Raw genomic sequence first — 56,225 nt, 5'->3', positions numbered from 1 at the left:
TTCTCGCCACCGCCGAGTGCGGTATTGCGCCGCAGACAGGATCCGCAGGTCTGTAGATCGAATGCAACTGGAATACTGATAAGCCGGCTTATCAGAGATGTCATTGAATGATGACCGAGAAGGGTCTACATTCGATCCGATGCCGAGAGGAGCGCCGCGCCCGTGAACACGCTGACGTTGCAGGACGTCGCCGACCTTGCAAAGGTACGCCGGCCTGTGGTCAGCATGTGGCGAAAGAGGCCAATCGTTCGCGGCGTGTCGATTCCGTTCCCGGAACCAGTGGAGGTCATCGACGGTGTCGCGAGGTTCGCACGCGATGAGGTCGTCGACTGGCTGACGCGCACGAGCCGCGGCAACAACTCCGAACACAGCTATGACGCACCCGCGGTTGCTGCGCCCCACGGCGCGGAGCTGGAAGACGTGGTGACGCTGCTGTGCTGGCATGTCGTCACCGGAGAAGAACTCGGGGGCACGTCGTTGGCTCACCGGGTGCGACGGGCGGAGCGTTTCGACCCCGATGATGTTTCGCTGCTGCGTGAGATCCGCGGGTTACGGGCATCGGACGCGGTGCTCAGCTACATCGACGATCTGGTGGAGGCGTCGTTCGGCCCGCCCGACGCGTTGGCGCGCTTGGAGCAAGGACGTCTGAAGCGGGTGCTAGGTGCGCGTGAGCTCACACCGGCCGCCGTGGAGTCGCTCGGCTGGATCGTTGGGGCGGCGGCCACGCACCTCGACCACGAGCCGGTCATTATGCGGGCGGACGACTCACCGGTTTCGCTTGATATAGCCGCGGCATGCGACCTTGAGATCGTGTCGAACAACCGCGCCCTTCGGCGCAGGGCGATGATCCGCGGGATCGCCGTCAACGAGGCAACCGCGCGGTCTAGCATCTCGGTGTCATCCGTTATCGGCTTGGAGATTGCAGACGCGCTCGACCGTGCTGACGAAGGAGTCGTCGCGTTGAGCGAAGGCGACGTGACGGGGTTATTCGGTCCCGCCGCCGCGCTGACCGATGAGCTTGCGGGAACTCTGCAGCAACGTCGCGCACGGACATTGCGGGTTGGCAATTTGGTTGCCGCACTCCGACTTCCGCGTGGATTGTGGCGAGAGGCGCACCGGCAGAGCCTCGCGGCGTGGATATGCCTGGGAGGTGCCAATGCTCAGCGGCCCTGGGTTGCCGACCTGGGCGCCGTCGAGAATCTTGAGCGCAGCGATATTGCGGCTGACATCGCAGGGGCATTGGCGCAGACTGACGATCGCGCCTTCCGGTACGCTCGCCGCGTCGAGCTGGGCAACGTGCTGGCCGCGGGTTCGGTAGTACCGCGCGGGGTGCGCGCGCCAAGACTGCGCGAAGCGGACCCGACCGCACACCTGGATCGCGTGCACGCCGCAACGCTGACGACGACATCACCGTTGGAGCCGCTGGACGTGTTGGTGGAACCTTCGCCAGGGCGATTCCGGCTGTTGCACCAGTCCCTCGGCGAGCTTCACGAACGCAAGCACGTCGCCGTCAAGCGTGGCAGCAGAATCAATTTCGCTGACGCCTCGCCCGACGGGACGGTTCCGGTGTTACCCGCCGAAATTGCCGGAGCGATCGCCCTCGACGCGTTCGACGCGGCGCGCAAGTATCCGCGCGCGGCCCGCACCGACCCCGGCGACGTGATCTTCATCGAGAAGCCGCGCCCGCGGGCGTGGGTTGACCCGGTTGGCGGCGCCATGGTCGCGTCGCCCGCACGAATCATCCGCTTGCGCGAATCGGCCGAGATCGGACCGGTGGTGCTCGCCACGGTGATCAACGAAATGGCCTCAGCGGGAAGCGAATGGAAAACGTGGAGCATTCCGGCGATGCGCCGTGACGAGGCGGCACGGCTCGAAGAGGCGCTTAAGCGGGTTGACGAGTTCGAACGCGAAGCGCGCCGGCGGGCCGACGCCGCGCGAAATCTCAAGACCGCCCTGATCGAGGGGGTCGCCGCCGGCGCCCTCACCCTTGATGCCCAACCCACCACACCCGGCGTTGCCGCGGCCCAGAGATAGGAAGGAACTGTCGAATGCCTCCCAGGAACAAGGAGCCGCAAGCGCCGTCGACCATGAAACAGCTCAAGGACACGCTCTGGAAGGCCGCCGACAAGCTGCGCGGGTCTCTCTCGGCCAGCCAATACAAGGACGTGATCTTGGGGCTGGTGTTCCTCAAATACGTGTCGGACGCGTATGACGAACGGCGAGAAGCTATTCGAACCGAACTGGCCGCCGATGGGATGGACGAGTCTCAGATCGAGGACCTGATCGACGAGCCTGAAGAGTACCAGGGCTACGGGGTGTTCGTGGTACCCCCGAACGCGCGCTGGAAGTTCCTGGCGGAGAACGCGAAAGGCAAACCGGCGGTTGGCGACGAGCTTGCGAAGAACGTCGGGCAGTTGATCGACGAGGCAATGGACGCGGTGATGAAGGCCAACCCCACGCTGGGCGGAACGCTGCCACGCTTGTACAACAAGGACAACATCGATCAGCGCCGGCTCGGTGAACTGATCGACCTCTTCAACAGTGCACGATTTAGCCGCCAAGGTGAGCATCGCGCCCGTGACCTGATGGGAGAGGTGTACGAATACTTTCTCGGGAATTTCGCTCGCGCGGAAGGTAAGCGCGGTGGAGAGTTCTTCACGCCGCCCAGCGTGGTCAAGGTGATCGTGGAGATGCTCGAGCCGTCGCGGGGACGGGTGTACGACCCGTGCTGTGGCTCCGGCGGCATGTTCGTGCAGACCGAGAAGTTCATCTACGAACACGACGGCGACCCGAAGGACATCTCGATCTACGGCCAGGAGAGCATCGAGGAGACCTGGCGGATGGCGAAGATGAACCTCGCCATTCATGGGATCGACAACAAGGGCCTGGGCGCGCGGTGGGGTGACACCTTCGCTCGCGACCAGCATGCGGACGTGCAGATGGATTATGTGATGGCCAATCCGCCGTTCAACATCAAGCACTGGTCGCGAAATGAGGAAGACCCGCGCTGGCGCTTCGGCGTCCCGCCCGCCAACAACGCGAACTACGCGTGGATCCAACACATCCTGTCCAAGCTGGGTCCGGGCGGCAAGGCGGGCGTGGTGATGGCCAACGGTTCAATGTCGTCGAACTCCAACGGCGAGGGCGACATTCGGGCGCAGATTGTCGAAGCGGATTTGGTGTCATGCATGGTCGCGCTGCCGACGCAGCTATTCCGTAGCACCGGAATCCCGGTGTGTCTATGGTTTTTCGCCAAAGACAAGACGCCCGGTAAACAGGGTTCGACCGACCGGGCCGGCCAGGTGCTGTTCATCGACGCACGGGAGCTGGGCTACATGGTGGACCGCGCGGAGCGCGCGCTGACGAACGAGGAAATCGTCCGGATCGGCGACACCTATCACGCTTGGCGGGGATCGGCGTCTGCGGCGGCGAAAGGCCTTACCTACGAGGATATTCCGGGCTTCTGCAATTCGAGCACTTTAGCGGAGATCAAAGCTGCTGACTATGCGCTGACGCCGGGTCGGTATGTGGGTGCACCAGAGGCTGAGGACGACGGCGAGCCTGTCGACGAGAAGATTGCGCGGCTGACGAAAGAGCTGTTAACAGCGTTCGACGAGTCGGCACGGTTGGAGAAGGTGGTCCGAGAGCAACTGGAGCGGTTGTCATGAAAACCGATTCGTTAATTCTCGGCGAATCGCTCGAGCTATTGATCGACAATCGTGGAAAGAACCCGCCATTCAGCCCGGCGGGCGTCCCGGTCGTCTCCGGTATGTCGGTTCGGGCGGGTCGTCTCGATCTAACCGCTGCTAATACCGCCTCGATCGACACCTGGAAGGAGTGGATGCCCAGGCCGACCGAACCGAACGACGTAGTCCTGACGAGTGAGGCGCCGCTGGGTCGTGTTGCGTTGGTTCGGACCGACGAACCAATCGTCATTGGGCAGCGCGTCTTCTGCATGCGCGGTCTTGCAGGAAAGCTTGACAGTCGGTACCTCTACTACGCCTTCCAGACAGACCATGTCCAGGCTGACCTGGCATCACGGGCTACCGGGACAACTGTGCTCGGAATCCGTCAACCGGAACTGCGCAAAGTGCGGATTCCTGCGCCCTCGTTTGAGGAACAACGGGCGATCGCAGAAGTGTTGGGCGTCATCGATGACAAGATCGTCGCGAACGAACGTGTTGTCGAGGCAGCAGTGGCACTAATGTTCGCGACTGTCAACTCGGTTACCGCGTTCGCACCGCTGTCCATTCTGGCGAGTCAATCGACCACGTCGCGTTATCCTGAGCAGTTCGGGGATTCCGTTGCGCATTTTAGTCTTCCGGCGTTCGATGCCGGCGCTGTGCCTGAGATCGTTCATGGCAAAACCATCAAGAGCAATAAATTTGCTCTGTCAGAACCGTGTGTATTGTTCTCCAAGTTGAATCCGCGAATACCTCGTATTTGGAACGTTTGCGAACTCCCCATGGAGATGCCGCTAGCAAGTACGGAGTTCGTCGTCCTCACGTCCGTCGCCGTGGACGCATCATTGCTGTGGGCTGCGTTGTCTCAGCCCGAAATCTCAGAAGAGTTGCGGCAGAAGGTCGCTGGTACATCTGGCAGCCATCAACGGATAAGGCCCCATGACTTGCTTGGCATCCAAGTGCGGGACGTACGCGAACTGAGCCCTGACCTGACTGGGTTGGTCGCCGGTCTCGGGCAGGTGTGCCATGAGCGGCGGAAAGAGTCGCGAGTGCTCGCGCGCACTCGCGATGAACTCCTCCCGCTCTTGATGTCCGGTAGGGTCCGGGTCAAGGACGCCGAGGCCGCGGTGAGCGAGGTGCTGTGAGCACTGCGGAGAGCGCGATGACCGAGCGCGACGAGCGGCCGACGTGGGCCGGCGCAGACGCCCGATTCCCGGTGCCGCCCACCCGGGCCACCATCCCGGACTGGTACCCCGAACTGCTCGACGCTGTTGCCGCGTGCGTCCGAACCGGACGCCAACGCGCGGTATCGGCGGCCAACCAGGAACTCGTCAGCACAACCTGGGCCGTGGCTGCGGAGATCCTCGCCCGTCAACACACCGAAGGCTGGGGAGCCCGGGTCATCGATCGGCTGGCCGCCGACCCGCGTGAACGGTTCCTGGGCACCTCGGGGTTCTCACCGCGCAACCTCGAGTACATGAGAGCCTTCGCCGCTGCGCGGGCGGACAAAGTGCAAGCGCCGCTTGCACAATTGCCCTGGCGCCATCACATCGCGCTGCTGGAGAAGCTAAACAGTGCCGACCTACGACTTTGGTATGCCCAGGCCGCCGTCGAGCAGGGATGGAGCCATAACGTCCTCGTCCACCACATCGAGGGACGGTTCCACGAACGGGCCGGCCGCGCGATCACAAACTTCACCCGCACCATCCCCCCGCCGGACTCCCATCTGGTCCAGCAATCCGCCCGCGATCCCTACCTGTTCGACTTCGTCGGCACCGCCGACTTCCGACGCGAGCGCGACCTCGAACGCGCGCTGATCGACCGCGTCGAACGATTCCTGCTCGAACTCGGGCGAGGGTTCGCCTTCGTGGGAAAGCAGGTTCACCTCGAAATCGGAGACGCCGACTTCTACACCGAGCTCCTCTTCTACCACCTGAATCTGCGCTGCTTCGTCGTAATCGAATTGAAGGTCGGCGATTTCGATCCCAGCTATCTGGGACAACTCGGTACTTACATGGCCGCGGTGGACGACCTGCTGCTCGGCATGCCGACGACAAGCCAACCATCGGGCTGCTGTTGTGCAAAACGAAGAACAATGTGGTGGCCGAGTACGCCCTTCGCGGCTATACCGCGCCGATCGGTGTCGCCGAGTGGAAGACCGCCATCACCGAGAGCCTGCCTGCCGAACTCGAATCCAGCCTGCCGACGGTCGAAGAACTCGAAGCCGAGCTGACTGACGAGCCCGAAACCCTCATGCACCAAGGGGAAGACCAATGACCGGATTCCGCGAAGCTGACTGGGAACAACTCGCGCTGGACACACTCGGCGAACGCGAATGGCAAAAACTCACGGGAAAACAGATTGCGCCGGGCGCTGAGGGTGGCCGCCAGTCGTGGGACGACACAGTCTTGCCCGAACGCATGCTTGCCAAGATGCGCGAACTGAATCCCGATGTGCCGGCCGAATACCTCGACCAGGCCCGCGCCGCGATCATCCAACCGCTGTCACAGGACGCGATCGCCGAGAACTACCGGCTACACAAGATCCTCGTAGATGGATATCGCGGCATCAGCTACATCGACGCCGACGGCATCGAGCAGAACCCAACCATCAGGCTGGCCAGCCACCGGCCCGAGGACAACGAATTCCTTGCAGTGCAACAAGTTACAATTCGCACCGCGGATCATCAGCGGCGCTTCGACGTCGTGCTGTACCTCAACGGCATGCCCGTCGGCATCTTCGAACTCAAGCAGGCCGGCTCAGCGCACGCGGACATCGCAGCCGCGCACGCGCAATTGCAGACCTATCTGCGAGAGTTCCCGATGGCGTTTCGTTTCGCCGTCCTGACGGTCATCAGCGACGGTATTACCGCTCGATACGGGACGCCGTTCACTCCGCTGGAGCACTTCGCGCCTTGGAACGTCGACGACGACGGCCGTGTGGTGAACATTGGTGAGCCGGTTGCCGACGAGAACGTTCCGATTGCTCTCGAGACTCTCATCGACGGGCTGTTTAACACCGAGCGGTTCCTGCAACTGCTACGTAACTTCACGGCGTTCGACGAAGACGGCGATGGGCTGGTCAAGCGAATCGCCAAGCCTCATCAATACTTTGCGGTCACCAAAGCCGTATGGAAGACGGTGGAAGCCGCCGAGAGCAACGGCAAGGCCGGCGTCGTGTGGCACACGCAAGGCTCCGGCAAGTCGATGGAGATGGAGCTTTACGCGCACCTGGTCGCCAAACAGCCCAAGCTGAAAAACCCGACCATCGTCGTCATCACCGACCGCAAGGAGCTCGACTCCCAGCTGTTTGAGACCTTCAACCGCTCACGGCTGCTCGACGAATCACCGCAGAAGATGACCAAGCGCTCGCAGCTGCGTGACGAACTGTCCAACCGAACTACCGGTGGCATCTACTTCACCACCCTGCAGAAGTTCCGTCTTACCAAGGAGGAGCGCGAATCCGGAGCGGACCACCCGTTGCTCACCGAGCGGCGCAACATCATTGTGATCGTCGACGAGGCACACCGCAGTCATTACGACGATCTTGACGGCTACGCCCGCCACATCCGCGACGCCCTGCCGAACGCCGTGTTCATCGCGTTTACCGGCACGCCAATCTCGTTCTCCGACCGTAACACTCGTGACGTGTTCGGCCCCGACATCGACGTCTACGATCTCACCCGCGCCGTCGCTGACAACGCCACCGTACCAGTGTATTTCGAACCTCGACTGGCCAAAGTCGGCTGGTCCGAGGACTTCAGCGAAGGAGACCTCGACCATGCGGTCGACGAGGCAACCCTCGGGCTCGACGACGTGGAGCGCGCCCAGATCGAAAAATCGGTCGCAGTCATCAACGCCATCTACGGCGCACCCGAGCGGCTGGCGGCGCTGGCCGAGGACATAGTCAACCATTGGGCAGCGCGATCCGAGGGGATGCGCAAGTTCATCTCCTCTCCGGGAAAGGCGTTCATCGTCGGTGCCACCCGTCAGATCTGCGCGCAGCTGTATGAGGAGATCCGCAAGCTGCGACCAGACTGGCACGGCGACACCATCGACAAAGGCGTGATCAAGGTCGTCTACTCCGGTTCCCCACAGGACCCTGGGAACATCGCCAAACATGTGCGCCGCGAAAGCGAGAACAAGGTGATACAGAAGCGGCTGCGTGACGCTGAGGACGAGCTGCAGATCGTGATCGTCAAGGACATGATGCTCACGGGCTTTGACGCGCCGCCGCTGCACACGCTCTACCTCGACCGCCCCCTCAAGGGCGCGCTGCTGATGCAGACACTGGCGCGGGTCAACCGGACGTTCCGAGGCAAGCCGTCTGGGCTGCTGGTCGCGTACGCGCCGTTGGCGGAGAACCTGGCCGCGGCACTCGCCGAATACACTGAGACCGACCGCAACACTAAGCCCGTCGGCAAGGACATCGACACGGCGGTCAAGCTGACGACAGATCTTGTCGGCCAGCTCGACGAGCTGTGCGCGGGATATGACTGGAGATCGAAAGCCAATGAGCCGCAACATGGATGGATGAGGGCGGCAATCGGCCTCACCGCGCACTTGCGGTCACCATCCAACCCAGGAAACCAGGTTCCCGACGGGGAGCCAACCGTCGGGGACCGGTTCCGCAAGCTGGCCAATCACCTGGCCCGCGCGTGGTCGCTGTGTGACGGAAACGAAGCCCTGGAGTCCCGGCGGCCGACAATCAAGTTCTACGAACAGGTCCGGGTGTGGATGGGCAAGTTCGACGCCGAGCAGCGGCGGGCCGAGGGCAAACCGATCCCGGACGAGATCAAACGGCTGTTGTCTAGTCTCGTCGCGGAATCGACCGCGTCGGGCGAAATCCTCGACATCTACCAGGCAGCGGGCTTGCCGAAACCGTCGCTGTCCGACCTTGGCCCCGACTTTGAAGCCAAGGCCAAGGCTGCCGCGCACCCGCATCTGGCGATCGAGGCGCTGCGCGCGGTGCTGACCCAGGAACTCGGAGGGGCCACGAAGAACAACGTGGTGCGGCAGCGAGCATTCTCCGACCGGATCACCGACCTGATGCGCCGCTATACGAATCAGCAGCTCACCTCCGCCGAGGTGATCGCTGAGCTTATCGCAATGGCTAAAGATGTCGCGGCTGAAGGTAATCGGGGTAAGCGCTTCACTCCGGCCCTGTCGCGTGACGAGCTGGCGTTCTACGACGCTGTGGCACAAAATGAGTCTGCCGTCGAGCTTCAGGGTGAGGACGTGCTCGCCCAGATCGCACGCGAACTGGTCGGTGTGATGCAGCGCGACACCAAGACCGACTGGACGGTGCGCGACGACGTACGTGCGAAGCTTCGGTCTTCGATCAAGCGCCTACTGGTGAAGTACAGATACCCTCCGGACAAACAGCCTGAAGCGATCAAGTTGGTTATCGAGCAGATGGAGGCATTGGCACCGCAGTACGCCGAGCGAGCACGCCGCATCGGGAAGGGGGAAGACGATGATTGATCGGCTATTTCGCGCATTCGAGACCGTACAGGAGAAGTACCTACGCGATCCCCAGTTTGCCGATGCCGAGGCCCGTTACCGGCATGTCAGTTGGCTGCGGATGGAGCGGGAGCGGACCGCCGGCGACATCTGGGACGAGGCAGACGACCTGGCCCCCAACGGTATCCACGGCGCCGAAGCAGTAAATGCCGCAATGGATGCGCATGCCCGCGCCGAAGATATCGTGATCGAACGCGAGATCGTTGGCCGCTTACCCCGCAGGCTCGTGCATGAGCTGCGTAACGGCTGGGCCTATCGCGAATCGGAGTTCACCGAGCCGCACGACCCCGCGCGCATCGACACCGGAGAGATGAGCACAATCCACTGGTATGACCGCGCCGATGCTGCCCATGTAGCCGTCGCACCCGTCCGCGATCCCGTCGAGTACGCCGGTTCTCATCCGATCGAGGACGTCGCGTTGGCACCGAATGTGCCTTGGACGAACGCCGACAAGAAGGCGGCGATGGAAAAGGCGATCGACATCTTCGGCTTGGAACCAGGGCAGTGGATCGAACTCGACTGGCCTCCATCCGGGCGCCTCTGGGACCCTGGCTACGTTTACACGACCGAATTCGAGCGATGTGAGGCGCACGCCGAGGTCGACGATGACAGCGCCTGCGATGACTGTGCGGAATGCCAAGTCTCGGTGCGCGATGTTGTTGAGCGGATGGCGCAATGGAAGTGGACCACTGCGTTGCGGATCAATGAAATCGCATTCGACGGGGAGGGTAAGGAGAGCGATGCAGAGATCTACAGCGACAACGCATTTGAAGTTGGTATTATCCAACAAGATCCGCGCAAGGTAGTGATCGGACCGCCGGGCGAAGGCCTGAATTGGTGAATGTCCTTCGAGCTGTGAAAGCCCAGCGCAGCCATACCGTGACGCAATACTCCAGATCGGGCATCTCTCTCATCAACAAATGCCGTCGACCGGCGGTTCTCGCAGCGCGGTTGGCAATCCAATTCGATGGGGACGTAGCTGTGTTCGCGTTCGTCCGCGCCCATCGAGCGCAAAAGCGGTGCCGCAACGTTAATTAGGTTAGCCGGTCAATGGATTCCGCACGGCCAGAACCGAACTGAATCGCCCGAAGTCGCGATCGGCCGACCACAGCTCGCGAACCCCATGCGCAACGCACAGCGCGGCGACCCTCGCATCGTGCACCATCGAACCGGTTACTCGTCCACTGGCAAGCACGTGTTTGAGCTGATCCCAGTAACCGGCGGGCTCGCCGAGCATCGTCAGGCTGGGTGAGGCCAGCCAGGCGCCCATCTGCGCGACGGCCTGGTTCCGTGTGCTCGGCGGGTCATAGATCCTGGGGTGCGTGCTGATCGCGAAAAACTCGTGCAGGCAGGGCCATGGAATCGCCCACGCAGATCTACCTTCGGCCAATTCCTTGATGCGCTCGGCGGCCTCGTCGTGGAATTCCGCGTCGCGCCGGTGCGCATACACCAGGATGTTCGTGTCGACGGCGATCATTCGGGTTGCTCATAGATGGCGTCCCGCACTTGTCCCCACGATGCGTTACGGAAGGCCGGCTGGAGACCGTGACCGGCGACGCTGGCGTCTTGGAGGGCGAACGACGAACCGCCCGAGCGCTGTTTGATCACGGCCCGCAGGCCTGTTTCGATCAACTCCCGCAGAGTGGTCCGCTCCCGGCGAGCCAATTCCTGCGCTTCTCGTACCAACTCATCGGGAAGGTTGATCGTCGTCTTCATACGGCTAACCGTATCAAGGAAACCATACGGCCGTATTAGCGTTATAGCGCTAAAGTGGCGCTATGGCGACAATCCAGATCCGGGAGATCCCCGAAGACGCGTACGAGGTGATTCGCAAGCGCGCTCGAGCGGCGGGACGCTCCATCCAGTCCTACATGCGCGACTGGGTGATCGACTTCGCGAGCCGTCCCACCGCGGCCGAGGCGTTGGCAGCCATGGAGGTCGTACGTAGGGAAAGCGAAACGCCGGGGGCGACGCGGGAATCTATCCTTGCCGATCTGGCCGCGGACCGGCGGTGAACGACTACGTTATCGACGCGTCCGCGCTCGTACTGGCCTTGATCGCCAAGACCGACGCCGCCGATGCGCTGCGGGCGCGACTGCCCGAGATGCGGCGGCACGCACCGCATTTGATCGACGCCGAGGTCGGCAACGTGCTGCGCCGCCACGAGCAGGCGGGGCACATCAGCGCCAGGGAGGCCGATACGGCGCTACGCGTCGCCGCCCCGCTGATCGACGATCGCTATCCACACGTCGGGGTACTAGCCCGATGCGCGTGGAGCTTGCGGCACAACTTGAGTTTTTACGACGCGCTCTACGTGGCTCTGGCCACCAACCTCGACATTCCTCTGCTCACCGCGGACACCCGCCTGAGCCGCGCGCCACAACTGACCTGCCGGACCGAACTCGTCTGATGGCACGCCGCGTACCGTCGCCGCGTTAAGGTGATCAGCCGTGGCAAAGACCGCGCCGCTGCGCGTGCAACTCATCGCCAAGACCGAGTTCTTGGCACCCTCGGATGTGCCCTGGACAACCGACGCGGAAGGGGGTTCCGCGCTCGTCGAATTCGCCGGCCGGGCTTGCTACCAGAGCTGGTCCAAGCCCAATCCGAAGACCGCCACCAACGCCGGCTACATCAAGCACATCATCGACGTCGGACACTTCTCGGTGCTTGAGCACGCCGGTGTGTCGTTCTACATCACCGGCATCTCGCGATCGTGTACTCATGAGCTAATCCGGCACCGGCACTTCTCCTATTCGCAACTCTCGCAGCGCTACGTGCCCGAGAAAGACTCGCAGGTCGTGATGCCGCCCGGCATGGAGGACGACCCCGAACTGCGCCAGATCCTGACCGCAGCCGCCGACGCCAGCCGAGCCACCTACACCGACCTGCTGGCCAAGCTGGAAGCCAAGTTCGCTGATCAGCCAAACGCAGTGCTGCGCCGCAAGCAGGCACGCCAGGCCGCTCGCGCCGTGCTGCCCAATGCCACCGAAACTCGCATCGTCGTGACCGGCAACTACCGGGCGTGGCGGCACTTCATCGCCGTGCGCGCCAGCGAACACGCCGACGTCGAAATCCGGCGGCTAGCCATCGAGTGCTTGCGCCAGCTCGTCGACGTCGCGCCCGCGGTGTTCGCCGACTTCGAGGTTTCGACCTTGGCCGACGGCACCGAGGTCGCGACTAGTCCGCTGGCGACCGAAGCCTGACCCGCCGCGACGGTGCGAAAATGTACTGCCCGCGCGGCGTGTCGCTGAACAAACACGCACGCTCGCGGCGGCGATAAAGCGCCAGGTAACCTAGGAAACCGTGAGTACCGTCGGATTCGACGCCCCGGCACGCCTGGGAACCCTGCTGACCGCGATGGTTACACCGTTCGGCGCCGACGGGTCCGTCGATACCGCCGCCTCGGCACGACTAGCGAATCACCTGGTGGACCAGGGGTGTGACGGCCTGGTCGTCTCGGGCACCACGGGCGAGTCACCGACTACTACCGATGACGAGAAACTAGAGCTGTTACGCGCCGTCCTGGCAGCGGTAGGTGACCGGGCTCGGGTAATAGCCGGCGCCGGCACCTACGACACCGCACACAGCATCCGGCTGGCCAAGGCCTGCGCGGCCGAAGGCGCGCACGGGCTCCTGGTCGTCACCCCGTACTACTCGAGGCCGCCGCAGTCCGGGCTGTTGGCGCACTTCACCGCCGTCGCCGATGCGACCGAGCTGCCGGTGCTGCTCTACGACATCCCGGTGCGCTCTGGTGTACCGATCGAGCCCGACACGTTGCGCAAGCTGGCGTCGCATCCCAACATCGTCGGCGTCAAGGACGCCAAAGCCGACTTGCCAAGCGGCGCTCAGATCATCGCCGACACTGGACTGGCCTATTACTCCGGCGACGATGCGCTCAACCTGCCCTGGCTGGCTATGGGCGCGACCGGCTTCATTAGCGTGATCTCTCACGTTGCGGCCGGTCAGTTGCGAGAGTTGTTGTCCGCCTTCCAATCTGGGGACATCGCCACCGCACGCAAGATCAGCGTCGCGGTCAGCCCGCTCTACAACGCGATGAGCCGCCTGGGTGGAGTCACGCTTTCCAAGGCGGGCCTACGGCTGCAGGGGTTCGACGTCGGCGTTCCCCGGTTGCCGCAGGTGGCCGCGACACCCGAGCAGCTGGATGCATTGGCCGAGGACATGCGCGCCGCCTCGGTGCTCAGGTGAACCAAAGGGCGGCCCACAAGTGGATGTAGAGCTCGCGCCACCAGGTCCCCTGACCGTGGGTGGGTTGCGGGTAACCGCGCTGGGTGGTATCAGCGAAATCGGTCGCAACATGACGGTTTTCGAGCATCTGGGTCGACTGCTGATCATCGACTGCGGGGTAATGTTCCCCACGCACGACGAGCCGGGCGTCGACCTGATCCTGCCGGACATGCGCCATATCGAAGACCGGCTCGACGACATCGAGGCGCTGGTACTGACCCATGCGCATGAGGACCACATTGGGGCAATCCCATACCTACTCAAGCTGCGGCCCGACATCCCAATCGTTGGTTCGAAGTTCACCCTGGCGCTGGTCGCCACGAAATGCCGTGAACATCGCATCAAACCGGTGTTAGTCCAAGTCGCGGAGGGGCAAAGCACCGAGCACGGTGTGTTCGAGTGCGAATATTTCGCCGTCAACCACTCCGTCCCGGATGCGCTGGCCATCGCCGTCTACACCGGCGCGGGCACGGTCTTGTTCACCGGCGATATCAAGCTCGATCAACTACCGCTGGATGGTCGCCCCACCGATCTGCCTGGTATGTCTCGGCTCGGTGACGCCGGTGTGGATTTGTTCCTGTGCGACTCCACCAACGCCGAGCATCCCGGTGTCGGGCCATCGGAAAGCGAAGTGGGCCCGACGTTGCACCGGCTGATTCGGGGGGCCGACGGGCGGGTCATCGTTGCATGTTTCGCCTCTAATGTGGATCGGGTACAGCAGATCATCGATGCCGCAGTCGCATTGGGCCGTCGGGTGTCGTTTGTCGGCCGATCGATGGTGCGCAACATGGGAATTGCTCGCCAGCTAGGTTTCCTGCGAGTGGCCGACTCCGACCTCATCGACATAGCCGCAGCGGAGATGATGCCGCCCGAAAAGGTCGTGCTGGTCACCACCGGTACCCAGGGCGAGCCGATGTCGGCGTTGTCACGGATGTCGCGCGGCGAGCATCGCAGCATTACCCTGACTGCGGGCGACCTCATCGTGTTGTCGTCGTCACTGATTCCCGGCAACGAGGAAGCGGTCTACGGAGTCATCGACTCGCTCTCCAAGATCGGTGCTCGGGTTGTCACCAATGCCCAAGCGCGGGTGCATGTTTCGGGCCACGCGTACGCCGGAGAGTTGCTCTTTCTGTACAACGGGGTACGGCCGCGTCATGTCATGCCGGTGCATGGGACGTGGCGGCACCTGCGGGCCAACGCCAAGCTAGCCGCCAGCACTGGGATACCGGAGGAGTCAATTCTGTTGGCCGAGAACGGTGTCAGCGTCGACCTGGTGGCTGGCAAGGCCAGCATCAGCGGGGCGGTTCCGGTCGGCAAGATGTTTGTCGACGGCCTGATCACCGGCGACGTCGGCGATATCACCTTGGGTGAGCGCCTTATCTTGTCGGAGGGTTTCGTCGCGGTGACGGTGGTGGTCAAGCGTGGCACCGGGCGTCCGGTGGCTGCGCCACACCTACATTCACGCGGCTTCTCCGAGGACCCCAAGGCGCTGGAGCCAGCGGTGCGCAAGGTCGAGGCAGAGATGGAACAGTTGGTGGCCGCCAACGTCGTCGATCCGATCCGCATCGCTCAAGGTGTACGTCGCACCGTCGGCAAGTGGGTGGGCGAGACGTACCGTCGGCAGCCGATGATCGTGCCCACGGTCATCGAGGTCTGAAGCGCCCTACTTCTTCTCGGCGTAGGCGGACCATTCCAGCTGTGAAGCCTTGAGTTTGCGCCCGGTGGGTTTGACAAAGCGTTCGACAAGCTCGTCGGGCCCGGCCTGTTCCACCAGGCGCCATCCGTACTCGGTGATGAATCCAGCTACGTCGTCAGGCTGTAAACCGAAGTGCCACAGTTGCCTTCGCTGTCGGACTGAGCGGTACAGCGTCCGGGTGCCATACCGATTCGTCCCTTCGATGAAGTCTTTGCGGACGTAGGTGAATACGATGCGGCTGCCCGCTGCGGTTGCGCGCAATCCCTCCAAGGTCCTCCGGACCGCCTTCTCGGTGAGGTACTGCGTCACGCCCTCACAGATGAAGAAGACCCGGTATTCGGTTTGGTAGCCGTGCTCGGCCAGTGCGGTAAGCAGGTCGTCGTGCTCGAAATCCACCGCTACCAATCGAACCGACAGCGGCAACTCGCCCAGCACCCGCCGCACCGTCTTGGCCTTGCGAGCGATGTTGATCGGCAGATCCACCTCGAAGACTGGGATACGGACCTGCCGGGTCAAGCTATAGGCCCGGGTATCCAATCCGGCGCCGAGGATCACTACCGCGTCGATGTCGTCAAGTGCTTCGGCGAGCTTGTCGCCGATAAACCGTTTACGGCAGACCAGATTCGCCCACAGGCCGGGGCCGGACCACTCCAACGAGCTGATGAAAAGGCGCCTGAGCGCCGCCGGCCGAGTGGCGCTGACTAGCCAGCGCAACGGTCTGGGCAAGAATAGGTCGGCCATATCGTCATCCACCAGCCGCCGGCTCGGCGGCTCATTCTGTTCGACGGCCGCCAACACCATTGGGCCAAAAGCGGTCTGAGCAGCAGGATTTCGAGCCATCGTCTACCGCTTATTCATGAAGCCCGCATCGACCGGCAAGGTGATGCCGGTGATATAGCGCGCCTGGTCGGACACCAGCCATGCAACCGCGTTGGCGATGTCGTCGGGCTGCAAAATCTCTACCGGCAGCGCGTTGCCCATGTCCGGCGGCGAATCGGACTCCGAGACCAGGGCGGCAAGCCACTGTCGGGTGAACTCGTTGTTGATCATCGGTGTGTCGACCCCGGCCGGATGTATCGAATTGACCCGGATGTTGTGCTGTGCAAGCAGATTGGCGTACACGCGCATCAATCCGACGAGCCCGTGTTGGGCGGCGGCATAGCCAATAGCCCCGGCATGGGCACTGCCGAGGCCGGCCAACCCCGCGGCCGAACTGATCAGCACGATCGCCCCGCCGGTACCCTGATCGACCATCGTCGGTATGGCGACCTCAACGGTGTGGTACACGCCGGTGAGGTTGACGTCGATGACGTCGCGCCAGCCGTCCTCGCCAGACTGCATGGGCGCGATGCCGGCGTTGGCCACGACAATGTCGAGCCGGCCGAACTCGTCAACCCCCGCCTGCACAGCGGCCGACAGCGAAGCGCGATCACGGACATCGCCTTGTCTGGCCACGATGCGGGCGCCGGTGTCCTCGACCAGCTTCGCGGTTTCCGCCAGGTCGTCAACGGTGCCCAACGGATAGGGCACGCTGGCGATCTGCTCGCATACGTCGACCGCGATCACGTTCGCGCCGTCTGCTGCCAGCCGCACCGCGTGGGCGCGGCCCTGGCCGCGCGCGGCGCCGGTAATGAAGGCAACGCGGCCTTCCATTGGCCGAACCATTAGGGGCGAAGCTGTCCTTTGCTTGAGTTTCCGGCGGGAATCGGCTGCAGCATCTTGATATCGGGTTGGCCGGTCAGGTGCTCGCCGGCGGCGGTGAACATCTTGGCGACCGCGGGGGCGGTGCTGTGCACTTTCAGCGCCTCCTCGTCGGCCCATTGCTCGACGAAGACGAAGGTCTCGCCAGTTTGGTGCAGTGAGTACAGCTGGCAGCCAGGTTCGCCGTGCACCTCTTCGACCGCGGCGGTCAGGATCTCGCGGACGGTGTCGACCGACTCCGGTTTGACGGTCAAGGTGGCGACGACGACGACGGGCATGCAGGGCCTCCTGAGTCTGCCGGGGGTGATGTTTTTCACCCTACTCATGGTTTAAGAGGTAACGGGACGGGCACACGTCCGTTACCAGTGTGGCTTGTGGTGCAGATGGTGTATTTGCGACTAGGCTTGCGGGCATGGCTAGTAAGACCGTCGCGCGCTCCGGAACCCGAACGAGCAGGTCAAAGGCCAGTTCGCGGGGCGCATCGCGAAGTGGGCGATCGAGTGCGCCCAGAAAGCGTGCGAGCCAGCCCGTCAAGCGCCCGAGCGGGCCGGCCAGGCGGCGCAACCAGTCCCTGCTGGTCGCGGCCGGCCTGGCCTGCGGCCGGGCCATGCGAGCGACCTGGGTGATGGCCGCCAAGGGCACGGGCGGCGCGGCGCGATCGATCGGGCGAGCCCGCGACATCGAGCCGGGGCACCGCCGCGACGGAATTGCGCTGGTTCTGCTGGGAGTTGCCGTTATCGTTGCGGCGAGTTCGTGGTTTGATGCTGCCCGCCCCGTCGGCGCGTGGGTTGACATGGTGCTGCGCACTTTCATCGGCTCGGTTGTCGTCTTGCTCCCACTGGTTGCCGCCGGCGTGGCGGTGGCGTTGATGCGAACCCCGCCAAATCCCGACGCGCGGCCGCGGCTGATCCTTGGCGCCAGCCTGATCGCACTATCGGTTCTCGGCCTGCGTCACCTGTGGGCGGGCTCTCCCGAAGCGCCGGAGTTGCGCCGGCGCGCAGCGGGTTTCGTTGGCTTTGCGATCGGCGGGCCGCTATCCGAAGGGTTGACTGCCTGGATCGCCGCGCCGTTGTTGTTCATCGGCGCATTGTTCGGGCTGCTACTGCTGACCGGCATCACCATCCGTGAGGTGCCGGATGCCTTGCGCGGCATGTTCGGCACCCGGATATTCCAGCGCGATTACGACGACGATTACGACGACCAGGACTTTGACGGTGACTTCCCCGGCGACGACGCGGACACCGTAGAAGTGGCGCGTGAGGACTTTTCTGATGGCTATTACGACGAGGCGTTCGATGACGGACCACAGGCGTGGCCGTCGGCACAATCTCCGCAAGTCGAGGACGACATACCGACCACTCCCGAACCCGCCGTCACGCGCTCCCGCCGCCGGTCACGCAAGGAGACCGAGACCCTCGACCGGGTCGTCGAAGGTCCCTACACGCTGCCGCCCCTGGACCTGCTGATCGCGGGCGACCCGCCCAAGAAACGCAGCGCCGCAAACAACCACATGGCCAGCGCGATCGGGGAAGTGCTCCCCCAGTTCAAGGTCGACGCGGCCGTCACCGGCTGCACCCGCGGACCCACCGTCACCCGCTACGAGGTCGAGCTGGGGCCCGGCGTCAAGGTAGAGAAGATCACCGCGCTACAGAAGAACATCGCCTACGCGGTCGCCACCGAGAGCGTTCGCATGCTGGCCCCGATCCCCGGCAAGTCCGCCGTCGGCATCGAGGTACCCAACACCGACCGGGAAATGGTGCGGCTCGCCGACGTCCTCACCGCGCCGTCCACCCGCCGCGACCACCATCCGCTGGTGATCGGGCTGGGCAAGGACATCGAAGGCGACTTCATCTCGGCCAACCTGGCCAAGATGCCGCACCTGCTGGTCGCCGGCTCCACCGGATCGGGCAAGTCCAGCTTCGTCAACTCCATGCTGATTTCGCTGTTGACCCGGGCCACCCCGGAAGAGGTCAGGATGATCCTGATCGACCCGAAGATGGTGGAACTGACGCCGTACGAAGGCATTCCGCATCTGATCACGCCGATCATCACCCAGCCGAAGAAGGCGGCCGCCGCACTGGCCTGGCTGGTCGACGAGATGGAGCAGCGCTACCAGGACATGCAGGCATCCCGCGTGCGCCACATCGACGACTTCAATGAGAAGGTGCGATCCGGTGCCATCACGGCGCCATTGGGCAGCCAGCGCGAATACCGACCCTATCCGTACGTCGTTGCGATCGTCGACGAGCTGGCGGACCTGATGATGACCGCGCCCCGCGACGTCGAGGACGCCATCGTGCGGATCACCCAAAAGGCCCGCGCGGCCGGCATCCATCTGGTGCTGGCTACCCAGCGCCCGTCGGTTGACGTGGTCACCGGGCTCATCAAGACGAACGTGCCATCCCGGTTGGCTTTTGCGACGTCGTCGCTCACCGACAGCCGGGTGATCCTGGACCAGGCGGGCGCGGAAAAGCTGATCGGGATGGGTGACGGCCTGTTCTTGCCGATGGGCGCCAGCAAACCGATCCGGCTGCAGGGCGCCTACATCACCGACGACGAGATTCACGCCGTCGTCACCGCGTGCAAGGACCAGGCCGAACCCGAGTACACCGAGGGCGTCACCACCGCCAAGCCCACCGGCGAACGCACCGACGTCGACCCTGACATCGGCGACGACATGGACGTCTTCCTGCAGGCCGTGGAACTGGTGGTGTCCAGTCAGTTTGGCTCTACCTCGATGCTGCAGCGCAAGCTTCGGGTCGGTTTCGCCAAAGCGGGCCGCTTGATGGATCTGATGGAGACGCGCGGCATCGTGGGGCCGTCCGAGGGGTCGAAGGCGCGCGAGGTTTTGATCAAGCCCGACGAGCTGGCGGGAACGCTGGCATTGATCCGGGGCGGGTCCGGCGGCTCGGAGGACGAGCCCGAGTAACGCCGAGCAGACACAGAATCGCACTCCGCGGACCTCGCGAGCGCGATTCTGTGTCTGCTCGCGGGATTAAAGGACCAGCAGCATTCGTGAGTTGCCCAGGATGTTGGGCTTGACGTAGCTCAAATCCAGGAATTCGGCGACGCCGATGTCATAGGAGCGGCACATCTCCTCGAACACCTCCGCGGTGACCGGTGTGCCTTCGATCTCGGTGAACCCATGCTTGCTGAAGAAGTCGGTTTCGAAGGTCAGCACGAACAGCCGCTCCAGCTGCAACTCGCGGGCGACGTCGAGAAGCCTTCTGACGATCGCGTGGCCAATGCCGTGGCCGGTCATCGCGGGGTCGACTGCCACGGTACGGATTTCGCCGAGGTCGGACCACAACACGTGCAGTGCTCCGCAACCGACCACTTTGCCTTCGTGTTCTGCGACCCAGAATTCTTGGACGGCTTCATAGAGCGTCACGAGATTCTTTTCCAGCAGGATCTTTCCCGCGTAGGTGTCGACGAGTTGTTTGATCGCGGGCACATCAGATGTTCGCGCGCGCCGGACCACCGGCCGGTAATCCCGTGGACTTTCGCTCACGTGTGAACAGTATCGACATCGGGGGGTCGCATGGGCTGGTCAACCCGTTATTCTGTTGCCGTGTCGGGGCAGACTGAAACAGGTCAATTGACAAGCCGCGCCCGTATCGCCAATCTCGCCAATATCCTGACGCTGTTGCGGCTGCTGATGGTTCCGCTTTTCTTGCTCGCTTTGTTCTACGGGGGCGGTCACCACACCACGGCCCGCGTCGTGGCGTGGGCGATATTTGCGGCCGCTTGCATTACCGATCGATTCGACGGCCTGCTGGCCCGCAACTATGGAATGGCGACTGAATTCGGCGCGTTTATTGATCCGATCGCGGACAAGACGCTGATCGGGTCGGCATTGATCGGGTTGTCGATTCTGGGTGACTTGCCGTGGTGGGTCACTGTGGTGATCATGAGCCGCGAGCTTGGGGTGACTGTGTTGCGGTTGGCCGTCATCCGCCGGGGCGTCATTCCCGCCAGCTGGGGCGGCAAACTCAAAACTGTGGTCCAGGCGGTGGCGATCGGGTTGTTCGTGTTGCCGCTTTCGGGTCCGCTCCACGTGTCCGCAGAGGTAGTGATGGTTGCCGCGATCGTGCTCACCGTGGTCACCGGTGTCGACTATGTTGCATCGACCATCAGGGAAGTTCGCTGGTCTAGTCGCGGATCTTGATCGAGCGGGAACCAACCCACCGGTGCCGGCGTTGATGTAGAACGTTGGGTGCCGAACAGGCGTGACCGGACGAAGGAGACCACGATGGCGTCATTGGTGCGCGAGGTCATAGGCGACGTGCTGCGCGGAGCCCGGACTTCGCAGGGCCGGACGCTGCGCGAGGTGTCGGATTCAGCGCGGGTGAGCCTCGGTTATCTGTCGGAGGTCGAGCGTGGCCGCAAGGAGCCCTCCAGCGAGCTGCTCAACGCGATTTGCGATGCCTTACAGGTCCCGTTGTCGCAGATGCTCACCGATGCGGCAGAACGGATGGCGCATTTGGAGAGTGCGGCCAGCACTGTTGCGGCCACCGCGCCAAGCGGCACCAGTATTGATGCCAGCACTAAGGTCGTCATCCCCCCGGTCGCGTCTCTGGCCGTGGCCTGAGCGTCCCGTCTCGACCAGATAAGCACCATGGGTGGGGCGAGTCGCGCTGAACCGTTAAATTGAGCGACAGGGTTATGTGCCCATCCAGCACGAAGAAGCGAAGGCGGAGCTAACTGATGGCCAATCCGTTCGTAAAGGCGTGGAAGTACCTCATGGCGCTGTTCAGCTCCAAGATTGACGAGCACGCCGACCCCAAAGTCCAGATTCAACAGGCCATCGAGGAGGCGCAGCGCACTCATCAGGCGCTGACGCAACAGGCCGCGCAAGTGATCGGCAACCAGCGACAGCTGGAGATGCGGCTCAATCGGCAGCTAGCTGACATCGAAAAGTTACAGGTCAACGTCCGTCAGGCGCTGACGCTGGTCGACCAAGCCACCGCCGCCGGAGACGCCGCCAAGGCGACGGAGTACAACAACGCCGCCGAGGCGTTCGCCGCCCAGCTAGTGACCGCCGAACAGAGCGTCGAAGACCTCAAGGCGCTGCACGACCAGGCCTTGCAGGCGGCGGCGCAGGCCAAGAAGGCAGTCGAACAGAACGCCATGGTTCTGCAGCAGAAGATCGCGGAGCGCACCAAGTTGCTCAGCCAACTCGAGCAGGCAAAGATGCAGGAGCAGGTCAGCGCCTCGCTGCGGTCGATGAGTGAGCTTGCGGCGCCGGGCAATACCCCAACCCTCGACGAGGTGCGCGACAAGATCGAACGTCGCTACGCCAACGCGTTGGGACAGGCCGAACTTGCACAAAGCTCTGTGCAAGGCCGCATGCTCGAGGTCCAGCAGGCGGGCGTGCAGATGGCCGGGCATTCTCGGCTGGAGCAAATCCGGGCGTCGATGCGCGGCGAAGCGCTGCCAGCCGGCGGCGCAGCTGCTCCTGGAGTCACCCCGACCACCGAGACTCCCGGTGGGCCAATCGCCGAGAAGCCGTTCGGCCAGCAGTAAGGCGGCCGGTTTTCAGATGGCGGTGAAGTCACATCAGCGCGGGCAGTGGCGTTCGCTACTGCAGCGTGCACTTGACACCGCCGCTGACTTATCCGACTTGGTTGCCCTGAAGATCAGCGCGGCAACCGATCCCCGGGCACGATTGCTGCGCCGTCGCCGACGCGCGCTGCGGTGGGGTCTGATATGTGCTGCGGGGTGCGTGTTCTGGGCAGTGGTGACAGCGGTGTTGGCGGCCTGGGGCTGGTTTACCTTGCTGCTGCAAATCACCGGCGCAATCGCGGTTGTCCTGACCATTCCCGCGACGCTGTTGCTGTTTCGCTACCGCTGGCTGCGGTCGGAGCCGCTGCCGGCGCAGCGGCCGGCGGGCACCCGTCGGTTGCCTCCGCCGGGTTCGGCGGCGCGGCCCGCGATGTCTGCGCTGGTCGCTTCCGAACGCGGGTTCTTCTCGTTGCTGGGTGTGATGGAGCGCGGCGATATGTTGCCGGCATCCGAAATACGAGACTTGACGGCCGCGGCCAACCAGACGTCGGCGGCGATGGCGGCCACCGCCGCCGAGGTCGCGTCGATGGAGCGGGCGGCTCAGTACTCCGAATCGTCACGTGAGTATTTGGTGCCCACCATTAATGCGTTCACCACGCAGTTGAGCGCCGGTGTCCGTCAGTACAACGAAATGGTCACCGCCGCAGCGCAATTGGTTTCATCGGCGAACGGCGAGGGTGGGGCTGCGCCTGCTCAACAGCGGTACCGTGCGGAGCTGGTCGGCGCGACTGACCGCCTGTTGGGTTGGGCGCAGGCGTTCGACGAACTCGGCGGGTTGCCACGGGGCTAGCGCGGTCGCCGGCCCGCCCGGATGACCGCGCTACCGAGCGGCCGGTCGTTATGTGCCGTCGCCCTGCGTGGTTTCCGGTCGTGGGCCATAGCGTTCGATATAAGCCCGGTGGATATGGGCGTCGCGTTGCCGGGCGCGTTCGTCGACCAGCTCGGGGTCGAGACCGTGCACCCGCAGCATATGACGGCGCCAAATCTTGTTGAGCGCGTGCGAGAAGTACACGAACGGAATGAGAATCGGCAGCGTCATGCTCAGGTGGACGTCCAGCGTGGTCGGGATCAACCAGAACGGGGCGACCACCAGCACGGCCGGAACGAAGACCCGTCTCATCATCCTGAAGGTCGCACCCTTGCCCGTCAGGTCGTTGCGCACCCAGTCCCGCATCGAGTCAGGCAGCCGCCCGCCGCAGCAGTAGCGGATGAACTGCAGCGCGTTGGGCTTGGTACGGACGGTGTCGTTGCTCATCGACCTACAACGTCGCCTTGAGGGACGGTACGAAGAGCGCGGCCACACCGCGGAGCGTCGCCTTGAACATGTCGAAGAAATCGAAGTAGTCCCGCCACAATGTGATTCGTCCGTGGTGGACCTCGAACACGCCGCAGACCCAGAACTGAAGCCGAAGCGGACCGACGACCAGCGCATCCGTGCGTTCGGTGAGCACTGAGGCGCCGTCGGCGGCAACGCGGTGGATCTTGACCTCGAATCCGGCGCGGCCTTCCAGGCGGCGGATCAGCTTCATAGTTCGGCTGCGGCCGCGGATCGTGGGCAGACCGACGTTCTGGTAGACGAGGTTGTCGTCCAATGCGGCGTCTGCGGTTTCGAAGTCCTCATCCTGCAGGGCGTTCAGGAAACCCTCGACCGTGCGGATGTTGTCGGTGGTTGTCTCGGTCAGCTCGGTCATGGTTGCCAGCCTACGACCGGGGCGCTGTGGCAGGGTAAGGCAGATGCGCGTTGCCGTGGTCGCCGGGCCGGATCCCGGGCATTCGTTTCCCGCGATCGCGCTGTGCCAACGCTTCCAGCAGGCGGGCGATACGCCCACTCTGTTCACTGGGGTGGAGTGGATCGGGGCCGCGCGCGCTGCCGGCGTTGACACCGTCGAACTGGACGGGCTGGCGGCCATCGACAACGATGTGGACGCCGGGGCCAGGATCCATCGGCGGGCCGCAGGGATGGCCGTGCTCAATGTGCCGGCGCTACGTGAGTTGGCCCCCGATCTCGTGGTATCCGACGTCATCACCGCGTGCGGTGGCATGGCCGCCGAATTGCTTGGGATTCCGTGGATTGAACTCAACCCGCATCCGCTGTACCTGCCGTCGAAAGGGCTTCCGCCGATCGGCAGCGGGTTGGCGCCAGGCACCGGCATCCGTGGTCGGTTGAGGGACGCCGTGATGCGGGCACTTACGGCGCGGTCCTGGCGTGCGGGCCTGCGGCAACGCGCGGCCGTGCGGGTCGAGATCGGACTGCCGGCCCGTGACCCGGGGCCGCTGCGACGGCTCATCGCCACCTTGCCCGCGCTGGAGGTTCCGCGCCCCGACTGGCCAGTCGAGGCCGTTGTGGTGGGCCCCTTGCACTTCGAGCCGACCGATCGGGTGCTGGACATTCCGCCAGGTTCCGGACCGGTGATTGTCGTCGCGCCGTCTACCGCAATGACCGGGACCATCGGATTGGTCGAACTCACGCTGCAATGTCTGAGGCCGGGGGACACCCTGCCACCGGGATCGCGTTTGGTGGTCTCGCGGCTGGAGGGGCCGGATTTGGCGCTGCCGTCGTGGGCGGCGGCGGGGCTGGGACGGCAAGACGAACTGCTGACCCACGCCGATCTGGTGGTCTGTGGCGGTGGTCACGGGATGGTCGCCAAGACACTGCTGGCCGGGGTGCCCTTGGTGGTGGTGCCCGGCGGCGGGGATCAGTGGGAGATGGCCAATCGGGTCGCACGTCAGGGCAGTGCGCGGCTGATCCGGCCGGTGACCGCCGACGCGTTGGTGGCCGCGGTGAATGAGGTGCTGTCGTCGCCGCGATACCGAGAGGCCGCGATAACAGCCGCCTCCAGTGTCGGCGGAGTCGCCGATCCGGTGCGGGTGTGTCACGAAGCGTTGGCCTTAGCGGGCTAGCTTGCTGGGTATGTTGGCTGGCGTGCGGCTGACAGAGTTCCATGAGCGGGTCACCCTGCGATTTGGCGCCGCTTATGGCGCGTCGGTGTTGGTCGATCACGTGTTGACGGGCTTCGACGGCCGTACCGCCGCGCAAGCGATAGAGGACGGTGTCGAGCCCCGCGACGTCTGGCGGGCGCTATGCGCCGATTTCGACGTTCCTCGCGATCAGTGGTGAGCGGCAAAGTTGCGCACTCACCGCAGACTCGGTGGATCAGAGCGGGCAGTCGCCGCATTTGCCGCCGCCGGGGATGCGGTAGAAGAGGCAGCAGCTGCGGCGCTTGAAGTCCAACCCGTCGCTGGTGATCACACCCGACCCGGCAAGGCAGCTGGTCCCCAGCAGGTCGTTGGTGATCTCGACGATCGGCCGACGCAAGTCCGGCCGCGCCGCAAGCAGGGCCTGTGACGCTCCGGCGAGGGCGGACGCGATGTTGCCGTACAGCAGGCCGGGAGCCAGGGTGACGCGCAGGCCGGCCGCAAAGGGTTCCATATGGTCCTGCACGACCATGCGATACAGGAGTTCGGGGGAAGGGGAGACGGGTTCGCCGACGGGCTCGGGCAGTCGGAGCCGCGCTCCGTCATCGGCGCGCTGCAGGTCAGACAGGTCGGGAACGACGCCGTGGCCCAACACGCAGGCCAGAACGGGCGACCAGAGCCGGGCGGCATGGCCGAGGTGCACCAGGGAGGCGCCGACCCGCATTTCTGTCGTGTGGTAGCGCGTGAGGGTGGCGTCGATCAAGTCCGCGTACCCGTCGGCGTAGGACTGGACGAGGGGATGCCACCCTGCCGCGTCCCCACCCACAGTGAGCGCGAAAAACCCTCCATAGGAGGAAATTTCGGTCAGTACCGCCGAGATGTCCATGCGCTTTCTGTCAGCCGATATCGAGCGATATTGCCACATGCGGCGTGTCTGACTTGAATCGAACACGTGTTCGGCTACTGTGGTGATCATTCGGGATCCGATTTTGTCGGTGGCCATCTCTAGTGTCACGGCTAACCGACCGATACCGGTCAACCGAACACCGACTACAGGAGAGGCACCATGACGCAAGCCCCCGATCGCGAGAAGGCTCTCGAGCTGGCGATGGCCCAGATCGAGAAGAGTTACGGCAAAGGATCGGTGATGCGCCTCGGCGACGAGGTACGTCAGCCGATCTCGGTCATTCCGACCGGGTCTATTGCACTGGACGTCGCCCTAGGCATCGGCGGCCTGCCGCGTGGCCGGGTCGTGGAGATATACGGCCCGGAGTCCTCGGGTAAGACCACCGTGGCACTGCACGCGGTGGCCAATGCCCAGGCCGCCGGTGGTGTCGCGGCATTCATCGACGCCGAGCACGCGCTGGATCCGGAGTACGCCAAGAAACTCGGTGTCGACACCGATTCGCTGCTGGTCAGCCAGCCGGACACCGGTGAACAGGCACTCGAGATCGCCGACATGCTGATCCGCTCCGGCGCTCTTGACATCGTGGTCATCGACTCCGTGGCGGCGCTGGTGCCGCGCGCGGAACTCGAAGGCGAGATGGGGGACAGCCACGTGGGCTTGCAAGCCCGGCTGATGAGCCAGGCGCTGCGGAAAATGACTGGTGCGCTGAACAATTCGGGAACCACGGCGATCTTCATCAACCAGCTTCGCGACAAGATCGGTGTGATGTTCGGATGCATGAACTATTCGACTCGAGTGACGCTTGCCGACGGCACCACCGAAAAGATCGGCAAGATCGTCAATAACAAGATGGATGTCGAGGTGCTGTCTTATGACCCGGAGACGGACCGGATTGTGCCTCGCAAGGTAGTGAACTGGTTCAATAACGGCCCGGCTGAACAGTTCCTGCAATTCACCGTCGAGAAGTCCGGCGGTAACGGTAAGTCGCAATTCGCGGCGACGCCCAATCACCTCATCCGTACGCCGGGAGGCTGGACGGAAGCCGGTGATCTCATTGCCGGTGACCGAGTGCTGGCTGCGGAACCGCATCTGCTTAGCGACCAGCAGTTTCAGGTGGTGTTGGGTTCGCTGATGGGTGATGGAAACTTGTCTGCTAATCGGCGAGACCGCAACGGAGTTCGATTCAGGCTCGGGCATGGTGCTAAGCAGGTCGACTACCTCCAGTGGAAGGCGGCACTGCTGGGCAACATCAAGCACTCAGTGAGGGAAAACGCCAAGGGTGCACAGTTCATCGATTTCTCTCCTCTGGTCGAGCTTGCCGAATTACAGCGCGCGGTGTACCTCGGCGACGGCAAGAAGTTCTTCTCTGAGGAGTATCTGAAGGCGCTGACACCGCTTGCCCTGGCCATTTGGTACATGGATGACGGATCATTCACCTTGCGCTCCAAGGGGTTGCAGGAACGTACCACCGGTGGAAGTGGGCGCATTGAAATATGTGTCGAAGCAATGACAGAAGGCACACGACTGCGATTGCGCGACTACCTATGCGATACACATGGATTGGACGTGCGCTTGCGGCAAGCCGGCTCAGCCGGTAAGGCGGTGCTGGTGTTCTCCACGGAGGCGACAGCGAAGTTCCAAGAGGTGGTAGCCCCCTACATGGCGCCGTCCATGGAGTACAAGCTACTGCCTCGATTCCGCGGTCGTAGTCAGGTGACACCGCAATTCGTTGAACCGACTCAGCGGCTGGTGCCGTCCCGGGTTCTGGATGTGTACGTCAAACCACACACCCGCTCGATGAATCGGTTCGATATCGAGGTAGAAGGCAACCACAATTACTTCGTCGACGGGGTGATGGTGCACAACTCGCCCGAAACAACAACGGGCGGAAAGGCTTTGAAGTTCTACGCATCGGTGCGCATGGACGTGCGGCGGATCGAGACGCTCAAGGACGGCACCAATGCGGTCGGCAACCGCACCCGCGTCAAGATCGTCAAGAACAAGGTGTCGCCGCCGTTCAAGCAGGCCGAATTCGACATCCTCTACGGCAAAGGCATCAGCAGGGAAGGCTCGCTGATCGACATGGGTGTGGATCAGGGCTTTATCCGCAAGTCTGGGGCCTGGTTCACCTACGAGGGCGAGCAGCTCGGCCAGGGCAAGGAGAATGCCCGCAACTTCTTGACGGAGAACGCCGACATCGCTAACGAGATCGAGAAGAAGATCAAGGAAAAGCTTGGCATTGGTGCAGTGGTGACCGATGACGACGTCCTGCCCGCCCCCGTCGACTTCTGAGCCGTCTCGTGAGGAGCTGGCGCGGGCATTCTGCCTGCGCCAGCTCACCGCGCGAGCACGGACCAGGGCCGAGCTCGCAGGCCAGTTGGCAAAGCGGGGGTACCCCGACGACATCAGTAACCGGGTCTTGGATCGGCTGGCCGCCGTTGGGTTAGTGGACGACACCGACTTCGCCGAACAGTGGGTGCAGTCCCGGCGCGCGAATGCGGGAAAGAGCAAGCGCGCGCTGGCCGCTGAGCTGCATACCAAAGGTGTCGACAACGACGTGATCACCACGGGGCTGGGCGGGATCGACGCCGGGGCTGAGCGGGCACGGGCCGAACAGCTGGTACGGGCCCGATTGCGCCGGGAGACGCTAGCGGACGAAGCGCGGGTGAGTCGCCGGCTGGTGGCGATGCTGGCCCGGCGTGGGTACAGCCAGACCACTGCATGTGAGGTGGTGGTCGCCGAGCTGGCCGCCGAACGGGAGCGCCGGCGGGTCTAGGCTGTCGAGGCTGACTCGGCCCGACGGGGTCAGTCGCCGTACCATGGCCGACGTGACTTCGATGGTGGCGCGACACGCCCAGGCTGCGCCTGGTGCACAGGCGCAGTCGACGCGCACCTATGAGGTCCGTACCTACGGCTGTCAGATGAACGTCCACGATTCCGAGCGGCTGGCCGGCCTGCTGGAAGCGGCTGGCTACCAGCGCGCGGTCGACGGCGTCGACGCCGACGTGGTGGTCTTCAACACCTGCGCGGTCCGTGAAAACGCCGACAACAAGCTGTACGGCAATCTCAGTCACCTGGCGCCCCGCAAGCGCAGCAATCCGGACATGCAAATCGCGGTCGGTGGTTGTCTGGCCCAGAAGGACCGCGAGGTCGTGCTGCGCAAGGCGCCATGGGTCGACGTCGTCTTCGGCACTCACAACATCGGGTCACTGCCGACCCTGCTCGCCCGGGCCCGGCACAACAAGGTCGCCCAAGTGGAGATCGCCGAGGCGCTACAGCAGTTTCCCTCGTCCCTGCCCAGCGCCCGCGAATCCGCTTATGCCGCTTGGGTTTCCATCTCAGTCGGCTGCAACAACAGCTGTACCTTTTGCATTGTCCCGTCGCTGCGTGGCAAGGAGGTCGACCGCAATCCGGCCGACATCCTGGCCGAGGTGCAATCTCTGGTGGACGAAGGCGTCCTCGAAGTCACGCTGCTGGGCCAAAACGTCAATGCCTATGGGGTCTCGTTTGCCGACCCAGCCCAGCCCCGTAATCGGGGCGCCTTCGCCGAGTTGCTGCGGGCCTGCGGCCAGATCGACGGGCTGGAGCGTGTCCGGTTCACCTCCCCGCACCCGGCCGAGTTCACCGACGATGTCATCGAGGCGATGGCTGAGACGCCGAACGTGTGCCCCGCACTGCACATGCCGCTGCAGTCCGGATCGGACCGAATCCTGCGCGCGATGCGGCGGTCCTATCGGGCCGAGCGCTATCTGGGCATCATCGAGCGGGTGCGAGCCGCGATGCCGCACGCCGCCATCACCACCGATCTGATCGTGGGCTTTCCAGGCGAGACCGAGGCGGACTTCGCGGCGACCCTCGACGTGGTGGCTAAGGCCCGGTTCGCGGCCGCGTTCACCTTCCAGTACTCCAAGCGGCCCGGAACGCCGGCGGCCGAACTCGACGGGCAGCTGCCGAAGGCCGTTGTGCAGGAACGTTATGAACGACTAGTCGAGCTGCAGGAGAAGATCTCGCTGCAGGCCAACCATGCCCTGATCGGGCACACCGTCGAACTGCTAGTCGCCACCGGCGAAGGACGCAAGGACACCCGTACGTCACGCATGACCGGGCGGGCACGGGATGGTCGATTGGTCCATTTCACGCCAGGCGATCAGCAGGTGCGTCCTGGCGACATCATCATCACGACGGTCACCGACGCCGCGCCACACCATCTCATCGCCGACGCCGGCATCCTGACTCACCGCCGCACCCGTGCCGGTGACGCGCACGCGGCAGGGCAGCGGCCACGCGGCGTCGGTCTGGGTATGCCCGGCGTCGGACAACCCGTTCCCGCCGTCGCACCCGCGGGATGCGGAACTTGAACGGAGAACAGAACTTGGCGGATTTCCGGGATTTCAATGCCTTCCGGGATGAAATTGAGGCGGCTGAGCGCCGGGTTGCTCGTGAGATCGATCCCGGTGCCAGGGCTCTCGTTGTCGCGATCCTGGTGTTTGTGCTGCTGGGATCGTTTATCTTGCCGCACACCGGCACCGTGCGGGGATGGGACGTGCTGTTTGGCACTCACGGCGCCGCCGCGGCCGCGGTGGCGCTACCGTCGCGGGTCTTTGTTTGGCTGGCACTGGTGTTCAGCATCGGCTTCTCGATGTTGGCGTTGATGACGCGGCGGTGGGCGCTGGCCTGGGTGGCGCTGGTGGGTTCGGCGCTGGCCAGTGGCACCGGGCTGCTCGCCGTATGGTCGCGCCAGACCGTGGCCGTGGGTCATCCCGGTCCGGGTGTGGGGCTCGTCGTGTCGTGGATCACCGTGATGGTGTTGACGTTTCACTGGGGTCGGGTGGTGTGGTCGCGCACCATCGTGCAACTCGCGGCTGAGGAACAGCGTCGTCGTGCCGTCGCGGAGCGACAGTCTCAGACGCTGCTGGATAGCCTGGACGACCCGGGTACGCCGGAACACGGCCCGGATGCCGGCGCCGACACTGACCGAGACGACGATCGTTAGGGCCTGCGGGTCAGTGCGTTAGCGGCTGCGTCAGCCCATTGCCGCCACTGTTCGGCGTTCGCCTTTGCCTCTTCGGCTTCCTTGGTCCGGCCGGCAGCGGCGGCCTTTGCGGCCTGGTGTTCGAACTGTTCGGCCCGGCTGCGGAATTGCTCCGCGCGGGCCTGCGCCTGTGGGTCGGACCAATCCGATTCGCTCGCGTCGCGCACCTTCTTCTCGATCGCACGCAACCGCCGTTCCAACTCGGCGGATCGCTCCCGCGGCACCTTGCCGATTGCGTCCCACTTTTCGGCGATCGACCGTAGCGCCGCGCGGGCGGCGTCGTGATTGCTGGTGTCGAGTTTTTCCGCCTCGGCCAGAAGCGCCTCTTTGGCGGCGGCATTGGCGCGCAACTCGGCGTCCTTCTCCGCCGTGGCCGCGTTGCGGGCGGTGAAGAACACGTCCTGGGCGGCCTTGAAACGGTGCCACAGGGCATCGTCCACATCTCTGCTCGCTCGGCCGGCCGCCTTCCATTCGGTAAGCAGCTTGCGGAATTCCGCGCTGGTAGCGGTCCAGTCCGTCGAGTCGGACAATTCTTCGGCCCGCTTGCAGAGCCGTTCCTTGGACTGCCGGACGCCCGATCGCTCGCGGTCCAGTTCAGCAAAATGCGATCCACGCCGCCGGTTGAACGTTTCCCGGGCAGCCGAATACCTCTTCCACAGCGCGTCGTCGACCTTGCGATCCAAACCGCTGATCGTTTTCCAGTCGTCCAGAATCGCCCGGAGCCGGTCACCGGCGAGCTTCCACTGGGTCGAGTTGGCGGCCAGCTCCTCGGCCTCGGCCGCCAACGCTTCCTTGCGGGCGGTCTGAGCGGCTCGATGCTCCTCGCGCTTGGAGCGATCCGCGGCGGCAATGGCATCAGCGTGCTCACGCAGGGTGTTCAATCGGTTGGCGAGCGCTTCGACATCGCCCAGCACACATGCGGTTGGCAGCGTCTCGGCGAGCGCTATGGCGTTGGCTCTGATCTTGCGGGCATCGCCGGTCCCCGACGCCAACCGCTCCTCCATCAGCGTGACCTCGGTGCTCAGGTCGTCGAATCGCCTCCCGAAATGCGCAAACGCGGCTTCGGGGTCGCCGGCCTGCCAGGAGCCGACGATGCGCTCACCGACGGCGCTGATCAGCCATACCGTGCCGTCGTCGTCGACACGTCCGAACCGATGTGGGTCGCTGGACAGGGGTGTTGCCATCGGGTGCGACGTGGGTCGTGGCATTGGCCGGGGCCCGGGACGCGGTCCCGGGCGTGGTGTCGCCCCGGACGGGGGGCCCGGCACCGGCCCCTGGACCGGACCGGATGGTTCGTTGATCCGGGTTTCGTCAGCCATCATGTGCTCGTCACCTAGCCCTTTGCACCCTTCGCGCGGTCGCTATCCCGCGCATCTGCCGCGCGAAGCGGCACCTCTACGGTCGACAGGTCTATTGCGGCCCAGCGCCGTCGTCAGGTTTTCCCAACCGGTTCCCACAGTATTCAAGCAGCTCGTAGGGTGGTACGCCGCTACTATCACCAGTGCTTTTTGGCGGGTAACCCAACCATTTGAACGGAAAAGTTCCGGTTGTGACGTCTAGGGCACCCGAGTCATTATTGAACAACTGCCTAACTTCCCGATTTACGCGACTGCTCCCGGGCCGAATGTTGGAGGAAGATCAGCTATGGCCAACGTTGGCGTCGCGACGCTGCTCGCACTGGCGGCGGCGCTGCTCGCCGGCATCGGATATGTGGTGCTGCAGCGGTCTGCGCAACAAGTCACCAGCGAGGAGGTTGGCCACTTCACGCTATTCCACCTCTCGCTGCGGCACGTCCAGTGGTGGTTGGGCAGTATGGCGGCGCTGCTGAGCTTCACGCTGCAGGCTGTCGCGCTGACCATGGGGTCGGTGGTGTTGGTCCAATCGCTGCAGGCCACGGCGCTACTGTTCGCATTGCCGATCGATGCCCGCCTGACTCATCACCGGTGTACCGCCAGGGAGAGCATGTGGGCGGTGTTGCTTGCCGGCGCGGTGGCGGTCGTCGTCATGGCCGGCGATCCTTCGGCTGGCCATACCCGGGCTCCATGGTCGACGTGGGCCGTGGTCGCCGTCGTGCTGATTCCAGCTCTGGTTGTCTGCGTGGTGGGGGCACGGATGGCTTCGGGCCCTATGTCCGCGGTGCTGCTGGCAGTGGCATCGGCGGCAACGCTGGCGGTGTTCACGGTGTTGACCAAGGGAGTGGTGGCCGAACTCGGCAAGGGCTTGCCGACACTGCTTCGCAGCCCAGAGTTCTATGCCTGGATCGTCGTCCTGCCGATCGGGCTGATGTTTCAGCAATCATCGTTGCGCGCGGGCGCGCTGACCGCGTCGTTGCCGACGATAACGGTGGCCAGGCCGTTGATTGCGTCGGTGCTCGGGATCACCGTGCTCGGCGAGGTGGTGCACACCGGCGAGGGACAGGTGTTGACGTTGCTGGCTGCTGTGGTTGTGGTAGCTGTCTCTACCGTTGCCCTGGCCCGCGACGAGGCCGCAATGATGGCTGGTCCTACCGGTCCTACCGGTCCTACCGGCAAGGTGGAAGTCACCGGTCAGCTTGCAATGCCGTAGCGGCGGACTCCACGGCGTAGCGCTTGGGTAACGAATCGGGATCGTCGCCGGCACGCAAGTGCGGTGACAACCACTAGCCCGGTACCGTGGAACAGTTGCTGTTCGGGGGTTAGGCATTGGGGGCTTGGTGGGCCGGGCATAGCCGGCGTGCCGCCGCCGTCCGTCCCAGGCTTCTCATAGCTATTGCATAGCTTGCTACAGGCGCTGCATAGCTTGATCAGGAACTATCGAGGGGATTCGCGAACGGTTCAACGGCATCGAGACGGTGCAGCGCCATACGGTCGTTGTTGAACTGCCAGCGAACAACAGGTGCATAGTCGGCTGCCGCGGGGCAACGCTGGTGGGTCGCAGGGAATCGAGGTCGCCCATGTCGAAGGTTGAAATCGCCGCGATAATCGCCCTGTGTGCGGCGCTGGCATCCGCGATCGGCGATGTGGTCCGGCAACGTTCCGCGCATGAGATCACCGACAAACAGGTGGGCCACCTCGAGCTGTTTGGCATGTCGTTGCGTGACACCCAGTGGTGGTTGGGTGGCATGGCGGCAGTTCTCAACTACAGCCTGCAAGCGTTGGCCCTGGCGTGGGCATCGGTGATGCTGGTGACGTCACTGCAAGTGACCGCGCTGCTGTTCGCCCTGCCGATCTACGCGCGGTTCGCCCATCACCGGATCACTCGCTGGGAGTGGATTTGGGCGGTCGCACTCGCTGGTGCGTTGGCGGTTGTCATTATCGTCGGCGACCCGACGGCGGGCCACCAACGAGCGCCGCTGCACACGTGGATCATCGTCGGCGCAGTAATGGGTACGGCGTTGTTGTTGTGTGTGGTGGCGGCGCGGGTGTGGGCTGGCCGTCCGCAAGCGGCGGTGCTGCTGGCTGTGGTAGCCGGTTCAGCGCTGGCGCTGTTCGCGGTACTGACCAAGGGTGTCGTCGAGGTCGCCGAGGATGGCCTTTCCGCCGTGCTGCGTGCTCCGGAGTTCTATCCCTGGATACTGGTGGCGCTGGCCGGGATGATCTTCCAGCAATCGGCATTTCGCGCCGGCGCTCTGACCGCCTCATTGCCGACGATGACGGTGGCCAAGCCCATAGTGGCCACCGTGCTTGGGGTGACCGTGCTCGGCGAGACGCTGGAAGCCGATGGCCCTGAGGCGTTTGTCTTGATCGCTGCCGTCGTGGTCGTAATCACTGCGACGGTGGCGCTGGCCCGCGGAGAAGCCGCCACCCTCGTTGCCGAGGTTGGGCAGGACAGGTTGAGCGCTCACAGGAACGAGCCGCCCGTGAAACGATCGTCCGGCGATGATGTCGGCATTGCCGCGGAACGCGTGGTAGCCGGGGATCGTCCGGCGTGGGGCACGTCCACGGCTTGAGTTCAATGCTCGGGGCCAACGCGTTAGTTTGGTGGCGTGTTGAGCGCCATCGCGATCGTTCCGTCGGCGCCGGTGCTTGTTCCCGAACTGGCCGGGGCGGCCGCCGCCGAGGTGGCCGACTTGGGGGGCGCGGTGATCGCGGCGGCGGCTTTGCTGCCGGTGAGCTGGATTGCCGTTGGAGCGGGCCGCGCCGATGGCGTAGTGGGCCCAGACACCGTCGGCACCTTCGCGGGCTACGGTGCCGACGTGCGGGTCGGACTCTCGGCCTTCGAAACAGGGTTTGACAAAATCCGGGACCAAGCCAGGCGTCCGGTCGAATTGCCGCTATGCGCGCTGATCGCCGCCTGGGTGCGGGGCCAGGCCCGACCCGAAGCCAGCGCTCAGGTCCGCGTCTACGCCAGCGACCACGATCTTGACGCCGCGCTGGCCCGGGGCAGGCAACTACGTTCCGAGATCGACCGGACGCCCGATCCGATCGGCGTGCTGGTGGTTGCCGACGGCGTGAACACGCTGACTGCCAATGCCCCAGGTGGCTACGACCCCGGCAGCGGTGACGTGCAACGCGCCCTCGACGACGCGCTGGCAATCGGGGACGCCGCGGCGTTGACTCGGTTGCCCGGGCAAGTCCTTGGGCGGGTGCCATTTCAAGTGCTGGCCGGCCTTACCGAGCCCGGGCCGCGATCGGCCAAGGAGCTCTACCGGGGAGCGCCCTACGGTGTGGGCTACTTCGCCGGCGTCTGGCAGCTCTAAGGAAAGCCCGTGCGACCCCTGGCGATCATCGGACCCACTGGCACCGGCAAATCGCAACTGGCACTCGACGTCGTCGAGACGCTCGCCGGTGCAGTCGGTGGCCCTATCGAAGCCGAAATCGTGAACGCCGACGCGATGCAGCTCTACCGCGGCATGAATATCGGGACGGCGAAGCTGTCCCTCGAAGAGCGCCGCGGGATCCCACATCATCAACTTGACGTGCTCGACGTCACGCAAACGGCGACGGTGGCGCGCTATCAGCAGGCCGCGGCCGCCGACGTCGAGGCGATCAGGGCCAGGGGAGCCGTGCCGGTCGTGGTAGGCGGTTCGATGCTCTACATCCAATCGCTGCTCGACGACTGGTCGTTCCCCGCAACCGATCCCGTGGTGCGCGCGAGATGGGAGCAGCGACTCGCCGAGGTCGGGGTGGGCAAGCTGCACGCCGAGCTGGCTCGCCGCGACCCTGCCGCGGCTGCGGCGATCCTGCCCACCGACGGTCGGCGCACGGTCCGCGCGCTCGAGGTGGTTGAGCTCACCGGGCAGCCGTTCGCCGCGTCCGCGCCTCGCATCGGCGCCGCGCGGTGGGACACCGTCATCGTTGGGTTGGACTGTCAGACAACGATTCTCGATGAACGATTGGCGCGGCGCACGGAGTTGATGTTCGATCGTGGCCTGGTCGAGGAGGTACGGGTGCTGCTTGGGCGGGGCTTGCGCGACGGGGTTACCGCGTCGCGCGCGCTGGGCTATGCCCAGGTGGTCGCGGCGCTGGATGCCGGCGGCACAGACGACCTACTGCGACAGGCGCGGGACCAGACGTATGTGGGCACCCGGCGCTATGTTCGACGACAACGGTCGTGGTTTCGCCGCGACCACCGGGTGCAGTGGCTCGATGCCGGCGCGACCAGCCTCGTCGAGAACGCAGTGCGGGCATGGCGGAACGTATCCTGATCAAGTGATCCGCGTCGACGACGATGATGTCGGCTCGGATAGCTTCAAGCCGGCGTTTGAGGAGTGGCGCACATGATCTTCGCCAAGGGCCACGGCACACAAAACGACTTTGTGCTGCTGCCCGACATTGATGCGGGGATCGCGCTGACCGCTTCCCGAGTTGCCGCCTTGTGCGACCGGCGCAGGGGCTTGGGCGCGGATGGGGTGCTGCGGGTCACCAATGCGGAAGCCGCGGTGACGGCCGGTGTGCTCGACCGCGTGCCCGACGGTGTCAGCGATTCCGACTGGTACATGGACTACCGAAACGCCGACGGCTCGACGGCGCAGATGTGCGGCAACGGGGTGCGGGTGTTCGCCCACTACCTGCGGGCCAGTGGTTTGGACTCTCGCGACGAGTTCATCGTCGGCACGCTTGCCGGACCGCGACTGGTCAACCTGCAGCACGTCGACGCCGCCCATGCCGACGTCACTGTCGACATGGGCAAGGCCAGCCGGGTGGGCAGCGGGGGGCAGGCCTTTGAAGCCCTAGTCGGGGGTAGGAGGTTTGCCGGCCTGGCGGTCGACGTCGGCAACCCACACCTGGCCTGCGTTGATCCGGACCTGAGCGTCGATGCTCTGGCGGCACTGGACGTGGGGGCGCCGGTGAGCTTTGATCATGCGCAGTTCCCCGAGGGCGTCAATGTCGAGGTCCTTACCGCGCCGGCCGGCGGCGTGGTGTGGATGCGGGTTCACGAACGCGGCGTGGGCGAGACCCGCTCCTGTGGCACCGGGACCGTGGCGGCCGCCGTCGCGGCGCTGGCCAGCGTCGGCTCCGAGACGGGCATGCTCACCGTGCGGGTTCCCGGCGGCGACGTTTCGGTCACCATTAGCGACGCGACCAGCTTCTTGCGTGGGCCGTCGGTGCTGGTCGCTCGCGGTGAGCTCGACGACAACTGGTGGCGCTCACTGGGTTGAACCGAGACGCAAGATTTATTCGGATGCGCGGCTCCCCGCGACGTGCCACCATCGGGTATTGGCTATGAAATATCCAGATTCGCCCAAGAAGGCAGAACCGCCCAGTAAGGCAGAACCCAATACGGGCATCGCTGATTCCTCACCCAGTCTTGGTGAGCTTGCCCTCGAAGACCGATCGGCGCTGCGCCGGGTCGCCGGGCTGTCGACCGAGCTCGCCGACGTCTCCGAGGTCGAATACCGCCAGCTGCGGTTGGAGCGGGTGGTCTTGGTCGGGGTGTGGACCGAGGGCAGCGCGGCCGACAACCAAGCGAGCCTGGCCGAGCTGGCGGCACTTGCCGAAACCGCCGGCTCCCCGGTGCTCGAAGGGCTCATCCAGCGCCGTGACCGACCCGACCCGTCTACCTACATCGGCTCGGGCAAGGCGGCCGAGCTTCGGGAAATCGTCGTGGCGACCGGGGCAGACACCGTCATCTGTGACGGCGAACTATCTCCCGCGCAGCTGACCGCACTGGAGAAGGCCGTCAAGGTCAAGGTCATCGACCGCACCGCGCTGATCCTGGATATCTTCGCCCAGCACGCCACCAGCCGCGAGGGCAAGGCCCAAGTGTCGCTGGCCCAGATGGAGTACATGCTGCCGCGGCTGCGCGGCTGGGGTGAGTCGATGTCGCGGCAGGCCGGTGGCCGTGCCGGTGGCACTGGCGGGGGAGGGGGCCTGCGCGGCCCTGGTGAGACGAAGATCGAGACCGACCGCCGCCGCATCCGCGAGCGGATGGCCAAGCTGCGGCGCGATATCAAGGCCATGAAGCAGGTCCGCGACACCCAACGCAGTCGCCGCTTGGAGAGCGAGGTGCCGTCGATCGCCATCGTCGGCTACACCAACGCGGGTAAGTCCAGCCTGCTCAACGCATTGACCGGCGCCGGGGTGCTGGTACAGGACGCGCTGTTCGCCACCCTCGAACCCACCACCCGTCGTGCGGAGTTCGATGATGCGCGGCCGTTTGTGCTCACCGACACCGTCGGCTTTGTGCGGCACCTGCCCACCCAGTTGGTCGAGGCGTTCCGCTCCACGTTGGAAGAGGTCGTCGACGCCGACCTGTTGGTACACGTCGTCGACGGGTCCGACGTCAATCCGCTCGCCCAGATCGGTGCGGTCCGACAGGTGATTTGCGATGTGATCGCCGACCATAACGGTGATCCGCCGCCCGAGCTGCTGGTAGTCAACAAAGTCGACGCCGCAAGCCATCTGATGCTCGCCAAGTTGCGCCACGAGCTGCGTGACGCGGTGTTCGTCTCCGCCCGCACCGGCGAAGGTATCGATGCGTTACGGCGGCGCATCTCCGAGCTCACTGAGCTATCTAAGCCGACCGACACCGCCGTGGACGTGGTGATCCCATACCACCGTGGCGACTTGGTGGCCCGCGTGCACACCGATGGTCGCGTACAGCAGGCCGAGCACAAGCCGGAGGGCACCCGGATCCAGGCCCGGGTTCCGATGGCGCTGGCCGCCAGTTTGCGTGAGTTCTCGACTCATTAGCCGCCCTCCCGCTGTCGACCAACCGTCCGGTTGATATATGTTGGCGACAGAGTATTTTTGCCGCGGAGGTCAGCATGGGCAGTGTCGTCAAGTACCAGCGCACACTTTTCGAACCCGAGCACGAACTATTCCGCGAGTCATACCGGGGTTTCCTCGACCGCCACGTCGCGCCATATCACGACGAATGGGAGAAGGCCAAGATCGTCGACCGCGGGGTGTGGCTCGAGGCCGGCAAGCAGGGCTTCCTTGGCATGGCGGTGCCCGAGGAGTACGGCGGTGGCGGCAATCCCGACTTTCGGTACAACACGATCATCACCGAAGAAACCACCATTGGGCGCTACAGCGGTATCGGCTTCGCCTTGCACAACGACATCGTGGCACCGTACTTGCTGGCGCTGGCCACCGAAGAGCAGAAGCAACGCTGGCTACCCAAGTTCTGCACCGGGGAACTGATCACCGCGATCGCGATGACCGAACCGGGTACTGGTAGTGATCTGCAAGGCATCAAGACCCGCGCCGTCAAGCAAGGCGATCACTATGTGCTCAACGGGTCAAAGACGTTCATCACCAACGGGATTAACTCAGACCTGGTGATCGTGGTGGCCCAGACCGACCCCGACAAGGGCGCGCAGGGCTTTTCGCTGCTCGTCGTCGAACGGGGTATGGAGGGTTTCGAGCGCGGCCGCCACCTTGACAAGATCGGGTTGGACGCCCAGGACACCGCCGAGTTGTCGTTCACAGAGGTGCATGTGCCGTCTGAAAACCTGCTGGGCCAGGAGGGCATGGGGTTCATCTACCTGATGCAGAACCTGCCGCAGGAACGGATCAACATCGCCATCATGGCCGCCGCGGCCATGGAATCCGTGTTGGAGCAGACACTGCAATACACCAAGGAGCGCAAGGCTTTTGGCAAGCCGATTGGCAGCTTCCAAAACAGCCGATTCGTGCTGGCCGAGCTGGCGACCGAGGCGACCGTGGTGCGCATCATGGTCGATCAGTTCATCGCGTTGCACCTGCAGGGGAAGTTGACGGCGGAGCAGGCCGCCATGGCCAAGTGGTACTCCACCGAAAAGCAGGTGCACCTGATCGACCGTTGCCTGCAACTGCACGGCGGGTACGGCTACATACGCGAATATTCAGTTGCCCGTTCCTATCTCGATGCTCGGGTGCAGACGATTTACGGCGGTACCACCGAGATCATGAAGGAGATTGTCGGCCGCAGCCTGGGCGTCTAGCGCGTCTCGCGTCCATCGTGCGCATCGTGTGCCCTTCGTAGCAGCTCCATCAGTTCGTCGTCGTACCAGATCCGAACACGGTGTTGCGTTGGAAGCGCGCCGATCTGACGTTCCTCGTCGAGTAGTCTCGCGAAGATCTTCTCGCGCTCGACGGGATCGGTCTCATAGCGCGGGTCGAGGTATTCCGTCGCGTGACGCCGCGCCCTTGCTGTCGAAGTCTGTGCGCGTCCGCGCGACGACAGCACAGATGCCGCGGCCGTGGTCAGCAGGATGACAATGATCACCGTTAATGACGTCATCGTGCTCACTTTGACAACCGGAATTGGCCTACCGTGGTTGATGAACGGAATGTTGTTGTGGTGCAACGCTTCCAGCATGAGTTTGACGCCGATGAAGCCCAGGATCGCGGCCAGCCCGTAGGACAGATACACCAGCCGATCCAGCAGCCCGTCGATCAAGAAATAGAGCTGGCGCAGGCCGAGTAGCGAGAACGCGGTGGCCGCAAACACCAGGTAGACGTTTCCGGTCAGACCGAAAAGCGCCGGAACCGAATCGAACGCGAACAGCAGGTCGGTGCCACCGACGGCGATCATGACCAGCAACATCGGGGTCATCAGTCGCTCGCCGTTCTCGACGGTGCGCAATCGGTCGCCATCGTAGTTCTGCGAGGTCCGCAAGAACCGCGCGGCCAGCCGGATGATGAAGTTGTCGGCCGTATGGCTTTCAGCCTCTGCGGGTCTGGCGAGGTTGCCCGCCATGAACAGCAGGGCAACGCCGAACAGGTAGAACGTCCAATTGAAGTTCTCGATGAGCGCAGCCCCGACGAAGATGAATCCGGTGCGCGTGACCAGCGCGAACGCTATACCGAATAACAGCACCTTTTGCTGGGCAACCCGAGGCACCCGGAAGCTGCTGATTATGACGAGGAATACGAACAAGTTGTCGACGGACAGGGCCTCGTCGGTGAGGTAGCAGGCGAAATATTCGGCCGCCATCTCCGGGCCGCCAAAGATGACAACGCCGATACCGAACAGGACAGCGATCCCGACATAGGTCGCCGACCAGAGGGCGGCCTCACGTAACGTCGACACGTGTGTATCGCGCACCCGGAAGACGTAGTCGAACGCCATCAAGCCAGCGATCACGACGATTGTCAGGGCCCAGACTGGTCCGGAAACACCCATGTCAGCTGTGTTTCCTCTCACCGCACGTGCCGGGCTCCCGTCTCCGGCACGGTAGCCCAAACCCGGCGTGCTGCGCAGCATGGTTGCTCGCGACACTCACGCGGCCCGGCATCATTTCGACATCGGCTGGGTATCCGTTTTCGTAATATTTGCGAATTGACTTCGAATTTGTCGTTCGCTAGAGCAGAGTTATGCGAGCCCGGCCACGATGCGGACCGTAGCTGGGGGAGGGCCCATGGTGGCGAATCCACCGGCTCGCGGGGCGAGTAGGGCAGGGCTGGGAGGCTTGGTGAACGGGCAGAGAGGTCACTTGAAGAAGCTGGTCGGGCGTGCGCTGGTCGGCTTGACGGCTACAGCGCTCGCCGCAGTACTGCTGACACCTACGGCGGGGGCGTCCCCGATCGGCGACGCAGAGGCCGCCATGATGGCCGCGTGGGACAAGGCGGGGGGCGACACGTCGACGCTCGGTGCCCGCAAGGGTGATGTTTATCCGGTAGCCGACGGGTTCGCCCTGGACTTCGACGGCGGCAAGATGTACTACACCCCGGCCACCGGCGCCAGGTACATCTACGGCCCGATCCTGGACAAATACGAGTCGCTTGGCGGTCCGGCCAGCAGCGATCTGGGCTTCCCGACCATCAACGAAGTTCCGGGTCTTGCCGGACCTGACAGTCGCGTGAGCACCTTCTCCGCCAGCGACAACCCGGTGATTTTCTGGACGCCAGACCATGGCGCATTCGTCGTGCGCGGCGCGTTGAACGCGGCGTGGGACAAGCTGGGCAGCTCGGGTGGCGTTCTGGGTGCTCCAGTCGGGGATGAAACCTACAACGGCGAGGTCGCTTCCCAGAAGTTCAGCGGCGGTGAGATCTCATGGAACAGAAAAAGCAAGGAGTTCACATCCACCCCGCCGGCATTGGCCGATCAGTTGAAGGATCTCCAGGTTGCGATCGATCCCGCGGCGGCCATCAATATGGCCTGGCGCGCCGCCGGCGGCGCCGCAGGGCCGTTGGGCGCCAAGAAGGGAGACCAGTACCCGATCGGCGGAGACGGCATAGCCCAGGACTTCACCGGCGGCAAGGTCTTCTTCAGCCCGGCCACCGGAGCCAATGCCGTCGAGGGCGCAATCCTGCAGAAGTACGAATCGCTGGGCGGGCCGGTCAGCAGTGACCTGGGCTTCCCCATCGCCAACGAGGCCGACGGCGGGATCACCCCCGCAAGCCGGGTCGCGTCGTTCTCGGGGGCTGACAAGCCGGTGATCTTCTGGACCCCTGACCATGGCGCATTTGTGGTGCGGGGAGCCATGAAGGCCGCGTGGGACAAGCTCAAAGGCTCCACCGGCAAACTCGGCGCGCCGGTCGGTGACCAAACCGTGGACGGCGAGGTGATCTCGCAGAAGTTCACGGGCGGCAAGATCTCGTACAACCGCGCGAAAAACACGTTCACCACCGACCCGGCGAACCTGGCGCCGTTGCTATCCGGTCTGCAGGTGGCGGGTCAGAATCAGCCCAGTGCTGCGGGTCCGCCCTCGCACGGCAAGAAGTTCACCTGGCATTGGTGGTGGCTGGTGGCCGCCGTCCCGGTGGTGTTGCTGATCGTGATGGCCGTGTTTGTGGTGCTCGGATTGCGCCGACGCCGCGGCGGCCACGAGCCCGCTGTGTACCCACGCGAGCATGACTTTGACCGTGACGTTGCTGGCTATGATGCGGGGGCGGACGGTCACTGGCCGCACGATGAGATCGATTACGGCACCGAACGTTTCCCGCTTGACGACCAGCATCTGCCGCAACATCCGGTGCCGGATGACGAGTCGACGTCGCGGGTCAGCTGGCCGCGAGGTGCCGGCGCCGGTGTGGCCGAGCACATCCCCGGCGGCGAAGCGTACGGCGGCGACATGTTGTCCAGATCCGACGAGGGCTATGACTTCGGAGTGGTCGACGAAGAAGACCCTGACGCCGTTGACACCACACCCACGCCCATCGTGTCGCCCAGCGATCTCGCCGAAGCGACCGAGACCGAAGAGCCCTTCGTTCCGGAAACCGTGGCGGCCGAGACCTTTGTGCCCGAGGCCTTCACTCCCGAAACCGTCACTCCGGAAGGCGTAGCTCCAGAAGCCCACGTTCCGGAGACCCACGTTCCGGAATCCCATGTGCCGGAGGCGGCGTTCCCGGATACGTTCACTGCGAACGCCGCCGGCGCGGACGAGACCTTCTCCGACACCGCCGTTACGGAGGCTGGGTCGGTTCCTGAGGTGCGAACCGGGCGGCATGCAGCTGTGGATTCATCGGCGGATGAAGCGGAAGTGGCCGCAGAAGCGGGGTATGGGGGTACGCCCAAAGCGCCGCCGGCGCCAACGGCTGCGCGGGCGCCCGGCCAGGGTATGCGCCCGATGATCCATCTGCCGCTCGAGCACGACCCATACCAGGCTCCGGATGGCTACCCCGTCAAAGCCAGTGCCCGTTTCGGCCTGTACTACACGCCCAGCAGTGCGCTGTATCACGACACGCTCGCCGAACTCTGGTTCGCCAGCGAAGAAGTCGCGCAGGCCAACGGGTTCGTCAAAGCGGACTAACCTCGACCGGTAACCGACGCTAGATCTTTCGGATTACCGTGACGACCTTGCCAAGCACGGTTGCATCATTGCCCGGGATCGGATCGAAGGCCGGGTTGTGCGGCATCAGCCAGACCTGACCGCCTGCCCGCTTGAACGTCTTCACGGTGGCCTCGCCGTCGATCATCGCTGCAACGATGTCACCGTTGTCGGCGACGTTTTGCTGGCGCACCACCACCCAGTCGCCGTCGCAAATCGCGGCCTCGACCATCGAGTCGCCGACGACCTTGAGCAGGAACAGCGTCCCCTCGCCGACCAGCTCGCGGGGCAACGGGAAGACGTCCTCGACGGCTTCCTCGGCAAGAATCGGGCCACCGGCCGCGATGCGCCCGAGCACGGGGACAAAGGTGGGTTCCGGTAGCGCATCCGAGCCGGCGACTTCGGTCACCGGCGTCGGCGCTGCTGCGTCGTCGACGCCGCGGACATCGACCGCTCGAGGGCGATTCGGGTCACGGCGCAGGTAGCCCTTGCGCTCTAGGGTGCGCAGCTGGTGGGCCACCGAGGATGTTGACGTCAGACCGACTGCGTCGCCGATCTCCCGGATGCTCGGCGGGTACCCGCGGCCGGTGACCGAGGCACGGATGACGTTCAAGATGGTGCGCTGCCGCTCGGTCAGCGATGAATCCGCTGGGCCCGATGCTGCTGGGCCCGATGCTGGTGGGCCCGATCCCGATGGGGTGTTGTTGCTGTCGCTCATGGCACTGAATGTAGCCGCAACCCGCGCAAGAATCAAACATGTGTTCGACTGTGTGTCGTGTGGCGTCGGCAGTCGTTCAGTAGCAGGTGGTGATGGTCGACGCCGAACCGGAGAGGTTTTGTCGGTGGGTTGGTTTAACGTCTTGCACGGGCGACACGCTTCGATCAAATGTTCGGGTATCGAACACACGAGCGACTAGAGTGTCGAACACACGAGCGAGAAACCGTCGGCCGGAGGAACAACATGACGATCATCCAGACAGTCCTGCCACGTACCCGTAGCGTCCGGGGGCCGATCAACGGGCCGATACCCGAGTCTCGCTCTGGTCGGGCTCGGCATGCCCAATCGCGCAGGCCGGGCCCCTACCGGCCGGCGGGGACGCCGCTGCGCTACCCCGGCACCGGGGTTGCGATGTCGATGGCATCTCATCGCAGGAGTCCGGACACGGTAGCGACGACACTGGGGCTGGCCCTGCTTGCGGCGATGATTACCCTCTGGCTTGGCCTGGTAGCCAACTTTGGGGACATGGCCAATGGCAGCTCCTCCGCTGCGGTCACTCGGGTACCCGACACGCTCGCTGTAGTGCGCGTGTTGCCTGGAGAGTCTTTGCAGAGCGTCGCCGCTCGCGTCGCGCCCGACGCGCCGGTGCGCCAGGTTGCCGAACGCATCCGCGAACTCAATGCCCTGGACTCCACGACGCTGTCCGCAGGCCAGACCCTGATCGCGCCGGTCGGCTGACGGTTTCACCGTGTACTGCGAAAACCGTTCTACGCCAAGCTTGCTCGCGGACCGCGGGGTTGAGCGCGGATGGCTGGCGGCTGCGTTCGCCCTGCGAGCGAGCGCACAGGTACTCTCGGAGTCGTCTGCGATACCCGGATGCGGCAAAGGAGCGGCCATGCACTGTCCGTTCTGCCGGCATCCCGATTCCCGGGTGATTGATTCGCGGGAAACCGACGAAGGCCAGGCCATTCGCCGGCGCAGGTCGTGCCCCGAGTGTGGGCGGCGGTTCACGACCGTGGAAACCGCAATCCTGGCCGTGGTCAAGCGCAGCGGCGTCACGGAGCCTTTCAGCCGGGAAAAGGTCATTAGCGGCGTGCGTCGAGCATGCCAGGGGCGCCAGGTCGACGACGATGCGCTGAACCTGCTCGCCCAGCAGGTGGAAGACACCGTGCGTGCCGCTGGGTCCCCGGAGGTCCCCAGTCACGACGTCGGCCTGGCAATCCTCGGGCCGTTGCGCGAACTCGACGAGGTGGCGTATCTGCGGTTCGCGTCCGTATACCGATCTTTTTCATCAGCCGACGACTTCGAGCGTGAGATTGAGGCGCTTCGCGCGCACCGCAACGTATCGGCTCCAAACTGACCGATCGCAACGCGGCTAGGCTTCCTTCATGCTTCCTGACCTGCACCCTGATCTTGACGCATTGGCACCGCTGTTAGGTACCTGGGCTGGCCGGGGCAGAGGCGAGTACCCGACGATTCAGCCGTTTGAGTACCTCGAGGAAGTCGTCTTCTCCCATGTGGGCAAGCCATTTCTGGCTTACGGCCAAAAGACCAGGGCCGTAGCCGACGGGAAGCCGCTGCATGCAGAAACGGGGTATCTCCGTGTGCCGCAACCAGGTCACGTTGAGCTGGTACTCGCTCACCCGAGCGGAATCACCGAAATCGAAGTGGGCACCTATTCGCGGAGCGGTGATGTCATCGAAGTCGAGTTGGCTACCGGTCCGATCGGGGCCATCGGACTAACCCCGACCGCTAAAGAGGTGAATGCACTTGGTCGTTCGTTGCGCATCGACGGCGACCAGCTTTCGTACTCGTTGCAGATGGGTGCGGTCGGGCAACCCCTGCAGCATCACCTCGCCGCCGTGCTGCACCGAAAACGCTGAACCGAAGCGTCAGTCGACTTGTCTCACACCGTCACTGGCGACGCGGCCGGTGACGCCGACCCAGCCCTCGGGACTCCACGTGGTTTCGATCATCGATCCCTTGCCCTGGGTAATGGTGAGATCGCGGCTGAGGTAATCGGTAATGCGTATCGCCGCCGAGCCTGTCGCTTCGTCTTCTGGCACACCAAGGTTGGATGCGAACATCCGGGCCCGAATCGATCCGGCGGACCGGTCGGTCCAGGTCCACAAGTAATGGGCGATGTCGTCGGGAAAATCGGTCGGGTCGGCGGCCGCAAGGGCCTCGCGTGATTCGATGTCGTGGATGGCAATCTCGGGCGCCCACTCCGCCCGTGCGTTGATGGTCGTGAGGTCGCCACTGTCGCCGTAGCTCACCTGCACGATGCCGGCCGGCACCTGCAGCGTGCGAATCGGCAGATCGTTGTGGCGCAGCCACCACGACGCTCCCACCGTCGGGTGGCCAGCGAACGGCACCTCGGTGCGCGGAGTGTGGATGGTGGCGTGCGCGGTGGTTGAGCCGGCTGTGGGGAGATCGACGAATATCGTTTCGCTATAACCCAATCGGGCCGCCAGGTGTTGCCGGTCGCGATGCTCAACCTGGCTGGCATCGACCACGCCGAGCGGATTGCCGAAATTGCCATCCGGATCGGTGAAGACCCGCAAGACGGTCACGTCTATACCCATGGCCCGACTGTACGTTGCGCGCGAGAGGGGTGATCAGGTAGCGCTGCGTTCGTCTGAACCCATCGCGTTCAGGACGGCAACGCGAGTGTCGACAGGGCCGGAGACGGTGCGTTCGCCGCTGCCGGTGCGGAGCAACTGGCGCAGGGCTACCGGGTCGTATTCGGCGGGCGCGGTGGTGTCGATGAAGCGCTGCACAACGTCGATGAAGCGGGCCGGGTCGTCGTGGAATGGAAAATGGCCGGAGCGCTCGAAGATCTCCAGCCTGGAGCCGGGCATCGCGGCGTGCGCCATTTCGGCATGGCGGACGGGGACCACCACGTCCCGGCTGCCCCAGATGATCTGCACCGGAATGGCCTCGGTCAAATAACATCGGTCCAGCATCGTGACGATCTGCCCGCGCCAGTCCACCACGGCCCGCAAGGTGCGGCTGAACGCCGCTGAGGCTGTCGGCTCCGGTAGGTCATCCAGTATCCGCAGCACGTTGGGCAGGTCACGCCCGAGGCCGGTCGATCCCATTGCCACGCCCGCTATCCGCCCGGCCAGCTGAACTGCAGGCAGCACGAGGGGAAGCCGCAGCAATGCCAGGGCCTCGCTGCCCATCGGCAACGAGGCCAAGCGGAAGACGATGTTGACATCCTTGGTGACGCCGCCAGCGCCGACCAGCACCAGCCGCTCGACCAGCTGAGGAAACTGGTAGGCGAATTGCATCGCCACGCCGCCACCGAGCGAATGTCCGACGACGGTCACGCGCTCGATGTCGAGCACGCTGAGCAGGTCGCGCATGCCGTTGGCGTAGGCCGCCACCGAGTAGTCGGCGCGTGGCTTGTCGGACTTGCCGTGGCCCAACAGATCTGGGGCGATGACGGTGAACCGCTGAGCCAGCTTGGCATGTATGCCATTCCAGGTGGTGGAGTTGTCGCCGATGCCGTGGATCAGCAGAATCGCCGGCCCATCGCCGGCGATCCGGAACGCCCGCTTATAGCCGTGGATGGTGCGGAACTGCAGCGAAGGCGCAGTCACTTCCCGCACCGGGCGAAGTCTGCGCTTCCGCTCGGTCATCTCGTCCAACCTCGTTGTCGGGCCAGTTCGGGCGTTTACTTCGGATCGTCGTCGTCGAACTTCTTTTCCGCCTGCTGAGCCAGGAACCGCTCAAACTCTGCCCCAAGCTCGTCGCCGCTCGGTAGATCCTCGTCACGCGCTAGTAACGACCTGTTCTCCTGAGCGTCGATGAACGCATCGTACTGGCGCTCAAGGGCTGCCACCACCTGAGCGACCTCTGCGCTCGCCTGAACCTGTTCGTCGATTTTGGCCCGGATCTCGGCTGCCGATTCGGCCAGCGCGGTCAACGGCAGTTCCAGTGAGCCGGTCTTGGCCACTTGCTCGAGCAGCGCCTGGGCGGCGGCGGGGTAGTCGGTCTGTGTCAGGTAGTGCGGGACGTGGACGGTGAAACCGACGACCTCGTGACCGTGCTGCGCCATGCGGTACTCCAGCAGGTTGGAAGCGCTACCGGGAACTTGGATTTCGGTGATCCACGGCGTGAAATCGGCGATCAGTTCGCCGTTGTTGGAATGCGCGGTCATGGTGATGGGGCGCGTGTGCGGAACGGCCATTGGCACGGTACCCAGGCCGATCGTCTGCCGTACCCCCAGACGCTCGGCCAGCAGCCGCACTGCGGTTATGAAGCGCTCCCACTTCAGGTCCGGCTCCATGCCGGCCAGTAGTAGGAACGGGGTGCCGACGCTGTCGCGCAGCGCGTACAGGCTGAGCTCTGGATCGTCGTAATGGGTGAAGTGATCGGTCTTGAACGTCATCAGCGGCCGGCGCGAGCGGTAGTCCAGCAGTTCGTCAATCGCGAAGGACGCGACCAGCTCGGTGTCCAGGGCCACCTTAAGGTGGCGTGCGGCTAGCCGGATCGCATGACCGGCGTCGGAAAAGCCCTCCAAAGCGTGCACCAACACCGGGCCACGACCGTCGGACGTCGACAACACGGGCGCCGGAAACTCGAGCTCGTACATGCCAGGTTGGCCGGGCTGGTAGTCCTGCGCCTCGCCCGGGTCTTGACCGTGGGCCATGGGTGTTGCCTCCTCTCTGGGTGTCTCTGGCGTGCCCCCACCAGTGTCTCTCAACGCGATGAGTACCAGTAATTGAACCAGCAAACCTGGACGGACGTGTCTGCCGTGGCGCGGCCGGCTAGCTCAGCGTAAGAACTGGTTGAGCGCGCGCATCTTGTTCGTCACGTCCAGCGCGGCGACCTTGTAGGCCTCGGAGAACGTCGGGTAATTGAACACCGCGTCGACCAGATAGTCGACGGTGCCGCCGCATCCCATCACGGCCTGCCCGATGTGCACCATCTCAGTGGCACTGGTCCCGAAGATGTGCACGCCGAGCAGCGTGCGATCGCGAGTGGACACCAGCAGCTTGAGCATGCCGTAGGAGTCGCCGGCGATTTGGCCGCGCGCCAGCTCCCGGTACCGGGCCACCCCTACCTCGTAGGGGATCGAGTCTTTGGTCAATTCCACCTCGGTGGCTCCGACATAGGAGACCTCGGGGATCGAATAGATACCGATCGGCTGCAGCGCGGTCATGCCGTCGGTCGGTTCGCCGAATGCGTGGTAGGCGGCTAGCCGGCCCTGGTCCATGGAGGTCGCCGCCAGCGCCGGGAAGCCGATGACGTCGCCGACGGCGTAAATGTGATCGACCTTGGTCTGGAATTGATCGTCGACGAAAATCCGTCCGCGGTGGTCGGTTTCCAACCCCGCGTTCTCTAGGCCCAGGTGTTCGGTTTGTCCTTCCCGGCCCGCGGAGTACATCACCGTCTCGGCGGGAATCTGCTTGCCGCTGGCCAAGGTGGTGACGGTGCCAGCAGAGCCGACGTCGACCGCGGTCACTTCCTCGCCGAACCGGAAGGTCACCGCGAGGTCGCGCAGGTGGAACTTCAGCGCTTCCACGATCTCCGGGTCGCAGAAATCCAGCATGGTGTCGCGCTTTTCCACGACGGTCACCTTGGTACCCAGTGCGGCGAACATCGATGCGTACTCGATTCCGATGACCCCGGCGCCCACGACGACCATCGACGCCGGGAGCGACCGCAGGTCCAAGATGCCGTCGGAGTCCAGTACCCGTTTCTCGTCGAACTCGACCCCGGACGGCCGCACCGGCTTGGTGCCGGTGGCGATGACGACGTAGTCGCCGCTGACGGTGACGCGCTCGCCCTGGGCGTCTTCCTCGACCAGGACGGTGTGCGGATCGACGAAGCGGCCGTGACCCAGGACGAGGTCGATCCGGTTACGCATCAATTGCGAGCGCACCACGTCGACTTGCTTGCCGATCACATGCTGGGTGCGCGCCAGCAGGTCCGCGGGGGTGATCTTGTCCTTGACTCGGTAGCTCGCGCCATAGAGTTCGCGCTGGCTCATACCGGTGAGATAGACGACCGCCTCGCGCAATGTCTTTGAGGGGATCGTGCCGGTATTCACGCAGACGCCGCCGACCATTCGGCCGCGTTCGACGATCGCCACGGTTTTGCCCAACTTGGCCGCGGCGATGGCGGCCTTTTGACCGCCGGGCCCCGAACCGATGACGACCAAGTCGTATTCCCGCATCGAACTCATGGGATAGACGATAGAGCCCACAGTCGCGAGTTTGTCCACAGACGGTGGCTGATTTACATTGCGGTAGCACCGACCTGACGGTGTGGGTTGCCACCGTTGGGCGCATGACAAAGCATGAGCCTGACTTTGAACTCAACCGCCCCGGATCGCTGATCGCCGCATTGCCGGCCGTTCTCGGTTTTGTGCCGGAAAATTCACTGGTCCTGGTGTCGTTGGAGGGCGGCGAACTGGGGTCGGTAATGCGGGCGGACCTGTCCGCAGAGCTCGCCGATCGGGTTGAGCATCTCGCGGACCTGGCGGCCGCTGCTAAGCCTGAGGCCGCGATCGCAGTGATTGTCGACGCCAAAGGGGCGCACTGTCCGGTGTGCAATGAGCAGTACCGGCAGCTGTGCGTGGCGCTCACGGAGGCGTTGGCCGAGCACGACATCGTGCTGTGGGCAGCGCATGTCGTGGATCGGATAGCCCTTGGCGGGCAATGGCATTGCGCGGACGGGTGCGGCTCGGCGGGAGTGGTCGAAGATCCGTCGGCGTCGCCACTCGCGGTGGCGGCGGTGTTGGACGGCCGGCGGCTCTACTCGCGCCGTGCCGACTTGCAGGCAGTTATCGCCGTTGACGACCCGCGGCGCAGCGCCGAACTCGCCGTTGCCATACGACAAAGGGCCGCCGCACGCGAGATCGCGCACCGCGCTGACCCGACGGGCTGCGGTCGGCGCGATGTGGAAGCAACGATGGCCGCTGCCGCCCGTGTCGCCGATGGGCAACCACTGTCCGATGCGGTGCTCGCCGAGCTTGGCTGTGCGCTGCACGACGCGGCGGTGCGGGACACGCTGTATGCCCTTGCTGTCGGCGAGAACGCCGGTGCGGCCGAGTCGTTGTGGGCATTGCTGGCGCGCGCACTGCCGCAGCCGTGGCGGGTGGAGGCTCTGGTGTTGCTGGCGTTCAGCGCCTACGCCCGCGGCGACGGGCCGCTGACTGGTATCGCGCTGGACGCCGCGTTGCGCTGCGAGCCGCAGCATCGGATGGCGGGCATGCTGGACACGGCGCTGCAGTCTGGGCTGCGGCCCGAGGAGATCCGTGACCTCGCGGTCACCGGCTACCGCATGGCCAAGCAACTTGGTGTGCGGCTACCCCCGCGACGGGCGTTTGGCCGACGGGTCGGGTAGGTCAGACCTTCTCGACCTTGACGGCGTGGGCCATTTCGTTTGGCAGGGTGACGTTCTCATGACCCGGGATGAGGATCGTCACCCCGTTCGGGCCGATTTCGACGGTCACCCGCGCGTTTGGCACGACGCCGGCGTCTTTCAGCCGTGTGATCAGGTCAATATCGCCCTGAACATGCTCGGTGAGCTGGCGGACGACGACCGCTACCGGCGAACCTGGGGGCAACTCGGTCAGCCGCACCAGGTTGACGTCGTCGGAGCCGGACTTCGGGCCCACGCCAAGGTCCAGCAGGCCCGGAATCGGGTTGCCGAACGGGGATGTAGTGGGGTTGTTGAGCACCTTAACCAGCCGGCGCTCGACATCCTCACTCATCACGTGCTCCCACCGGCATGCCTCGGCGTGCACTTCTTCCCACGGCAACCCGATGACATCGACCAGCAACCGCTCGGCAAGGCGGTGCTTGCGCATCACCGCGATGGCCAGCGCCCGGCCCTTGTCAGTCAGCTCCAGATGGCGGTCGCCAGCTACGCGGAGCAACCCGTCGCGCTCCATCCGGGATACGGTCTGGCTGACGGTCGGCCCGCTCTGCTCCAGTCGTTCGGCGATCCGGGCACGCAGCGGCGTCACGCCCTCTTCCTCGAGGTCGTAGATCGTCCGCAGGTACATCTCGGTGGTATCAACCAGCTCGTTCATTCACCCATCCTCCGTTGCCGCCGAGTCTACTTCGCCAGCCGCGTGAGTGGTTCGCCAAAACGCTCCACCGCAGCAGTATGCCCGCCGCTCTCGCGGCGGGCACACCGTCTTCTAACAAGTTATTCTTGCCGACCTCGGCAGGTCATCTCAACTTGCGTAAGACCGCAGTCGATCAGCACGCTCGCCGTGACGCAGCTTGCACATCACGTCTCGCTCGATCTGGCGAACCCGCTCGCGGGACAGACCGAACAGCTTGCCGATCTGATCCAGGGTGCGTGGCTGGCCGTCGTCCAGACCGAAGCGCAACCGAATCACCTGATGCTCGCGCTCGTCGAGAGTGGCCAGCACGCTACGGATGTCGGTGTGCAACAGTTCGGCGATGACCGCGTTCTCGGCGGACATGGCTTCGGCGTCCTCGATGAAATCACCCAGAGGAGCTTCCTCTTCCGAGCCGACCGGCATGTCCAGGCTCACCGGGTCGCGGCTGTGCTCGAGCAGATCGTTGATCTTGTCGATCGGGATGCCGGATTCGGCGGCGAGCTCCTCGTCGGTTGCTTCACGGCCCAGGTTCTGGTGCATCTCACGCTTGATCCTGGCCAGCTTGTTGACCTGTTCGACGAGGTGAACTGGGAGCCGGATAGTGCGGCTCTGGTCGGCCATACCGCGGGTGATCGCCTGACGGATCCACCAGGTGGCATACGTCGAGAACTTGAATCCCTTTGTGTAGTCGAACTTTTCCATCGCGCGGATCAGGCCCAAGTTGCCTTCCTGGATGAGGTCCAGCAACGGCATACCCCGACCCGTGTAGCGCTTGGCAAGCGAAACGACCAGCCGCAGGTTTGCCTCCAGCAGGTGGCGGCGTGCGGCCTCGCCATCGCGCACCACGGCCATCAGATCGCGTTTCCGGTTCTCGCCGAGGCGCTTCCGGGTTTCCAGGAGATGCTCGGCATACAGCCCGGCCTCAATGCGCTTGGCCAACTCGACTTCGCCCGCGGCGTTGAGCAACGCCGTCTTGCCGATGCCGTTCAGATATACGCGCACCAGATCCGCTGCGGGGCTTTGAGCATCCAGATCGCCCTCAACCCGGCTGGTGGTGGCCCTTACTGTGGGCTGTGCCATAGCGCCCTCCCGATTGGCTTGTTGTGTCACGTCGTTCAACGCGACACCTGGGCCTAGAGTTCCCACCCGGCCGCCATCTCACACCGCGTGACGTGCGGAGATGTGCCGACGACCTGAGAATGTCCTGAGAAGTGCGGACGGCGACCGGTTAGGCCGGAACTCTGACTATCCCTGGCTCTCGAAGCCGCCTGAGTCCGAATGCGGTGTGGGGTCGCGCCGAGGCTCGAGTGCCGGGCGCTCTGCGGTCGGGAACAACGGGGTGCGCCGCCGGGACTCTTCGAATCGGCGAGGCTCATCGGCGCGACGCGGCGGGCGGTCGTTGGCGATCAGTACAGCCATCCACGGCAACGGCACCGAGGCGGCGACGATCAGCAGGCAGATCAGGCCGTTGTGCCAGATGCCGTAAGCGACAGCGGCAAGGATGAGCGCAGGAATCCGGAAGGCCATCAAGGTGAGGTACTTACGCACCCGCGCGCGATGCTGTACCTCATATGAGGGCTCAGCGGCGGTGATCAGTATCGGGCGGCCCGTGTCGTCGAAGCCGTCGAAACTCAGCCCGGAGCCGCGCTTCATTACTCCACTGTCCCACATCGGATCGATTCCGGTTGGGGCGAGTCAGTGGCGATCGCGAGCGCGGCGGGAGCCGGGCGAAGCGGGTCGCCACCATCGGGGCCAGGGGGCACAATGTTATGCATGCAGACCCAGACGATCGAACGCACCGACACCGACGAACGCGTCGACGACGGGACCGGCAGCGATACTCCCAAGTACTTCCACTACGTCAAGAAGGACAAGATCGCCGAAAGCGCGGTGATGGGCACCCACGTGGTCGCGTTGTGCGGTGAGGTGTTTCCGGTCACCCGGGCCGCCAAGCCGGGCTCTCCGGTTTGCCCGGATTGCAAGCAGATCTACGACAGGCTCAAGAAGGGCTGATCACGCCGGCGGTTCGGGCGCGACGGGGTTCTGTTGCGCGGTCGAAGACATGGTCGGCGCGCCGATGCCGGTGCGTGCCTGCAGCCATTTGCGCAACCGGTGGGCATGCGTCGCCGGTGCCGGCCATTCTTCCTGTATGGCGGCATTGAGTTCGGCGCCGAGCATGATCGCGAAACCGCCGAAGTAGGCGAACAACAGGAACGCGATCGGCGTGGACAGCGCGCCGTAGGTGTAGCCCGTGCTGGTGATCCACCTCAGGTAGAACCGCAGGCCCAGCGTGGCGATCAGGAATACCGCTATCGCCAGCACGGCGCCGAGAACCAGCCGATGCGTCGGCAGCGGAACCGGCAGCGACACCCGGTACAAGATGACCACGCCGAGCAGCAGACCCATAATCAGCGCGGGGTAATAGCCGTAGCGCAGTATGTTGGCCAAGCTGTAGGGGATGTGTTCGCTCACCTTGCGCGGACCCACGACCATCACTGGCGCGGCCGTCACCAGGAACACCAGCATCACGACGTAGAGGAACAGCGCGAAGAATCGCTGGCGCACTGGATGGCGCAGCGGAGTCTGGTCATGGGCCTCCACCACAGCATCGACGAATGCCGAGATAGCCGAAGATCCCGCCCACAAGGAGATCAAGAATCCCAGCGACACCACCTCGCCGCGGGCCGTGGCGGTGATGTCGCGGATCGTGGGCTCGATGATCTCGTTGACCACGCTGGTGGAAAAGAAGCTGCGGGCGGTGGAGAGCGTGCTTTTCACGATGGCCTGTAAGGTGTCCGGGCCGAACAGTGGCGCGACGTAAGCCAAGCTGCCCAGCATCCCCAACAGCAGCGGCGGGAGCGACAGGCACGACCAAAAACCCGCTTGCGCCGACTCCGAAAATATTGAGTCGTCCCAGCTCTTAGCGAGCGTCCTCTTGCTGATGTGCCAGATATGGTGGCGGGACGGTTTGGCGGATTGGTCGGTCATCCCGTCCAGCATTACCGAAGATTGCGCGCGCCGCCGAGATTGC

At 64.3% G+C, this 56,225-nt stretch carries 54 protein-coding genes and 2 pseudogenes; 36 read left to right on the top strand and 20 right to left on the bottom strand.

Annotated features, from left to right (window positions below; all coding sequences use genetic code 11):
• The first annotated feature begins 162 nt into the window (after positions 1–162).
• The 7 genes and pseudogenes from MSIMFI_RS19415 (at position 163) to MSIMFI_RS19390 (ending at position 10,046) form a co-directional block, all read left to right on the top strand.
• Complete coding sequence (locus MSIMFI_RS19415; RefSeq protein ID WP_191498742.1) at positions 163–2,034, top strand: hypothetical protein; 1,872 nt, start codon at positions 163–165, stop codon at positions 2,032–2,034.
• A gap of 14 nt (positions 2,035–2,048) precedes the next feature.
• Entirely contained in the window at positions 2,049–3,668 is a 1,620-nt protein-coding gene (locus MSIMFI_RS19410; RefSeq protein WP_191498741.1) for a class I SAM-dependent DNA methyltransferase, read from the top strand.
• Positions 3,665–4,828 (top strand): restriction endonuclease subunit S, encoded by a 1,164-nt coding sequence (locus tag MSIMFI_RS19405; protein WP_191498740.1) that lies wholly within the window; start codon positions 3,665–3,667, stop codon positions 4,826–4,828. The genes MSIMFI_RS19410 and MSIMFI_RS19405 overlap by 4 nt, the downstream gene beginning before the upstream one ends.
• Positions 4,829–4,845: 17 nt before the next feature.
• Positions 4,846–5,661: pseudogene (locus MSIMFI_RS19400) on the top strand (PDDEXK nuclease domain-containing protein); the annotation flags it as partial.
• 119 nt (positions 5,662–5,780) lie between these two features.
• Positions 5,781–5,960 carry a hypothetical protein gene (locus tag MSIMFI_RS29015; protein ID WP_263597426.1) on the top strand — a complete coding sequence of 60 codons (180 nt, stop codon included), beginning with the start codon at positions 5,781–5,783 and terminating at the stop codon, positions 5,958–5,960.
• A complete protein-coding gene (locus tag MSIMFI_RS19395; RefSeq protein WP_191498739.1) occupies positions 5,957–9,166 on the top strand; it encodes a type I restriction endonuclease subunit R in 3,210 nt (1,069 codons plus the stop codon). The genes MSIMFI_RS29015 and MSIMFI_RS19395 overlap by 4 nt, the downstream gene beginning before the upstream one ends.
• Positions 9,159–10,046, top strand: a complete 888-nt coding sequence (locus tag MSIMFI_RS19390) for a hypothetical protein (RefSeq protein WP_191498738.1) — start codon at positions 9,159–9,161, stop codon at positions 10,044–10,046. Before MSIMFI_RS19395 ends, MSIMFI_RS19390 begins: the two co-directional genes overlap by 8 nt.
• 198 nt (positions 10,047–10,244) lie before the next feature.
• On the opposite strand, the gene MSIMFI_RS19385 is transcribed toward MSIMFI_RS19390, so the two are convergent.
• Positions 10,245–10,682: a type II toxin-antitoxin system VapC family toxin gene (locus MSIMFI_RS19385; RefSeq protein WP_191498737.1), complete on the bottom strand. Its 438-nt coding sequence runs from the start codon at positions 10,680–10,682 to the stop codon at positions 10,245–10,247.
• Positions 10,679–10,921, bottom strand: coding sequence for a type II toxin-antitoxin system VapB family antitoxin (locus MSIMFI_RS19380; RefSeq protein WP_191498736.1), 243 nt, complete (start codon positions 10,919–10,921; stop codon positions 10,679–10,681). The genes MSIMFI_RS19385 and MSIMFI_RS19380 overlap by 4 nt, the downstream gene beginning before the upstream one ends.
• A gap of 62 nt (positions 10,922–10,983) precedes the next feature.
• Here MSIMFI_RS19380 and MSIMFI_RS19375 point away from each other — a divergent pair, with 62 nt between their 5' ends.
• The 5 genes from MSIMFI_RS19375 to MSIMFI_RS19355 all read left to right on the top strand — a co-directional run bounded on the left by MSIMFI_RS19375 (position 10,984) and on the right by MSIMFI_RS19355 (position 15,107).
• Complete coding sequence (locus tag MSIMFI_RS19375; protein WP_191498735.1) at positions 10,984–11,220, top strand: FitA-like ribbon-helix-helix domain-containing protein; 237 nt, start codon at positions 10,984–10,986, stop codon at positions 11,218–11,220.
• Positions 11,217–11,615, top strand: a complete 399-nt coding sequence (locus MSIMFI_RS19370) for a type II toxin-antitoxin system VapC family toxin (protein ID WP_191498734.1) — start codon at positions 11,217–11,219, stop codon at positions 11,613–11,615. Before MSIMFI_RS19375 ends, MSIMFI_RS19370 begins: the two co-directional genes overlap by 4 nt.
• Before the next feature lie 40 nt (positions 11,616–11,655).
• Entirely contained in the window at positions 11,656–12,408 is a 753-nt protein-coding gene (thyX, locus tag MSIMFI_RS19365) for an FAD-dependent thymidylate synthase (protein WP_191498733.1), read from the top strand.
• 100 nt (positions 12,409–12,508) lie between these two features.
• On the top strand, positions 12,509–13,411 hold the full coding sequence (gene dapA / locus MSIMFI_RS19360) for a 4-hydroxy-tetrahydrodipicolinate synthase (protein WP_191498732.1): 903 nt from the start codon (positions 12,509–12,511) through the stop codon (positions 13,409–13,411).
• Positions 13,412–13,430: 19 nt separating this feature from the next.
• Positions 13,431–15,107, top strand: coding sequence for a ribonuclease J (locus MSIMFI_RS19355; RefSeq protein WP_191498731.1), 1,677 nt, complete (start codon positions 13,431–13,433; stop codon positions 15,105–15,107).
• 6 nt (positions 15,108–15,113) lie between these two features.
• Here MSIMFI_RS19355 and MSIMFI_RS19350 read toward each other — a convergent pair whose 3' ends face one another.
• Genes MSIMFI_RS19350 through MSIMFI_RS19340 form a run of 3 tightly spaced genes read right to left on the bottom strand, consistent with a single transcriptional unit; the run spans position 15,114 to position 17,125 of the window.
• Positions 15,114–15,986: an SAM-dependent methyltransferase gene (locus tag MSIMFI_RS19350; RefSeq protein ID WP_191498730.1), complete on the bottom strand. Its 873-nt coding sequence runs from the start codon at positions 15,984–15,986 to the stop codon at positions 15,114–15,116.
• 3 nt (positions 15,987–15,989) lie between these two features.
• Positions 15,990–16,811 carry a mycofactocin-coupled SDR family oxidoreductase gene (locus MSIMFI_RS19345; protein WP_191498729.1) on the bottom strand — a complete coding sequence of 274 codons (822 nt, stop codon included), beginning with the start codon at positions 16,809–16,811 and terminating at the stop codon, positions 15,990–15,992.
• Positions 16,811–17,125, bottom strand: a complete 315-nt coding sequence (locus tag MSIMFI_RS19340) for a putative quinol monooxygenase (RefSeq protein WP_191498728.1) — start codon at positions 17,123–17,125, stop codon at positions 16,811–16,813. The genes MSIMFI_RS19345 and MSIMFI_RS19340 overlap by 1 nt, the downstream gene beginning before the upstream one ends.
• Positions 17,126–17,202: 77 nt before the next feature.
• Here MSIMFI_RS19340 and MSIMFI_RS19335 point away from each other — a divergent pair.
• Positions 17,203–19,776, top strand: a pseudogene (locus MSIMFI_RS19335) (DNA translocase FtsK 4TM domain-containing protein); the annotation flags it as partial.
• Positions 19,777–19,842: 66 nt separating this feature from the next.
• On the opposite strand, the gene MSIMFI_RS19330 reads toward MSIMFI_RS19335, so the two are convergent.
• On the bottom strand, positions 19,843–20,358 hold the full coding sequence (locus MSIMFI_RS19330) for an amino-acid N-acetyltransferase (RefSeq protein ID WP_191498726.1): 516 nt from the start codon (positions 20,356–20,358) through the stop codon (positions 19,843–19,845).
• A gap of 60 nt (positions 20,359–20,418) precedes the next feature.
• On the opposite strand from MSIMFI_RS19330, the gene pgsA reads away from it, so the two are divergent.
• The 4 genes from pgsA (at position 20,419) to pspM (ending at position 23,202) form a co-directional block, all read left to right on the top strand.
• On the top strand, positions 20,419–21,015 hold the full coding sequence (gene pgsA / locus MSIMFI_RS19325; RefSeq protein WP_191498725.1) for a CDP-diacylglycerol--glycerol-3-phosphate 3-phosphatidyltransferase: 597 nt from the start codon (positions 20,419–20,421) through the stop codon (positions 21,013–21,015).
• 84 nt (positions 21,016–21,099) lie between these two features.
• Positions 21,100–21,438 carry a transcriptional regulator ClgR gene (gene clgR / locus MSIMFI_RS19320; protein WP_191498724.1) on the top strand — a complete coding sequence of 113 codons (339 nt, stop codon included), beginning with the start codon at positions 21,100–21,102 and terminating at the stop codon, positions 21,436–21,438.
• A gap of 116 nt (positions 21,439–21,554) precedes the next feature.
• Complete coding sequence (gene pspA / locus MSIMFI_RS19315) at positions 21,555–22,373, top strand: phage shock protein PspA (RefSeq protein WP_186242537.1); 819 nt, start codon at positions 21,555–21,557, stop codon at positions 22,371–22,373.
• Positions 22,374–22,389: 16 nt separating this feature from the next.
• A complete protein-coding gene (gene pspM, locus MSIMFI_RS19310) occupies positions 22,390–23,202 on the top strand; it encodes a phage shock envelope stress response protein PspM (protein WP_191498723.1) in 813 nt (270 codons plus the stop codon).
• A 48-nt stretch (positions 23,203–23,250) separates the two neighbouring features.
• On the opposite strand, the gene MSIMFI_RS19305 is transcribed toward pspM, so the two are convergent.
• Positions 23,251–23,667: a DUF5313 domain-containing protein gene (locus MSIMFI_RS19305; RefSeq protein WP_191498722.1), complete on the bottom strand. Its 417-nt coding sequence runs from the start codon at positions 23,665–23,667 to the stop codon at positions 23,251–23,253.
• Between the two features lie 4 nt (positions 23,668–23,671).
• Entirely contained in the window at positions 23,672–24,103 is a 432-nt protein-coding gene (locus MSIMFI_RS19300; protein WP_191498721.1) for a limonene-1,2-epoxide hydrolase, read from the bottom strand.
• Between the two features lie 43 nt (positions 24,104–24,146).
• On the opposite strand from MSIMFI_RS19300, the gene MSIMFI_RS19295 reads away from it, so the two are divergent.
• Together MSIMFI_RS19295 and MSIMFI_RS19290 are read left to right on the top strand one after the other, a co-directional pair.
• Positions 24,147–25,313, top strand: a complete 1,167-nt coding sequence (locus MSIMFI_RS19295; protein WP_191498720.1) for a glycosyltransferase — start codon at positions 24,147–24,149, stop codon at positions 25,311–25,313.
• A 22-nt stretch (positions 25,314–25,335) separates the two neighbouring features.
• The gene (locus MSIMFI_RS19290; RefSeq protein ID WP_449870966.1) at positions 25,336–25,530 is read left to right on the top strand and encodes a DUF3046 domain-containing protein; all 195 of its coding nucleotides are present in this window, start codon (positions 25,336–25,338) and stop codon (positions 25,528–25,530) included.
• Between the two features lie 36 nt (positions 25,531–25,566).
• Here MSIMFI_RS19290 and MSIMFI_RS19285 read toward each other — a convergent pair whose 3' ends face one another.
• A complete protein-coding gene (locus MSIMFI_RS19285) occupies positions 25,567–26,214 on the bottom strand; it encodes a (2Fe-2S)-binding protein (protein ID WP_191499084.1) in 648 nt (215 codons plus the stop codon).
• 180 nt (positions 26,215–26,394) lie between these two features.
• On the opposite strand from MSIMFI_RS19285, the gene recA reads away from it, so the two are divergent.
• The 4 genes from recA to MSIMFI_RS19265 all read left to right on the top strand — a co-directional run bounded on the left by recA (position 26,395) and on the right by MSIMFI_RS19265 (position 31,228).
• Positions 26,395–28,527: an intein-containing recombinase RecA gene (gene recA, locus MSIMFI_RS19280; RefSeq protein ID WP_191498719.1), complete on the top strand. Its 2,133-nt coding sequence runs from the start codon at positions 26,395–26,397 to the stop codon at positions 28,525–28,527.
• The gene (recX, locus tag MSIMFI_RS19275; RefSeq protein WP_191498718.1) at positions 28,493–29,011 is read left to right on the top strand and encodes a recombination regulator RecX; all 519 of its coding nucleotides are present in this window, start codon (positions 28,493–28,495) and stop codon (positions 29,009–29,011) included. Before recA ends, recX begins: the two co-directional genes overlap by 35 nt.
• A 61-nt stretch (positions 29,012–29,072) precedes the next feature.
• Positions 29,073–30,593, top strand: a complete 1,521-nt coding sequence (gene miaB / locus MSIMFI_RS19270; RefSeq protein ID WP_224770359.1) for a tRNA (N6-isopentenyl adenosine(37)-C2)-methylthiotransferase MiaB — start codon at positions 29,073–29,075, stop codon at positions 30,591–30,593.
• Positions 30,581–31,228: an Rv2732c family membrane protein gene (locus MSIMFI_RS19265; protein WP_186242546.1), complete on the top strand. Its 648-nt coding sequence runs from the start codon at positions 30,581–30,583 to the stop codon at positions 31,226–31,228. The genes miaB and MSIMFI_RS19265 overlap by 13 nt, the downstream gene beginning before the upstream one ends.
• On the opposite strand, the gene MSIMFI_RS19260 is transcribed toward MSIMFI_RS19265, so the two are convergent.
• Positions 31,225–32,589: a DUF349 domain-containing protein gene (locus tag MSIMFI_RS19260; protein WP_191498716.1), complete on the bottom strand. Its 1,365-nt coding sequence runs from the start codon at positions 32,587–32,589 to the stop codon at positions 31,225–31,227. The two genes, MSIMFI_RS19265 and MSIMFI_RS19260, sit on opposite strands and share 4 nt — an antisense overlap.
• 322 nt (positions 32,590–32,911) lie before the next feature.
• Between MSIMFI_RS19260 and MSIMFI_RS19255 the strand changes: the two genes are divergently transcribed.
• The 7 genes from MSIMFI_RS19255 (at position 32,912) to MSIMFI_RS19225 (ending at position 40,616) form a co-directional block, all read left to right on the top strand.
• Positions 32,912–33,832, top strand: coding sequence for a DMT family transporter (locus tag MSIMFI_RS19255; protein WP_191498715.1), 921 nt, complete (start codon positions 32,912–32,914; stop codon positions 33,830–33,832).
• A 367-nt stretch (positions 33,833–34,199) separates the two neighbouring features.
• Positions 34,200–35,195 carry a DMT family transporter gene (locus MSIMFI_RS19250; protein ID WP_191498714.1) on the top strand — a complete coding sequence of 332 codons (996 nt, stop codon included), beginning with the start codon at positions 34,200–34,202 and terminating at the stop codon, positions 35,193–35,195.
• 36 nt (positions 35,196–35,231) lie between these two features.
• Positions 35,232–35,945 carry a class III extradiol ring-cleavage dioxygenase family protein gene (locus tag MSIMFI_RS19245; RefSeq protein ID WP_191498713.1) on the top strand — a complete coding sequence of 238 codons (714 nt, stop codon included), beginning with the start codon at positions 35,232–35,234 and terminating at the stop codon, positions 35,943–35,945.
• A gap of 9 nt (positions 35,946–35,954) precedes the next feature.
• The gene (gene miaA, locus MSIMFI_RS19240; RefSeq protein ID WP_191498712.1) at positions 35,955–36,893 is read left to right on the top strand and encodes a tRNA (adenosine(37)-N6)-dimethylallyltransferase MiaA; all 939 of its coding nucleotides are present in this window, start codon (positions 35,955–35,957) and stop codon (positions 36,891–36,893) included.
• A 72-nt stretch (positions 36,894–36,965) separates the two neighbouring features.
• Positions 36,966–37,847 carry a diaminopimelate epimerase gene (dapF, locus tag MSIMFI_RS19235; protein ID WP_191498711.1) on the top strand — a complete coding sequence of 294 codons (882 nt, stop codon included), beginning with the start codon at positions 36,966–36,968 and terminating at the stop codon, positions 37,845–37,847.
• Between the two features lie 64 nt (positions 37,848–37,911).
• Positions 37,912–39,381, top strand: a complete 1,470-nt coding sequence (gene hflX / locus MSIMFI_RS19230; protein ID WP_224770338.1) for a GTPase HflX — start codon at positions 37,912–37,914, stop codon at positions 39,379–39,381.
• A gap of 74 nt (positions 39,382–39,455) precedes the next feature.
• Positions 39,456–40,616 carry an acyl-CoA dehydrogenase family protein gene (locus MSIMFI_RS19225; protein WP_191498710.1) on the top strand — a complete coding sequence of 387 codons (1,161 nt, stop codon included), beginning with the start codon at positions 39,456–39,458 and terminating at the stop codon, positions 40,614–40,616.
• On the opposite strand, the gene MSIMFI_RS19220 is transcribed toward MSIMFI_RS19225, so the two are convergent.
• The gene (locus MSIMFI_RS19220; protein ID WP_191498709.1) at positions 40,613–41,800 is read right to left on the bottom strand and encodes a TerC/Alx family metal homeostasis membrane protein; all 1,188 of its coding nucleotides are present in this window, start codon (positions 41,798–41,800) and stop codon (positions 40,613–40,615) included. The two genes, MSIMFI_RS19225 and MSIMFI_RS19220, sit on opposite strands and share 4 nt — an antisense overlap.
• Positions 41,801–42,089: 289 nt before the next feature.
• Here MSIMFI_RS19220 and MSIMFI_RS19215 point away from each other — a divergent pair, with 289 nt between their 5' ends.
• Complete coding sequence (locus MSIMFI_RS19215) at positions 42,090–44,369, top strand: LGFP repeat-containing protein (protein ID WP_191498708.1); 2,280 nt, start codon at positions 42,090–42,092, stop codon at positions 44,367–44,369.
• A 19-nt stretch (positions 44,370–44,388) separates the two neighbouring features.
• On the opposite strand, the gene lexA is transcribed toward MSIMFI_RS19215, so the two are convergent.
• Positions 44,389–45,105, bottom strand: coding sequence for a transcriptional repressor LexA (lexA, locus tag MSIMFI_RS19210; protein ID WP_191498707.1), 717 nt, complete (start codon positions 45,103–45,105; stop codon positions 44,389–44,391).
• Between the two features lie 243 nt (positions 45,106–45,348).
• Between lexA and MSIMFI_RS19205 the strand changes: the two genes are divergently transcribed.
• The 3 genes from MSIMFI_RS19205 to MSIMFI_RS19195 all read left to right on the top strand — a co-directional run bounded on the left by MSIMFI_RS19205 (position 45,349) and on the right by MSIMFI_RS19195 (position 46,988).
• Positions 45,349–45,843, top strand: coding sequence for a LysM peptidoglycan-binding domain-containing protein (locus MSIMFI_RS19205; RefSeq protein WP_191498706.1), 495 nt, complete (start codon positions 45,349–45,351; stop codon positions 45,841–45,843).
• A 157-nt stretch (positions 45,844–46,000) separates the two neighbouring features.
• A complete protein-coding gene (gene nrdR / locus MSIMFI_RS19200; protein ID WP_186242557.1) occupies positions 46,001–46,465 on the top strand; it encodes a transcriptional regulator NrdR in 465 nt (154 codons plus the stop codon).
• Between the two features lie 28 nt (positions 46,466–46,493).
• Complete coding sequence (locus MSIMFI_RS19195) at positions 46,494–46,988, top strand: peroxynitrite isomerase (protein WP_191498705.1); 495 nt, start codon at positions 46,494–46,496, stop codon at positions 46,986–46,988.
• A 9-nt stretch (positions 46,989–46,997) separates the two neighbouring features.
• Here the strand turns inward: MSIMFI_RS19195 and MSIMFI_RS19190 are convergent, their stop codons facing one another.
• The 4 genes from MSIMFI_RS19190 to sthA form a co-directional block, all read right to left on the bottom strand.
• Positions 46,998–47,690 carry a PhzF family phenazine biosynthesis protein gene (locus tag MSIMFI_RS19190; protein ID WP_191498704.1) on the bottom strand — a complete coding sequence of 231 codons (693 nt, stop codon included), beginning with the start codon at positions 47,688–47,690 and terminating at the stop codon, positions 46,998–47,000.
• Positions 47,691–47,723: 33 nt separating this feature from the next.
• Positions 47,724–48,749: an alpha/beta fold hydrolase gene (locus MSIMFI_RS19185; protein ID WP_191498703.1), complete on the bottom strand. Its 1,026-nt coding sequence runs from the start codon at positions 48,747–48,749 to the stop codon at positions 47,724–47,726.
• Between the two features lie 35 nt (positions 48,750–48,784).
• Complete coding sequence (locus MSIMFI_RS19180; protein WP_191498702.1) at positions 48,785–49,762, bottom strand: proteasome assembly chaperone family protein; 978 nt, start codon at positions 49,760–49,762, stop codon at positions 48,785–48,787.
• Positions 49,763–49,885: 123 nt separating this feature from the next.
• Positions 49,886–51,292 (bottom strand): Si-specific NAD(P)(+) transhydrogenase, encoded by a 1,407-nt coding sequence (gene sthA, locus MSIMFI_RS19175; RefSeq protein ID WP_191499082.1) that lies wholly within the window; start codon positions 51,290–51,292, stop codon positions 49,886–49,888.
• Positions 51,293–51,405: 113 nt separating this feature from the next.
• On the opposite strand from sthA, the gene MSIMFI_RS19170 reads away from it, so the two are divergent.
• Positions 51,406–52,464, top strand: coding sequence for a DUF4192 domain-containing protein (locus MSIMFI_RS19170; RefSeq protein ID WP_191498701.1), 1,059 nt, complete (start codon positions 51,406–51,408; stop codon positions 52,462–52,464).
• Position 52,465: 1 nt separating this feature from the next.
• Here MSIMFI_RS19170 and MSIMFI_RS19165 read toward each other — a convergent pair whose 3' ends face one another.
• The 3 genes from MSIMFI_RS19165 to MSIMFI_RS19155 form a co-directional block, all read right to left on the bottom strand.
• Positions 52,466–53,155: a metal-dependent transcriptional regulator gene (locus tag MSIMFI_RS19165; protein WP_191498700.1), complete on the bottom strand. Its 690-nt coding sequence runs from the start codon at positions 53,153–53,155 to the stop codon at positions 52,466–52,468.
• 147 nt (positions 53,156–53,302) lie between these two features.
• Positions 53,303–54,274 carry a sigma-70 family RNA polymerase sigma factor SigB gene (gene sigB / locus MSIMFI_RS19160; protein ID WP_186242564.1) on the bottom strand — a complete coding sequence of 324 codons (972 nt, stop codon included), beginning with the start codon at positions 54,272–54,274 and terminating at the stop codon, positions 53,303–53,305.
• 165 nt (positions 54,275–54,439) lie between these two features.
• A complete protein-coding gene (locus tag MSIMFI_RS19155; protein WP_191498699.1) occupies positions 54,440–54,865 on the bottom strand; it encodes a DUF3099 domain-containing protein in 426 nt (141 codons plus the stop codon).
• 102 nt (positions 54,866–54,967) lie between these two features.
• Here MSIMFI_RS19155 and MSIMFI_RS19150 point away from each other — a divergent pair, with 102 nt between their 5' ends.
• Positions 54,968–55,207, top strand: coding sequence for a DUF3039 domain-containing protein (locus tag MSIMFI_RS19150; RefSeq protein WP_186242566.1), 240 nt, complete (start codon positions 54,968–54,970; stop codon positions 55,205–55,207).
• Here the strand turns inward: MSIMFI_RS19150 and MSIMFI_RS19145 are convergent, their stop codons facing one another.
• A complete protein-coding gene (locus MSIMFI_RS19145; RefSeq protein ID WP_191498698.1) occupies positions 55,208–56,182 on the bottom strand; it encodes a YihY/virulence factor BrkB family protein in 975 nt (324 codons plus the stop codon). It lies immediately after the preceding gene.
• Positions 56,183–56,225 lie beyond the last annotated feature (43 nt).

This window comes from Mycobacterium simulans, from assembly GCF_900232995.1.
Taxonomy (GTDB): domain Bacteria; phylum Actinomycetota; class Actinomycetes; order Mycobacteriales; family Mycobacteriaceae; genus Mycobacterium; species Mycobacterium simulans.
The sequence above is the reverse complement of the archived record's forward strand: the minus strand, read 5'-3'. Positions and strand labels throughout refer to the sequence as shown.

Bases quoted from the DNA above. Each gene is read 5' to 3' on its own strand.
- MSIMFI_RS19195 (WP_191498705.1), top strand. From the start codon at position 46,494: ATGCTTCCTGACCTGCACCCTGATCTTGACGCATTGGCACCGCTGTTA.
- MSIMFI_RS19305 (WP_191498722.1), bottom strand. From the start codon at position 23,667: ATGAGCAACGACACCGTCCGTACCAAGCCCAACGCGCTGCAGTTCATC.
- sigB (WP_186242564.1), bottom strand. From the start codon at position 54,274: ATGGCACAGCCCACAGTAAGGGCCACCACCAGCCGGGTTGAGGGCGAT.
- MSIMFI_RS19350 (WP_191498730.1), bottom strand. From the start codon at position 15,986: ATGGCTCGAAATCCTGCTGCTCAGACCGCTTTTGGCCCAATGGTGTTG.
- hflX (WP_224770338.1), top strand. From the start codon at position 37,912: ATGAAATATCCAGATTCGCCCAAGAAGGCAGAACCGCCCAGTAAGGCA.
- MSIMFI_RS19145 (WP_191498698.1), bottom strand. From the start codon at position 56,182: ATGACCGACCAATCCGCCAAACCGTCCCGCCACCATATCTGGCACATC.
- MSIMFI_RS19220 (WP_191498709.1), bottom strand. From the start codon at position 41,800: ATGGGTGTTTCCGGACCAGTCTGGGCCCTGACAATCGTCGTGATCGCT.
- MSIMFI_RS19170 (WP_191498701.1), top strand. From the start codon at position 51,406: ATGACAAAGCATGAGCCTGACTTTGAACTCAACCGCCCCGGATCGCTG.
- sthA (WP_191499082.1), bottom strand. From the start codon at position 51,292: ATGCGGGAATACGACTTGGTCGTCATCGGTTCGGGGCCCGGCGGTCAA.
- MSIMFI_RS19185 (WP_191498703.1), bottom strand. From the start codon at position 48,749: ATGACCGAGCGGAAGCGCAGACTTCGCCCGGTGCGGGAAGTGACTGCG.
- MSIMFI_RS19375 (WP_191498735.1), top strand. From the start codon at position 10,984: ATGGCGACAATCCAGATCCGGGAGATCCCCGAAGACGCGTACGAGGTG.
- recA (WP_191498719.1), top strand. From the start codon at position 26,395: ATGACGCAAGCCCCCGATCGCGAGAAGGCTCTCGAGCTGGCGATGGCC.
- MSIMFI_RS19345 (WP_191498729.1), bottom strand. From the start codon at position 16,811: ATGGTTCGGCCAATGGAAGGCCGCGTTGCCTTCATTACCGGCGCCGCG.
- MSIMFI_RS19260 (WP_191498716.1), bottom strand. From the start codon at position 32,589: ATGATGGCTGACGAAACCCGGATCAACGAACCATCCGGTCCGGTCCAG.
- pspM (WP_191498723.1), top strand. From the start codon at position 22,390: ATGGCGGTGAAGTCACATCAGCGCGGGCAGTGGCGTTCGCTACTGCAG.
- MSIMFI_RS19225 (WP_191498710.1), top strand. From the start codon at position 39,456: ATGGGCAGTGTCGTCAAGTACCAGCGCACACTTTTCGAACCCGAGCAC.
- MSIMFI_RS19285 (WP_191499084.1), bottom strand. From the start codon at position 26,214: ATGGACATCTCGGCGGTACTGACCGAAATTTCCTCCTATGGAGGGTTT.
- MSIMFI_RS19405 (WP_191498740.1), top strand. From the start codon at position 3,665: ATGAAAACCGATTCGTTAATTCTCGGCGAATCGCTCGAGCTATTGATC.
- clgR (WP_191498724.1), top strand. From the start codon at position 21,100: ATGGCGTCATTGGTGCGCGAGGTCATAGGCGACGTGCTGCGCGGAGCC.
- MSIMFI_RS19395 (WP_191498739.1), top strand. From the start codon at position 5,957: ATGACCGGATTCCGCGAAGCTGACTGGGAACAACTCGCGCTGGACACA.
- nrdR (WP_186242557.1), top strand. From the start codon at position 46,001: ATGCACTGTCCGTTCTGCCGGCATCCCGATTCCCGGGTGATTGATTCG.
- MSIMFI_RS19380 (WP_191498736.1), bottom strand. From the start codon at position 10,921: ATGAAGACGACGATCAACCTTCCCGATGAGTTGGTACGAGAAGCGCAG.
- MSIMFI_RS19180 (WP_191498702.1), bottom strand. From the start codon at position 49,762: ATGGCCCACGGTCAAGACCCGGGCGAGGCGCAGGACTACCAGCCCGGC.
- MSIMFI_RS19190 (WP_191498704.1), bottom strand. From the start codon at position 47,690: ATGGGTATAGACGTGACCGTCTTGCGGGTCTTCACCGATCCGGATGGC.
- MSIMFI_RS19385 (WP_191498737.1), bottom strand. From the start codon at position 10,682: ATGATCGCCGTCGACACGAACATCCTGGTGTATGCGCACCGGCGCGAC.
- MSIMFI_RS19340 (WP_191498728.1), bottom strand. From the start codon at position 17,125: ATGCCCGTCGTCGTCGTCGCCACCTTGACCGTCAAACCGGAGTCGGTC.
- MSIMFI_RS19150 (WP_186242566.1), top strand. From the start codon at position 54,968: ATGCAGACCCAGACGATCGAACGCACCGACACCGACGAACGCGTCGAC.
- MSIMFI_RS19155 (WP_191498699.1), bottom strand. From the start codon at position 54,865: ATGTGGGACAGTGGAGTAATGAAGCGCGGCTCCGGGCTGAGTTTCGAC.
- MSIMFI_RS19295 (WP_191498720.1), top strand. From the start codon at position 24,147: ATGCGCGTTGCCGTGGTCGCCGGGCCGGATCCCGGGCATTCGTTTCCC.
- MSIMFI_RS19390 (WP_191498738.1), top strand. From the start codon at position 9,159: ATGATTGATCGGCTATTTCGCGCATTCGAGACCGTACAGGAGAAGTAC.
- MSIMFI_RS19165 (WP_191498700.1), bottom strand. From the start codon at position 53,155: ATGAACGAGCTGGTTGATACCACCGAGATGTACCTGCGGACGATCTAC.
- MSIMFI_RS19410 (WP_191498741.1), top strand. From the start codon at position 2,049: ATGCCTCCCAGGAACAAGGAGCCGCAAGCGCCGTCGACCATGAAACAG.
- miaB (WP_224770359.1), top strand. From the start codon at position 29,073: ATGGTGGCGCGACACGCCCAGGCTGCGCCTGGTGCACAGGCGCAGTCG.
- MSIMFI_RS19250 (WP_191498714.1), top strand. From the start codon at position 34,200: ATGTCGAAGGTTGAAATCGCCGCGATAATCGCCCTGTGTGCGGCGCTG.
- dapF (WP_191498711.1), top strand. From the start codon at position 36,966: ATGATCTTCGCCAAGGGCCACGGCACACAAAACGACTTTGTGCTGCTG.
- pspA (WP_186242537.1), top strand. From the start codon at position 21,555: ATGGCCAATCCGTTCGTAAAGGCGTGGAAGTACCTCATGGCGCTGTTC.
- MSIMFI_RS19265 (WP_186242546.1), top strand. From the start codon at position 30,581: ATGCGGAACTTGAACGGAGAACAGAACTTGGCGGATTTCCGGGATTTC.
- lexA (WP_191498707.1), bottom strand. From the start codon at position 45,105: ATGAGCGACAGCAACAACACCCCATCGGGATCGGGCCCACCAGCATCG.
- MSIMFI_RS19255 (WP_191498715.1), top strand. From the start codon at position 32,912: ATGGCCAACGTTGGCGTCGCGACGCTGCTCGCACTGGCGGCGGCGCTG.
- MSIMFI_RS19205 (WP_191498706.1), top strand. From the start codon at position 45,349: ATGACGATCATCCAGACAGTCCTGCCACGTACCCGTAGCGTCCGGGGG.
- recX (WP_191498718.1), top strand. From the start codon at position 28,493: ATGACGACGTCCTGCCCGCCCCCGTCGACTTCTGAGCCGTCTCGTGAG.
- MSIMFI_RS19300 (WP_191498721.1), bottom strand. From the start codon at position 24,103: ATGACCGAGCTGACCGAGACAACCACCGACAACATCCGCACGGTCGAG.